The 54,136-nt window shown below is 69.1% G+C and carries 61 protein-coding genes and 1 tRNA gene (1 of these 62 cut by a window edge); 23 read left to right on the plus strand and 39 right to left on the minus strand.

Annotation, left to right across the window (positions count from 1 at the left end; all coding sequences use genetic code 11):
- Positions 1–310: 310 nt before the first annotated feature.
- Together A7B20_RS06230 and A7B20_RS06235 are read right to left on the minus strand one after the other, a co-directional pair.
- Positions 311–386 (minus strand) — tRNA-Ala (locus A7B20_RS06230).
- Positions 387–541: 155 nt separating this feature from the next.
- On the minus strand, positions 542–865 hold the full coding sequence (locus A7B20_RS06235; protein ID WP_102107702.1) for a TIGR02300 family protein: 324 nt from the start codon (positions 863–865) through the stop codon (positions 542–544).
- 172 nt (positions 866–1,037) lie between these two features.
- On the opposite strand from A7B20_RS06235, the gene A7B20_RS06240 reads away from it, so the two are divergent.
- Together A7B20_RS06240 and A7B20_RS06245 are read left to right on the plus strand one after the other, a co-directional pair.
- Positions 1,038–1,730: a M48 family metallopeptidase gene (locus tag A7B20_RS06240; RefSeq protein ID WP_102107703.1), complete on the plus strand. Its 693-nt coding sequence runs from the start codon at positions 1,038–1,040 to the stop codon at positions 1,728–1,730.
- A 7-nt stretch (positions 1,731–1,737) separates the two neighbouring features.
- Positions 1,738–2,388 (plus strand): GntR family transcriptional regulator, encoded by a 651-nt coding sequence (locus A7B20_RS06245; RefSeq protein WP_245866622.1) that lies wholly within the window; start codon positions 1,738–1,740, stop codon positions 2,386–2,388.
- A gap of 175 nt (positions 2,389–2,563) precedes the next feature.
- Here the strand turns inward: A7B20_RS06245 and A7B20_RS06250 are convergent, their stop codons facing one another.
- From A7B20_RS06250 to mdh, 13 genes are all read right to left on the minus strand, one after another.
- On the minus strand, positions 2,564–3,841 hold the full coding sequence (locus tag A7B20_RS06250; protein WP_102107705.1) for a SulP family inorganic anion transporter: 1,278 nt from the start codon (positions 3,839–3,841) through the stop codon (positions 2,564–2,566).
- Between the two features lie 310 nt (positions 3,842–4,151).
- Complete coding sequence (lpdA, locus tag A7B20_RS06255; RefSeq protein WP_102107706.1) at positions 4,152–5,540, minus strand: dihydrolipoyl dehydrogenase; 1,389 nt, start codon at positions 5,538–5,540, stop codon at positions 4,152–4,154.
- An 84-nt stretch (positions 5,541–5,624) separates the two neighbouring features.
- On the minus strand, positions 5,625–6,020 hold the full coding sequence (locus tag A7B20_RS06260; RefSeq protein WP_102107707.1) for an MAPEG family protein: 396 nt from the start codon (positions 6,018–6,020) through the stop codon (positions 5,625–5,627).
- A gap of 195 nt (positions 6,021–6,215) precedes the next feature.
- The gene (locus A7B20_RS06265) at positions 6,216–6,479 is read right to left on the minus strand and encodes a DUF3303 family protein (RefSeq protein ID WP_102107708.1); all 264 of its coding nucleotides are present in this window, start codon (positions 6,477–6,479) and stop codon (positions 6,216–6,218) included.
- Between the two features lie 72 nt (positions 6,480–6,551).
- Positions 6,552–6,866: a hypothetical protein gene (locus tag A7B20_RS06270; RefSeq protein WP_102107709.1), complete on the minus strand. Its 315-nt coding sequence runs from the start codon at positions 6,864–6,866 to the stop codon at positions 6,552–6,554.
- Positions 6,867–7,163: 297 nt separating this feature from the next.
- Positions 7,164–8,750, minus strand: a complete 1,587-nt coding sequence (gene odhB, locus A7B20_RS06275) for a 2-oxoglutarate dehydrogenase complex dihydrolipoyllysine-residue succinyltransferase (protein WP_102107710.1) — start codon at positions 8,748–8,750, stop codon at positions 7,164–7,166.
- Positions 8,751–8,754: 4 nt separating this feature from the next.
- Positions 8,755–11,727, minus strand: coding sequence for a 2-oxoglutarate dehydrogenase E1 component (locus tag A7B20_RS06280; protein WP_102107711.1), 2,973 nt, complete (start codon positions 11,725–11,727; stop codon positions 8,755–8,757).
- A gap of 45 nt (positions 11,728–11,772) precedes the next feature.
- Positions 11,773–12,279, minus strand: coding sequence for a DUF805 domain-containing protein (locus tag A7B20_RS06285; RefSeq protein WP_102107712.1), 507 nt, complete (start codon positions 12,277–12,279; stop codon positions 11,773–11,775).
- 84 nt (positions 12,280–12,363) lie between these two features.
- Positions 12,364–13,245 carry a succinate--CoA ligase subunit alpha gene (gene sucD, locus A7B20_RS06290; RefSeq protein ID WP_102107713.1) on the minus strand — a complete coding sequence of 294 codons (882 nt, stop codon included), beginning with the start codon at positions 13,243–13,245 and terminating at the stop codon, positions 12,364–12,366.
- A 274-nt stretch (positions 13,246–13,519) separates the two neighbouring features.
- Positions 13,520–13,849, minus strand: a complete 330-nt coding sequence (locus tag A7B20_RS06295) for a hypothetical protein (RefSeq protein ID WP_102107714.1) — start codon at positions 13,847–13,849, stop codon at positions 13,520–13,522.
- A gap of 249 nt (positions 13,850–14,098) precedes the next feature.
- Positions 14,099–14,365 carry a hypothetical protein gene (locus tag A7B20_RS06300; protein WP_157937615.1) on the minus strand — a complete coding sequence of 89 codons (267 nt, stop codon included), beginning with the start codon at positions 14,363–14,365 and terminating at the stop codon, positions 14,099–14,101.
- A gap of 129 nt (positions 14,366–14,494) precedes the next feature.
- The gene (gene sucC / locus A7B20_RS06305; RefSeq protein ID WP_102107716.1) at positions 14,495–15,688 is read right to left on the minus strand and encodes an ADP-forming succinate--CoA ligase subunit beta; all 1,194 of its coding nucleotides are present in this window, start codon (positions 15,686–15,688) and stop codon (positions 14,495–14,497) included.
- A gap of 258 nt (positions 15,689–15,946) precedes the next feature.
- A complete protein-coding gene (mdh, locus tag A7B20_RS06310) occupies positions 15,947–16,909 on the minus strand; it encodes a malate dehydrogenase (RefSeq protein WP_102107717.1) in 963 nt (320 codons plus the stop codon).
- Positions 16,910–17,058: 149 nt separating this feature from the next.
- Here mdh and A7B20_RS06315 point away from each other — a divergent pair, with 149 nt between their 5' ends.
- A complete protein-coding gene (locus tag A7B20_RS06315; protein ID WP_102107718.1) occupies positions 17,059–17,814 on the plus strand; it encodes a sulfite exporter TauE/SafE family protein in 756 nt (251 codons plus the stop codon).
- 10 nt (positions 17,815–17,824) lie between these two features.
- On the opposite strand, the gene A7B20_RS06320 is transcribed toward A7B20_RS06315, so the two are convergent.
- A complete protein-coding gene (locus A7B20_RS06320; protein WP_245866626.1) occupies positions 17,825–18,151 on the minus strand; it encodes a hypothetical protein in 327 nt (108 codons plus the stop codon).
- A gap of 180 nt (positions 18,152–18,331) precedes the next feature.
- On the opposite strand from A7B20_RS06320, the gene A7B20_RS06325 reads away from it, so the two are divergent.
- Genes A7B20_RS06325 through A7B20_RS06340 form a run of 4 tightly spaced genes read left to right on the plus strand, consistent with a single transcriptional unit; the run spans position 18,332 to position 20,982 of the window.
- On the plus strand, positions 18,332–19,210 hold the full coding sequence (locus A7B20_RS06325; RefSeq protein WP_102107720.1) for an HpcH/HpaI aldolase/citrate lyase family protein: 879 nt from the start codon (positions 18,332–18,334) through the stop codon (positions 19,208–19,210).
- Positions 19,207–19,752, plus strand: coding sequence for an NnrU family protein (locus A7B20_RS06330; RefSeq protein WP_102107721.1), 546 nt, complete (start codon positions 19,207–19,209; stop codon positions 19,750–19,752). Before A7B20_RS06325 ends, A7B20_RS06330 begins: the two co-directional genes overlap by 4 nt.
- A 4-nt stretch (positions 19,753–19,756) precedes the next feature.
- The gene (locus tag A7B20_RS06335) at positions 19,757–19,957 is read left to right on the plus strand and encodes a DUF1737 domain-containing protein (protein WP_102107722.1); all 201 of its coding nucleotides are present in this window, start codon (positions 19,757–19,759) and stop codon (positions 19,955–19,957) included.
- A complete protein-coding gene (locus A7B20_RS06340) occupies positions 19,954–20,982 on the plus strand; it encodes a MaoC family dehydratase (RefSeq protein ID WP_102107723.1) in 1,029 nt (342 codons plus the stop codon). The genes A7B20_RS06335 and A7B20_RS06340 overlap by 4 nt, the downstream gene beginning before the upstream one ends.
- Positions 20,983–21,240: 258 nt before the next feature.
- Here the strand turns inward: A7B20_RS06340 and A7B20_RS06345 are convergent, their stop codons facing one another.
- Complete coding sequence (locus A7B20_RS06345; RefSeq protein WP_102107724.1) at positions 21,241–22,116, minus strand: polysaccharide deacetylase family protein; 876 nt, start codon at positions 22,114–22,116, stop codon at positions 21,241–21,243.
- Positions 22,117–22,437: 321 nt separating this feature from the next.
- On the opposite strand from A7B20_RS06345, the gene sdhC reads away from it, so the two are divergent.
- Genes sdhC through A7B20_RS06385 form a run of 8 tightly spaced genes read left to right on the plus strand, consistent with a single transcriptional unit; the run spans position 22,438 to position 27,969 of the window.
- Complete coding sequence (gene sdhC, locus A7B20_RS06350; protein ID WP_102107725.1) at positions 22,438–22,821, plus strand: succinate dehydrogenase, cytochrome b556 subunit; 384 nt, start codon at positions 22,438–22,440, stop codon at positions 22,819–22,821.
- Between the two features lie 13 nt (positions 22,822–22,834).
- Positions 22,835–23,206 carry a succinate dehydrogenase, hydrophobic membrane anchor protein gene (locus A7B20_RS06355; protein WP_102107726.1) on the plus strand — a complete coding sequence of 124 codons (372 nt, stop codon included), beginning with the start codon at positions 22,835–22,837 and terminating at the stop codon, positions 23,204–23,206.
- 42 nt (positions 23,207–23,248) lie between these two features.
- Positions 23,249–25,054, plus strand: coding sequence for a succinate dehydrogenase flavoprotein subunit (gene sdhA / locus A7B20_RS06360; protein WP_102107727.1), 1,806 nt, complete (start codon positions 23,249–23,251; stop codon positions 25,052–25,054).
- Positions 25,054–25,356, plus strand: coding sequence for a hypothetical protein (locus tag A7B20_RS06365; RefSeq protein WP_102107728.1), 303 nt, complete (start codon positions 25,054–25,056; stop codon positions 25,354–25,356). The genes sdhA and A7B20_RS06365 overlap by 1 nt, the downstream gene beginning before the upstream one ends.
- Complete coding sequence (locus tag A7B20_RS06370) at positions 25,353–25,670, plus strand: hypothetical protein (protein WP_102107729.1); 318 nt, start codon at positions 25,353–25,355, stop codon at positions 25,668–25,670. The genes A7B20_RS06365 and A7B20_RS06370 overlap by 4 nt, the downstream gene beginning before the upstream one ends.
- 10 nt (positions 25,671–25,680) lie before the next feature.
- Complete coding sequence (locus A7B20_RS06375; RefSeq protein ID WP_102107730.1) at positions 25,681–26,460, plus strand: succinate dehydrogenase iron-sulfur subunit; 780 nt, start codon at positions 25,681–25,683, stop codon at positions 26,458–26,460.
- Between the two features lies 1 nt (position 26,461).
- Positions 26,462–27,259 (plus strand): glycosyltransferase family A protein, encoded by a 798-nt coding sequence (locus A7B20_RS06380; protein WP_102107731.1) that lies wholly within the window; start codon positions 26,462–26,464, stop codon positions 27,257–27,259.
- Positions 27,259–27,969 (plus strand): FkbM family methyltransferase, encoded by a 711-nt coding sequence (locus A7B20_RS06385; RefSeq protein ID WP_102107732.1) that lies wholly within the window; start codon positions 27,259–27,261, stop codon positions 27,967–27,969. The genes A7B20_RS06380 and A7B20_RS06385 overlap by 1 nt, the downstream gene beginning before the upstream one ends.
- Before the next feature lie 11 nt (positions 27,970–27,980).
- Here the strand turns inward: A7B20_RS06385 and deoD are convergent, their stop codons facing one another.
- The 3 genes from deoD to A7B20_RS06400 form a co-directional block, all read right to left on the minus strand.
- A complete protein-coding gene (gene deoD / locus A7B20_RS06390; RefSeq protein WP_102107733.1) occupies positions 27,981–28,694 on the minus strand; it encodes a purine-nucleoside phosphorylase in 714 nt (237 codons plus the stop codon).
- A 12-nt stretch (positions 28,695–28,706) separates the two neighbouring features.
- Entirely contained in the window at positions 28,707–29,021 is a 315-nt protein-coding gene (locus A7B20_RS06395) for an H-NS histone family protein (protein ID WP_102107734.1), read from the minus strand.
- 147 nt (positions 29,022–29,168) lie between these two features.
- Positions 29,169–31,181 carry a methylmalonyl-CoA mutase family protein gene (locus A7B20_RS06400; protein ID WP_281260091.1) on the minus strand — a complete coding sequence of 671 codons (2,013 nt, stop codon included), beginning with the start codon at positions 31,179–31,181 and terminating at the stop codon, positions 29,169–29,171.
- A 107-nt stretch (positions 31,182–31,288) separates the two neighbouring features.
- Here A7B20_RS06400 and A7B20_RS06405 point away from each other — a divergent pair, with 107 nt between their 5' ends.
- The 6 genes from A7B20_RS06405 (at position 31,289) to A7B20_RS06430 (ending at position 37,624) form a co-directional block, all read left to right on the plus strand.
- Positions 31,289–32,689, plus strand: coding sequence for a 1-acyl-sn-glycerol-3-phosphate acyltransferase (locus tag A7B20_RS06405; RefSeq protein WP_102107736.1), 1,401 nt, complete (start codon positions 31,289–31,291; stop codon positions 32,687–32,689).
- A 111-nt stretch (positions 32,690–32,800) separates the two neighbouring features.
- Complete coding sequence (gene ccrA / locus A7B20_RS06410; protein WP_102107737.1) at positions 32,801–34,090, plus strand: crotonyl-CoA carboxylase/reductase; 1,290 nt, start codon at positions 32,801–32,803, stop codon at positions 34,088–34,090.
- 190 nt (positions 34,091–34,280) lie between these two features.
- Complete coding sequence (locus tag A7B20_RS06415; protein WP_102107738.1) at positions 34,281–34,496, plus strand: hypothetical protein; 216 nt, start codon at positions 34,281–34,283, stop codon at positions 34,494–34,496.
- Entirely contained in the window at positions 34,474–35,154 is a 681-nt protein-coding gene (locus A7B20_RS06420) for a helix-turn-helix transcriptional regulator (RefSeq protein WP_245866630.1), read from the plus strand. The genes A7B20_RS06415 and A7B20_RS06420 overlap by 23 nt, the downstream gene beginning before the upstream one ends.
- A gap of 269 nt (positions 35,155–35,423) precedes the next feature.
- Entirely contained in the window at positions 35,424–36,035 is a 612-nt protein-coding gene (locus A7B20_RS06425; protein ID WP_342747227.1) for an acyl-homoserine-lactone synthase, read from the plus strand.
- A gap of 41 nt (positions 36,036–36,076) precedes the next feature.
- The gene (locus A7B20_RS06430; protein WP_102107807.1) at positions 36,077–37,624 is read left to right on the plus strand and encodes an ATP-dependent DNA helicase; all 1,548 of its coding nucleotides are present in this window, start codon (positions 36,077–36,079) and stop codon (positions 37,622–37,624) included.
- Positions 37,625–37,803: 179 nt separating this feature from the next.
- Here A7B20_RS06430 and A7B20_RS06435 read toward each other — a convergent pair whose 3' ends face one another.
- The 12 genes from A7B20_RS06435 to A7B20_RS06490 form a co-directional block, all read right to left on the minus strand.
- Complete coding sequence (locus A7B20_RS06435; protein WP_342747228.1) at positions 37,804–38,565, minus strand: TIGR02186 family protein; 762 nt, start codon at positions 38,563–38,565, stop codon at positions 37,804–37,806.
- Positions 38,562–39,473, minus strand: a complete 912-nt coding sequence (locus A7B20_RS06440; RefSeq protein WP_102107741.1) for a sulfite exporter TauE/SafE family protein — start codon at positions 39,471–39,473, stop codon at positions 38,562–38,564. Before A7B20_RS06440 ends, A7B20_RS06435 begins: the two co-directional genes overlap by 4 nt.
- An 82-nt stretch (positions 39,474–39,555) precedes the next feature.
- On the minus strand, positions 39,556–40,359 hold the full coding sequence (locus tag A7B20_RS06445; protein ID WP_102107742.1) for a purine-nucleoside phosphorylase: 804 nt from the start codon (positions 40,357–40,359) through the stop codon (positions 39,556–39,558).
- Positions 40,360–40,512: 153 nt separating this feature from the next.
- On the minus strand, positions 40,513–41,478 hold the full coding sequence (locus A7B20_RS06450) for an ABC transporter permease (protein ID WP_102107743.1): 966 nt from the start codon (positions 41,476–41,478) through the stop codon (positions 40,513–40,515).
- A 4-nt stretch (positions 41,479–41,482) separates the two neighbouring features.
- Positions 41,483–42,586: an ABC transporter permease gene (locus tag A7B20_RS06455; RefSeq protein ID WP_102107744.1), complete on the minus strand. Its 1,104-nt coding sequence runs from the start codon at positions 42,584–42,586 to the stop codon at positions 41,483–41,485.
- 31 nt (positions 42,587–42,617) lie between these two features.
- Positions 42,618–42,893 (minus strand): hypothetical protein, encoded by a 276-nt coding sequence (locus A7B20_RS06460; RefSeq protein ID WP_102107745.1) that lies wholly within the window; start codon positions 42,891–42,893, stop codon positions 42,618–42,620.
- Entirely contained in the window at positions 42,890–44,491 is a 1,602-nt protein-coding gene (locus A7B20_RS06465) for an ABC transporter ATP-binding protein (protein WP_102107746.1), read from the minus strand. The genes A7B20_RS06460 and A7B20_RS06465 overlap by 4 nt, the downstream gene beginning before the upstream one ends.
- Positions 44,488–44,844 (minus strand): nuclear transport factor 2 family protein, encoded by a 357-nt coding sequence (locus A7B20_RS06470; RefSeq protein WP_102107747.1) that lies wholly within the window; start codon positions 44,842–44,844, stop codon positions 44,488–44,490. The genes A7B20_RS06465 and A7B20_RS06470 overlap by 4 nt, the downstream gene beginning before the upstream one ends.
- Positions 44,845–44,930: 86 nt before the next feature.
- On the minus strand, positions 44,931–45,926 hold the full coding sequence (locus A7B20_RS06475) for a BMP family lipoprotein (RefSeq protein ID WP_102107748.1): 996 nt from the start codon (positions 45,924–45,926) through the stop codon (positions 44,931–44,933).
- Positions 45,927–46,137: 211 nt separating this feature from the next.
- Positions 46,138–46,557, minus strand: coding sequence for a GNAT family N-acetyltransferase (locus tag A7B20_RS06480; protein WP_425437126.1), 420 nt, complete (start codon positions 46,555–46,557; stop codon positions 46,138–46,140).
- Positions 46,554–47,195, minus strand: coding sequence for a tRNA (adenosine(37)-N6)-threonylcarbamoyltransferase complex dimerization subunit type 1 TsaB (gene tsaB, locus A7B20_RS06485; RefSeq protein WP_102107749.1), 642 nt, complete (start codon positions 47,193–47,195; stop codon positions 46,554–46,556). The genes A7B20_RS06480 and tsaB overlap by 4 nt, the downstream gene beginning before the upstream one ends.
- Before the next feature lie 11 nt (positions 47,196–47,206).
- On the minus strand, positions 47,207–47,770 hold the full coding sequence (locus A7B20_RS06490) for a NifU family protein (protein WP_102107750.1): 564 nt from the start codon (positions 47,768–47,770) through the stop codon (positions 47,207–47,209).
- 246 nt (positions 47,771–48,016) lie between these two features.
- On the opposite strand from A7B20_RS06490, the gene A7B20_RS06495 reads away from it, so the two are divergent.
- Positions 48,017–48,505 carry a twin-arginine translocation pathway signal gene (locus tag A7B20_RS06495; protein ID WP_102107751.1) on the plus strand — a complete coding sequence of 163 codons (489 nt, stop codon included), beginning with the start codon at positions 48,017–48,019 and terminating at the stop codon, positions 48,503–48,505.
- 5 nt (positions 48,506–48,510) lie between these two features.
- Positions 48,511–49,113, plus strand: coding sequence for a ferric reductase-like transmembrane domain-containing protein (locus A7B20_RS06500; protein ID WP_102107752.1), 603 nt, complete (start codon positions 48,511–48,513; stop codon positions 49,111–49,113).
- Positions 49,114–49,122: 9 nt separating this feature from the next.
- Here the strand turns inward: A7B20_RS06500 and A7B20_RS06505 are convergent, their stop codons facing one another.
- The 7 genes from A7B20_RS06505 to bcoG all read right to left on the minus strand — a co-directional run.
- A complete protein-coding gene (locus A7B20_RS06505; RefSeq protein ID WP_102107753.1) occupies positions 49,123–49,578 on the minus strand; it encodes a universal stress protein in 456 nt (151 codons plus the stop codon).
- Positions 49,579–49,645: 67 nt separating this feature from the next.
- Positions 49,646–50,509, minus strand: a complete 864-nt coding sequence (locus A7B20_RS06510) for a branched-chain amino acid aminotransferase (RefSeq protein ID WP_102107754.1) — start codon at positions 50,507–50,509, stop codon at positions 49,646–49,648.
- A 214-nt stretch (positions 50,510–50,723) separates the two neighbouring features.
- Entirely contained in the window at positions 50,724–52,181 is a 1,458-nt protein-coding gene (locus A7B20_RS06515) for a carnitine 3-dehydrogenase (RefSeq protein ID WP_102107755.1), read from the minus strand.
- Positions 52,178–52,732, minus strand: coding sequence for a lipocalin family protein (locus tag A7B20_RS06520; protein WP_245866633.1), 555 nt, complete (start codon positions 52,730–52,732; stop codon positions 52,178–52,180). Before A7B20_RS06520 ends, A7B20_RS06515 begins: the two co-directional genes overlap by 4 nt.
- Positions 52,720–53,061, minus strand: a complete 342-nt coding sequence (locus A7B20_RS06525; RefSeq protein ID WP_245866635.1) for a hypothetical protein — start codon at positions 53,059–53,061, stop codon at positions 52,720–52,722. The genes A7B20_RS06520 and A7B20_RS06525 overlap by 13 nt, the downstream gene beginning before the upstream one ends.
- A complete protein-coding gene (locus tag A7B20_RS06530) occupies positions 53,058–53,708 on the minus strand; it encodes an SGNH/GDSL hydrolase family protein (RefSeq protein WP_102107756.1) in 651 nt (216 codons plus the stop codon). Before A7B20_RS06530 ends, A7B20_RS06525 begins: the two co-directional genes overlap by 4 nt.
- 5 nt (positions 53,709–53,713) lie before the next feature.
- On the minus strand, positions 53,714–54,136 hold the end of the coding sequence (gene bcoG, locus A7B20_RS06535; RefSeq protein WP_102107757.1) for a 3-dehydrocarnitine:acetyl-CoA trimethylamine transferase BcoG. Its footprint extends 492 nt past the window's final position; the window shows 423 of its 915 coding nt (coding positions 493–915); the start codon falls outside the window, past its right edge — the gene reads right to left on this strand; it ends in the stop codon at positions 53,714–53,716.

Here is a 54,136-nt window from a genome sequence, read left to right on the forward strand (position 1 = left end):
ACTCCAGGTCCGCATAGCCGTCCTCAACGGCTACACCGCGCTCGGCATCCCCGTCACAGAGGCCGTGGGATAAGTCTGTCCGGGGAAAGGGGAACCTCGGTCGCCAGGTGATTTGCGCAACAGAGCCGGTCTTTTCGACAACTCAAGCCGACTCCACGCAGGCGGGACTCGACCGGATCGTGGGCCTGTCCTCCACCTCACAGGCATCGTGATCGGCAACACGCCTGCGAACCATGCCGGCATCGGCCTGAGCCGGAGATGCGATCCGTTCGCCGCGGTAGCGACACTGACGGGTGCTGTCGGGGGGATTTGGTGGAGCCTAGCGGGATCGAACCGCTGACCTCCTGCATGCCATGCAGGCGCTCTCCCAGCTGAGCTAAGGCCCCGTTGTGACCGCGCCGTCTTGCTGCCGTTTCGGTCACAGGCGCGGTCTATGGGATGACGCGGGGCAGTTCAAGCGGAAAAATGCGTGCCCCGCGGGTGTTTTTCGGCCCGCTCCGGCGGGCGGCGTCCGGCCCCGGAAACCGGGCCGGACCGGCGCTCAGTCGTCGTCCACCGGGACGTCGGCGATGTCGTCGAGCGACACGTCCTCGTTCTCGTCGTCGTCCTCGAGGACGTCGTCGCCGAGATCGACTTCGGTATCGTCGTCATCCTCGTCCAGGATCACCTCGTCGTCGTCGTTGACGTCCTTCTTCATCGCATCCTTGTCGGCCTTGTCGGCCAGCATGGTGCGCGAGCCCTTGCCGGTGTCGAGGACCACGACCTCGCCGGTGTAGGGGCTGACGATGGGCGACTTGCCCAGGTCGTAGAACCGCTTGCCGGTGGTCGGGCACACCCGCTTGGTGCCCCATTCTTCCTTGGGCATTGGATACCCCTTCTTGCTGAACTGTCTCGTGGCGGAAAAGAGGCCCATGCCACAGGCGACGCCGCCTGTCAAAGCCTGTTTGGCCCCTGTCGGGCGGGCCTCTTGGCTCTGGCGCGGCGCGGGCGGCGCGGTCTATGATCGGCGCCGTCACGACCCCTTTCCGGAGGTTCATATGGGTGAGGCGGTGCTGCCGGGCAACCCTCCGATCGACATCGTCCTGCGCCGCTCGGCGCGGGCGCGGCGGATCTCGCTCCGGGTGTCGGGGCTCGACGGGCGGGTGACGCTGACCCTGCCGCGCCGGGTGGCCGAATCCGAGGCGCTGGGATTCGCCCGCCAGAAGGAGGACTGGATCCGCCGCCAGCTGGCCGGAACGCCGGGCGCCGAGACGGTGGGCTTCGGCGCGGTCCTGCCGGTGGAGGGGCGGATGCGCCGGGTGGTGCCGGGGGCGGGGCGCGCGGTGCGGCTCGGGGCCGAGGTGCTGGAGGTGCCGGGCGCGGCGGGTGCGGTCGGGGCGCGGGTCGAGGCCTTCCTGAAGGCGCTGGCGCGGGACCGGCTGGTGGCGGCCTCGGACGGCTATGCCGCGCGGCTCGGTCTCGGCTACGGGCGGATCAGCCTGCGCGACACGCGGTCGCGCTGGGGGTCGTGCTCGGCCGCGGGGGACCTGATGTATTCCTGGCGGCTGATCCTCGCCCCGCCCGAGGTGCTGGCCTATGTCGCGGCGCACGAGGTGGCGCACCGGGCGCGGATGGACCATTCCCCCGCCTTCTGGGCGGTGGTGGCCGGCCTGATGCCCGACCATGCCCGCCACCGCGCCTGGCTGCGGCGCGAGGGCGCGAGCCTGCACCGCTGGCGGTTCCGCGCGTGAGGCCGGCGTGCTCCTGAACCCGCAGCGCGCCGATTCGGGGCTGGCCGCCCACGACCGGGTCTACCGCAGCCTGCGCGCGCAGATCATGCACGGCGAGATCGCCCCGGGCGTGGCGCTGACCCTGCGCGGCATCGGGCGGCAGTTCGACGTCTCGATGACCCCGGCGCGGGAGGCGGTGCGGCGGCTGGCGGCCGAGGGGGCGCTGACGCTCTCCTCCTCGGGGCGGGTCGCGACGCCGGAGCTGTCGAACGAGCGGATCGAGGAGCTGGGGGCGCTGCGCGCGCTTCTGGAGGTCGAGCTGGCCTCGCGCGCCCTGCCGCGGGCGCATATCGCGCTGATCGACCGGCTGCAGGCGATCAACGGCACCCTGGCCGAGGTGATCGCCAAGCACGACGCCGTCGGCTACCTGCGCACCAACCTCGAGTTCCACCGCACGCTCTACCTCCGCGCCCAGGCACCGGCGATGCTGGCCATGGCCGAGACGGTCTGGCTCCAGCTCGGCCCCACGATGCGGCGGCTCTACGGTCGGCTGATGCGCACCGACCTGCCCGCGGGGCACCGGATGATCCTCGCGGCGCTGCGCGCGGGGGACGAGCCGGGGCTGCGCCTGGCCGTGCGCACCGACGTGACCCAGGGGCTGCGGCTGCTTCTGTCGTGAGAGGCGGGGGGCTGCCGCCCCCCGCACCCCCCGCCCGGCGCCGACGGGGCGAGGCGGCGCATCTGGGCCGGCGTCGCGGGGGGCTGTCTGCCCCCCGGATCCGCTGCGCGGATCCTCCCCCCGAGGATATTTGGGAAGCAAAGATGGGGGCCGGGTGCGGGAGCGGCGAGGGCGATCAGCGCTCGGGCGGGGTCCAGTCGCTTTCCGCGTCGGCGCCGCTCCCGGTGCGGCGGGCGAGGCGCAGGGCGAGGCCGAGGGCGGTGCCGGTGCCGATCGCCACGGTCAGGTCCACGGTGACGGTCAGCACCAGGGTCAGCAGCAGCAGCAGGCGGTCGGCGGGGCGGGCGCGGGCGTAGCCGCGCCACTTGTGCGGCTCGCTCATGTTCCAGGCGGTGACCATCAGCAGCGCGGCGAGGGCGGGCAGGGCGAGGTCGCCCGCGAGCGGGGCGGCGAAGAGCAGCACCAGCAGGATGACGAGGGCGTGGACGATGCCCGCGACCGGCGTCCGACCGCCCGCGCGGACGTTGGTGGCGGTGCGGGCGATGGCGCCCGTGGCGGGCAGGCCGGCGAAGAGCGCGGCGCCGAGGTTCGCCGCGCCCTGGGCCAGGAGTTCGGCATTGGGGCGGTGGTGGCCTTCGATCATCCGGTCGGCGACCATCGCCGAGAGCAGGGATTCGATCCCGGCGAGGAAGGCGATGACGATGGCCGAGGGCAGGAGCTCGACGATGCGGGCGGGGGAGAGATCGGGGAGCGCGGGGGCCGGGAGGGCGCGGGGCAGGGCGCCGAAGCGGGAGGCGATGGTGTCGACGGGCAGGTCGGCGAGGGCGACGAGGGCCGAAGCGAGGGCGACCGCGACGATCAGGCCCGGAAAGCGCGGGGCGAGGCGGCGCAGGGCGAGGATCAGCGCGAAGGCGAGCAGGGCGACGGCGAGGGCCGGCAGGCTGAGCGTGTCGCGGGCCGCCCAGAGCACGGGCAGCTTCTCGAGGAAGGCGGCGGGCAGGGCGGGGGTGGCGAGGCCGAGGACGTCCTTGACCTGGCTCGTCGCGATTATGATGGCGATGCCGATGGTAAAGCCGTTCACCACCGCCTCGGGGACGAAGGCGATCAGCCGCCCGGCCCGGAAATATCCCGCGACGAGCAGCATCAGCCCGGCCATGAAGGTGGCGAGCACAAGCCCGTCGTAACCGTGTTCGGCGATGACGCCGAAGACGACGACGATGAAGGCACCGGTGGGACCGCCGATCTGCACCCGGCTGCCGCCGAGGGCCGAGATCAGGAAGCCGCCGACGATCGCCGTCACCAGCCCCTTCGCCGGATCGGCGCCCGAGGCGATGGCGATGGCGAGGCTGAGGGGGATCGCCACCATGGCGACGGTCGCCCCGGCGAGGAGGTCGGCCGCGAACTGGTGGCGGTCGTAGGTCTTGAGGGTGGTCAGGATCTTGGGCTGGCGCATGGTTGGCACTCGACGCTTTCAGCTGTCTCTAGAGCGCGCGGGCCCCGCGAAGTAAATGGCCTTGGTGCGGCTGCGTCGCCTTCGGGGGGGTGCGGATCGTCCGGCAGCGCCTTGGGGGCCGTGGTCGGGGGGCTGTCTGCCCCCCGGATCCGCTGCGCGGATCCTCCCCCCGAGGATATTTGGGAAGCAAAAATGGGGTTTGGGGCCCGGTCGAAGGCCGTGGGCCCGGTGGAATCGCGGTCCTCGCCGTTCGTGCAGGATGGCGCCGACCGGCCGGCGGGGCTGGTCGGCGCGCGGCGTGGCGTCGGCGTCAGGAGTGGATGGGGCCGTCGCCGCAGGCCAGCGCCGCCTCGCGCACCGCTTCCGAATAGGTCGGATGGGCGTGGCAGGTCAGGGCGAGGTCCTGCGCCGCGGCGCCGAACTCCATGGCGACGCAGATCTCGTGGATCAGGTCGCCCGCCATCGGGCCGATGATGTGGGCGCCGAGGATGCGGTCCGTCTCCTTGTGGGCGAGGATCTTGACGAAGCCGTCGGCGGCGAAGTTGGCCTTCGCCCGGCCGTTGCCCATGAACGAGAACTTGCCCGCCTTGTAGGGCGTGCCCGCCTCCTTCAGCTGCTCCTCGGTCATGCCCACGCTCGCCACCTCGGGGTGGGTGTAGATGACGCCCGGGATCACGCCGTAGTTGACGTGGCCCGCCTTGCCCGCCAGCACCTCGGCCACGGCCATCCCCTCGTCCTCGGCCTTGTGGGCCAGCATCGGGCCCTTGATCGCGTCGCCGATGGCGTGGATTCCCTTGACCGAGGTCGCCCAGTGGGCGTCGGTCTCGATCTGTCCCCGCGGGGACATCTTCACGCCGAGCGCGTCGAGGCCGAGGCCGTCGGTGAAGGGTTTGCGGCCCGTCGCCAGCAGCACGATGTCGCTGTCCAGCGTGTGCTCGCTGCCGTCCTTGTTCAGCTTGTAGCGCGTCGTCGCCTTGCCCTTCGCGGTGTCGACCCCCTGAACGGCCGCGCCCATGACGAACTGCAGGCCCTGCTTCTCGAGCAGCCGCTTGAAGGACTTCTGCACCTCGCCGTCCATGCCCGGGGTGATGACGTCGAGGTATTCGATCACCGTCACCTCGGCCCCGAGCCGGCGGTAGACGCTGCCCATCTCGAGCCCGATCACCCCCGCGCCGATCACGGTCATCGTCTTCGGCACCTTGTTCAGCGACAGGGCGCCCTCGGAGGAGACGACGGTCTTCTCGTCCACCTCGACGCCCTTCAGCGGCGCGACCTCCGAGCCGGTGGCGATGACGATGTTCTTCGCCTCGTGCACCTCGTCCCCGACCTTGACCTTGCCCGCCTCGGGAATGGACGCCCAGCCCTTGATCCAGTCGATCTTGTTCTTCTTGAACAGGAACTCGATGCCCTTGGTGTTCTGGCCGATGACGTCGGTCTTGTAGGCCTGCATCTGCTGCCAGTCGACCGAGGGGCTCTTGCCCTTCAGGCCCATGGCGGCGAAGTTGTGCTCCGCCTCGTGCAGCATGTGGGTGGCGTGGAGCAGCGCCTTGGAGGGAATGCAGCCGATGTTGAGGCAGGTGCCCCCGAGCGTCTCGCGCCCCTCGACGCAGGCGGTCTTCAGGCCGAGCTGGGCGCAGCGGATGGCGCAGACATAGCCGCCGGGGCCGGAGCCGATGACGATGACATCATAAGCGGACATGGGGTCTCCTTTGGTTCGGGCAGTCCTGATCGCGTGTTCGGCCCGTCCATAGCGCACAAGCCGCGCCGCGGACAGGGTTTCCGGTCAGATCAGCGCGGCAAGAAGCATCAGGACCGTCGCGAAGAAGCCCACGGCCCAGATCAGCGAGCGCCAGGGCCGCCAGCCGAGGGCGTAGGCGGGGATGTAGAGGACGCGGGCGGCGAGGTAGGTCCAGCCGCAGGCGGCGGTCAGCGCGGTGTTCTGGCCCGACATCTGGGTGACGCCGACGGCGATGCCGAACAGGATCAGCCCCTCGAAATGGTTGGCGAGGGCGCGGCCGAGGCGGGCGGTCACGGCCGACATCTCGCGGCTGGGCGGGCGGTCGCGGGCGGACATGGTGTAGCCGGGGCCGAGCTCGCGGTTGGCGGGCACGGCATAGAGCGCGAACTGGAGCGCCTGGAGCAGCGCGGCGAGGGTCAGGGCGGTAAGCTCGGGGGTCATGCTGGGCCTTTCCGTGGCTGTCGGTCATCGAAGAAGGCCATCAAGTCCGCGGGGTCGTCAAACATGACGTCCCGGCCGGCACGTGACCGGGGCGAGAGACCTCCGCCACGGACGGGTTGCAGCGATGCGCATTCCGGTCGGGATTGCCCCGCCCGGTCCTTCGTCCGGACGGGCGAGCCCAGCGCCAAGGCAGCGTCAGGCGGTGTTCAGGAAGTGGTAATCCGCCCCGGTGATGCCCGCCCTGTCGTCGTAGAGCCCGCCCTGCATCGCGTCCACCCAGGGCTGCGCCTCGTCGCGGTCGGACACCTCGAACAGCGCCCAGAACGTGTTCGGATCGCCCGCGTCGGTCCAGAGCTGGAGCATCGAGAGGCCCGCCTTGCCCTGGTTCTCGCGGTCGTCGTCGAGGAACCGGCGCCAAGCGGCGGGATCGGTGGTCTTGTGGCGGATCAGCAGTTGCATGGCGGGGCCCTTCATCGGTGGACTTGGGATGGGTGATATCACCCATCCTACCGCAACGCGGCAGGCGGCGCTTCAGGTCCGGCAGATCAGCGGCGCGGCGAGCGTCGTCTCGGCATAGCGGGCGCCCTGGTCGGCGGTCTGGCGGAGGATCTCGTCCTTCGGCGCGTCGACCCAGCGGCAGTTGCCGTCGTTCGCGGTGGCGGCGCGGGCAAGCTTCAGCCGCTCGTCGAGGGAGCGCGGCACGGCGGGGTCGAAGACGAACAGGTGCCAGCGGGCGCGGTCGCCATAGGGGCGGGTCGATTCGACGTGGCGGATGGACATGCCCTCGGGCACCTCCTGCGGCATGCAGGCGGCGAGGAGGGGAAGAAGGAGGAGGGTGCGTTTCATGCTGTGCGGTCTGTCCCTGCGGTGTCGTCATCCTCGGGCTTGACGCGAGGATCTGTCGGCGAAAGCCCGCCGAGGCGCGGCTGTCGCAGGAACAAGGCGGCCGGAACGGTCCGGGTTCCCCGAATACCGGGTTTCGGGGGCGTCGGGGCCTACCGCCAGCCATCGGGACAGGGAGGCATACCGGGCCGCGGCCCGGCGAACCGCGCGTGCCCGGGCCGATGGTGGCGCGATGATGGGACGGGAGTGGGAAGGCGGCCGGGCTGGAGCCCGGCCTTCAGCGGGCTTTCGCCCGCCGGATCAGAGGTCCATCAGCAGCCGCCGCGGATCCTCCAGCGCCTCCTTCACGCGGACGAGGAACGTCACCGCGCCCTTGCCGTCGACGATGCGGTGGTCGTAGCTGAGGGCGAGGTACATCATCGGCCGGATCTCGACCTTGCCGCCGATGGCCATGGGGCGGTCCTGGATCTTGTGCATCCCGAGGATGCCCGACTGCGGCGGGTTCAGGATCGGCGAGGACATGAGCGAGCCGTAGACGCCGCCGTTCGAGATCGTGAAGGTGCCGCCCTGCATCTCGGCCATCGAGAGCTTGCCGTCCCGCGCCTTGGCGCCGAGTTCGGCGATGGCCTTCTCAATCGCGGCGAAGGACATCTGGTCGGCGTCGCGCACCACCGGCACGACGAGGCCCGTGGGCGTGCCGGTGGCGATGCCCATGTGCACGAAGTGCTTGTAGACGACGTCGGTGCCGTCGATCTCGGCGTTCACTTCCGGCACTTCCATCAGCGCGTGGCAGCAGGCCTTGGTGAAGAAGGACATGAAGCCCAGCTTCACGCCGTGCTTCTTCTGGAACAGGTCCTTGTATTCGTTGCGAAGCTCCATGATGCCGGTCATGTCCACCTCGTTGTAGGTGGTCAGCATCGCCGCGGTGTTCTGGCTGTCCTTCAGGCGCTTTGCGATGGTCTGCCGCAGCCGGGTCATCTTCACCCGCTCCTCGCGGTCGGCGTCCGACGCGGGGGAGGGGGCGCGGGGGGCGGGCCTGGGCGCGGGGGCCTCGGCCCTCGGCTGGGACAGCGCCTTCATCACGTCGTCCTTCATCACCCGGCCGTCCTTGCCGGTGCCGGTGACGGCATCGCGCGAGACGCCCTTCTCGGCCATCATCTTCTTGGCCGAGGGCGCGTCCTCCACGTCCTTCGCCACGGTGCCCTGCATGCCGCCGGGCTTCTCCGTGGTCTCGGGCGTGCCTTCCTCGACCGAGTGCGCCTGGCCTTCGCCGCCGCGGCTCATCTCGGCCAGCTTGCCGCCCGCCTTCACCGTCTCGCCCTCGCCGGCGAGGATCTTGCCGAGCACGCCGGCCGCGGGGGCCGGAACCTCGACGCTGACCTTGTCGGTCTCGAGCTCGCAGAGCATCTCGTCGGCCTCGACGGTGTCGCCGGTCTTCTTGAACCAGGTCGACACGGTCGCCTCGGTCACGGATTCGCCCAGCGTCGGCACCATGACGTCGACGGTCTGGCCATCGCCGCCGCCGCTGCCGCCTTCGGGCTGCGGTGCCGCCTTCGGCTCTTCCTCGGCCTCGGCCAGCCCTTCGGCCTCGGCGCTCGCGCCCTTCGCGGCGCTGGCCTTCGGCGTCATCTCCTCGGGACCGGCGCTGCCCTCCTCGGCGATGGTGGCGAGCAGGGCGTCGACGCCGACGGTGTCGCCCTCCTGGGCCACCAGTTCGGCCAGCTTGCCGGAGACGGGCGAGGGCACCTCGACCGTCACCTTGTCGGTTTCCAGCTCGCACAGCATCTCGTCCACCGCGACGCTGTCGCCGGGCTTCTTGAACCAGGTGGCGACGGTGGCTTCGGTGACGCTTTCGCCAAGGGTGGGAACGCGGACTTCGGTACTCATGTGCTTATCCTTCCAGGCCGAGCGCGGCGTCGACCAGTGCGGTCTGTTGTGCTTTGTGTTGCGAGGCCAGGCCCGTGGCGGGCGAGGCGGAGGCGGGGCGCCCGACATAGGCCGGCCGCTTGGTCGCGGCGCCGATGCGCGAGAGCACCCATTCGATGTTGGGCTCGATGAAGGTCCAGGCGCCCTGGTTCTTCGGCTCTTCCTGGCACCATATCATCTCGGCGCCCTTGAACCGCTCCAGCTCCTTCACGAGGCTGAGCGCCGGGAACGGGTAGAACTGTTCGATCCGGAGCAGGTAGATGTCGTCGAGCCCCTCGGCGTCGCGCTTCTCCAGCAGGTCATAATAGACCTTGCCCGAGCACATCACGACGCGTTTGATCTCGGCGTCGGGTTTCAGCGTGAAGTCCGAGTTGCCCATCTGCGCGTCGTCCCACAGCACCCGGTGGAAGCTGGACCCGGTCAGGAAATCCTCGGCCTTGTTGACCGCCAGCTTGTGGCGCAGCAGGGATTTCGGCGTCATCAGGATCAGCGGCTTGCGGTAGCTGCGGTGCAGCTGGCGGCGCAGGATGTGGAAGTAGTTCGCCGGGGTCGAGCAGTTGGCGACGATCCAGTTGTCCTGGCCGCACATCTGCAGGAACCGCTCGAGCCGCGCCGACGAGTGCTCGGGCCCTTGCCCTTCGTAGCCGTGGGGCAGCAGGCAGACGAGGCCCGACATGCGGAGCCACTTGCTTTCGCCCGACGAGATGAACTGGTCGAACATGATCTGCGCGCCGTTGGCGAAGTCGCCGAACTGCGCTTCCCAGATGGCGAGCGCGTTGGGCTCGGCCAGCGAATAGCCGTATTCGAACCCGAGCACCGCGTATTCCGAGAGCATCGAGTCGATGACCTCGTAATGCGCCTGACCCTCGCGGATGTTGTTCAGCGGATAGTACCGCTCTTCCGTCTCCTGGTTCACGATGCCCGAATGGCGCTGCGAGAAGGTGCCCCGCGTGCTGTCCTGGCCAGCAAGGCGCACCGGGTAGCCTTCGAGCAGCAGCGCGCCGAAGGCCAGCGCCTCGGCCGTGGCCCAGTCGAAGCCCTCGCCAGTCTCGAACATCTGCTTCTTGGCGTCGAGCAGGCGCTCCACCGTCTTGTGGGTGGCGAAGTTCTCGGGCGTCGTGACCAGCGCCTTGCCGATCGCCTCGAAGGTCTCGCGCTTGATGGCGGTCTTGCCGCGCTGGTACTTCTTGCCCTGCTTGTCGAGATGGCTCCAGCGCCCGTCCAGCCAGTCGGCCTTGTTCGGGCGGTATTCCTTGCCGGCCTCGAACTCGTCGTTCAGCAACGCCTGGAAACGGGCCTTGGCATCCTCGATCTCGCCTTCGGGGATCAGCCCGTCGGCCACCAGCCGGTCGGTGTAGAGCGTGAGCGTCGTCTTCTGCTTCTTGATCTGCTTGTACATCTGGGGGTTGGTGAACATCGGTTCGTCCCCCTCGTTGTGGCCGAAGCGGCGGTAGCAGAAGATGTCGATCACCACGTCCTTGTGGAACTTCTGGCGGAACTCCGTCGCCACCTTGGCGGCGTGGACCACCGCCTCGGGGTCGTCGCCGTTGACGTGGAAGATCGGCGCCTCGACCACCAGCGCGTTGTCGGTGGGATAGGGGGAGGAGCGCGAGAAGTGCGGCGCGGTGGTGAAGCCGATCTGGTTGTTCACCACGATGTGCATGGTGCCGCCGGTGCGGTGGCCGCGCAGGCCCGAGAGCGCGAAGCACTCCGCCACCACGCCCTGGCCCGCGAAGGCCGCGTCGCCGTGCAGCAGGATCGGCAGCACCTTGGTGCGGTCGGTATCGTCGAGCTGGTCCTGCTTGGCCCGCGCCTTGCCCAGCACCACGGGGTTCACCGCCTCGAGGTGCGAGGGGTTGGCGGTCAGCGACAGGTGCACCTTGTTGCCGTCGAACTCGCGGTCGGACGAGGCGCCGAGGTGGTACTTCACGTCGCCCGAGCCGTCCACGTCCTCGGGCTTGTAGCTGCCGCCCTGGAACTCGTTGAAGATCGCGCGGTAGGGCTTGTGCATCACGTTGGCCAGCACCGACAGGCGGCCGCGGTGGGGCATGCCGATGATGATCTCCTTGACGCCGAGCGCGCCGCCCCGCTTGATCACCTGCTCCATCGCCGGAATCAGGCTTTCGCCGCCGTCGAGGCCGAAACGCTTGGTGCCCATGTACTTGACGTGCAGGAACTTCTCGAAGCCCTCGGCCTCGACCAGCTTGTTCAGGATCGCCTTGCGGCCCTCGCGGGTGAAGCGGATCTCCTTGTCATAGCCCTCGATCCGCTCCTTCAGCCAGGCGGCCTCGACCGGGTTCGAGATGTGCATGTACTGGAGCGCGAAGGTGCCGCAGTAGGTGCGGCGCACGATCGCGAGGATCTCGCGCAGCGTCGCCATCTCGAGGCCGAGCACCTTGTCGATGAAGATCGGCCGGTCCATGTCCTTTTCCTCGAACCCGTAGGAGGCGGGGTCGAGCTCGGGCTGGTCGCCCGGGTCGCGCATCCCGAGCGGGTCGAGCTGCGCGGCAAGGTGGCCGCGGATCCGGTAGGCGCGGATCAGCATCAGCGCCCGGAGCGAATCCAGAACGGCGCGCTTGATCTGCTCGTCGCTGACCTTCACGCCCTGTTCGGTGGCCTTGTTCGCGATCTTCTGCGCGGCCGCCTTCGCCTCCTTCGCGGGGGCGGCGGGCGCGGCGGGCCACTGGCCGTCGAGCGCGGCGGTCAGCTCGTCGCTGGGCTGCGGCGGCCAGTCGGTGCGGGTCCAGCTGGCGCCCTGCGCCTCGGCCCTCGCGTCGTCGGCGGTGTCGCCGAGGGACTTGAAGAAGGCGCGCCAGCTTTCGTCCACCGCGTGGGGGTCGCTGGCGTATTTCGCGTAGAGCTGTTCGAGGTATTCGGCGTTGTGCCCCTGCATGAAGCTCGAGGCGTGGAAGACGTCGTTCGGGGACTGGTCGGTCATGGGATCACCTCATCAATCGGTGGGATCGGGGCGGAGGGGGAAGGGTCATGCGGGGGGCGGGCCCCACTGGTTCTCGCGCGGCTCGGAGGGGCGGGTGAGCCACCAGAGCACCAGCAGCGGCGAGATGGCGAGGACGATCATCGCGGGGACCAGCACGATGGCGGCCAGCACCCCGGCCTCCCCGTCCCGGAACTGGCCGATGCCGCCGAAGAAGGCGACGGCAGTGCCGATGCCGACCATGACGATCAGCGGGTAGAAGACGTAGAGCCCGCTGCGCCCGGTGTCGTGCATCCGCCGCCAGCCCGCGGCAAGGCCGGGCAGGAAGGTGGCGAGGCCGAAGAGCCCGGCGATGGGGCCGTTCGACGCCACCGCCATCTGGCCCGGCCCGGTCTCGACCATGGTGGTGCCGAAGAGGACCGAGTCGACGATGCCGAGGGCCACGGTGCCGAGGAACATGAACAGCACGAAATACCAGTACTCGGACCGCGAGGCGCGGCCCGAGAAGGTGACGTATTTCCGGAAGCAGGTCCGCACGGCGCCGGCGAAGCTCATGGCCGCGCCTCCGCCGCACCGCGCCGGAGCGCCGGTCGCGGGGTATCTGTGCAGGATCCGTGCGGCGCGCGCCCCGTCATGGTGTCACCCGATCGCCTTCAGCACCGCCTCGCCCAGGCCCGCGGGGCTGTCGGCCACCACGATCCCGGCGGATTTCATCGCCTCGATCTTGTCCTCGGCGCCGCCCTTGCCGCCCGCGACGATGGCGCCGGCATGGCCCATGCGGCGGCCCGGGGGGGCGGTGCGGCCCGCGATGAAGCCCGCGGTGGGCTTCCAGCGCCCGGCCTTCTTCTCGTCCTTCAGGAACTGCGCGGCGTCCTCCTCGGCCGAGCCGCCGATCTCGCCGATCATGATGATGCTCTCGGTCTCGGGGTCGGCCAGGAACATCTCGAGCACGTCGATGTGCTCGGTCCCCTTGATCGGGTCGCCGCCAATGCCGACGGCCGTGGACTGGCCGAGGCCGCTGTCGGAGGTCTGTTTCACGGCCTCGTAGGTAAGCGTGCCCGAGCGGGAAACAACACCCACCGAGCCGCGCTTGTGGATGTGGCCGGGCATGATGCCGATCTTGCAGGCGCCGGGCGTGATGACACCGGGGCAGTTCGGCCCGATCAGCCGCGACGCGCTGTTCGCGAGCGCGCGCTTCACCTTCATCATGTCGAGCACGGGGATGCCCTCGGTGATGCAGATGATCAGCGGGATCTCGGCATCCAGCGCCTCGAGGATCGAGTCGGCGGCGAAGGGGGGCGGGACGTAGATGACGGAGGCATTGGCCCCGGTCTTCGCCACCGCCTCGTGGCAGGAGTTGAACACCGGCAGGTCGAGGTGGGTCTGCCCGCCCTTGCCCGGGGTCACGCCGCCGACCATCTTGGTGCCGTAGGCGATGGCCTGTTCGCTGTGGAAGGTGCCCTGGGAGCCGGTGAAGCCCTGGCAGATCACCTTGGTGTTTTCGTCGACGAGAATGGCCATGGCTGGATCCTTGCTGATTATGTCCTGTGGCCGCGCAGGGCGGGGATGCCCGCTGCGGCGGAGTGTCGGGGATGGGAGGTGCCGGGCACGCGCAGGCCGACCGGCGCGCCGACGCCGTTGGCGACGGTCCGGGCGCGTTGATGGTGTGTGGTGAAGGGAGGTTCCGAGTGCGGCGCAAAGCTGAGCCGCGGTGCGGAGCGCACCCGGCAGGCCGTGTCGGCGCCGCGGAACAGGAAGTGGCCCGGCGCCGTGTGGACGGCGCGGCGTGCGGCCGTCAGTCGTCCGATGCGATCTCGTCCAGCAGCCGCGTCAGCAGCATCGCCGCCCCGGCGACGACCATCGAGCGGCCGAGCGACACGCCGAGGTTGCCCGGCGCGATCCTCGAGACCCCGTCGCGCGACCGCCGCGCGGCGCGGCGCAGCAGCGTGTCGTCCGCGTGGTCCCCCAGCGGAACCGGGTCCGGCATGTCCATCAGCGACGGCTTCGACCGCCACAGCAGCGCGCCGAGCCCGATCAGCCCCAGGCTGACCAGCGCCGGGGACACCCGCGACGAGGGCGGCGGCGGCGCGATGGTGGAACGGCTGGGCAGATGGATGTTGCGCATGGGAAATATCTCCTTTCAGCGGAGAACGTGCGCCGGAGCCTGTCCGTTCCACGGTCGCGCGATGCGCGCCGTAATCGCTGTCGGATATTCCGGAGGGAAGCGGGATCAATCCTTTCCTTCGCTCACCAGAAGCTGCGCATGACCTCGAGTCTGTCCCGGATCCCCCGGCCGTCATCTTGCGTCCGTCAACATCTTGCAACTGCTCCCGGAAAACCACGTGCCTTGCGAACGTCGCCGAGGCGACCAACATCATGAGCACGGCTTGCTTCCTCCCGAATCGATGAAACGATTGAATTTGCGAAAGGCAAATCCGAGAGGGATCCAGAGGATGACGACCAGCAGAATGTTAACGGCCAAGGCAGTCGCCGCCATGGGCTGATACCCGTTGTTGGCACCGAAACTGAGGTCGGCGGACAGCCAGAAACTGAGGAGGCAGAGTAAGGAAAGCGTCGTGAAAATGCCGACGGCGACTATGTCATAGACCTTCGGCGAACCGAAAACGCTGAACAGGAACAAGGGCAGAACAGCGGTCGCCAAACTACTTGTAACCAATTGCAGCAATCCCGACGACCTCCCGAAAACACGTCGCAGGCATCTCATGCACCCCGCCAAAGCGGTGGCGGGGGCAGGGACACGGAACAACGCTTACCCCTTCACCGCCTTGACGATCTTCTCCGCCCCGTCGCGCAGGTCGTCGGCGGCGATCACGTCGACGTCGCTCTCGTTCAGGATGCGCTTGCCTTCCTCGACGTTGGTGCCTTCGAGCCGGACGACCAGCGGCACCTTCAGGCCCACTTCCTTGACCGCCGACACCACGCCCTCGGCGATGACGTCGCAGCGCATGATGCCGCCGAAGATGTTGACGAGGATGCCCTTCACGTTCGGATCGGAGGTGATGATCTTGAACGCCTCGGTCACCTTCTCCTTCGTGGCGCCGCCGCCGACGTCGAGGAAGTTGGCCGGTTCGGCGCCGTAGAGCTTGATGATGTCCATGGTCGCCATGGCCAGGCCTGCGCCGTTCACCATGCAGCCGATCTCGCCATCGAGCGCGATGTAGTTCAGGTCGTATTTCGAGGCGGCGAGTTCCTTCGCGTCCTCTTCCGTCTCGTCCCTGAGTGCGGCGATGTCGGCGTGGCGGTACATGGCGTTGCCGTCGAAGCTGATCTTGCTGTCCAGCACCTTCAGGTCGCCCTTGTCGGTGACGATCAGCGGGTTGATCTCCAGCATCTCCATGTCCTTCTCGAGGAAGGCCTTGTAGAGGATGCCCATCAGCGACACGCACTGCTTCACCTGCTGGCCTTCGAGGCCCAGCGCGAAGGCGATGCGGCGGCCGTGGAACGGCTGGTAGCCGGTGGCCGGGTCGACGGCGAAGGACAGGATCTTGTCGGGGGTGCTGGCCGCGACCTCCTCGATGTCCATGCCGCCCTCGGTCGAGCAGACGAACGAGATGCGGGACGAGCCGCGGTCGACCAGCAGGGCGAGGTAGAGCTCGCGCTCGATCCCCGAGCCGTCCTCGATGTAGATGCGGTTCACCTGCTTGCCCGCGGGTCCGGTCTGGTGCGTCACCAGCGTGCGGCCCAGCATCTTCTTCGCTTCCTCCGCGGCCTCGGCCACGGACCTCGCCAGCCGGACGCCGCCCTTCTCGCCGGCGTCGGCCTCCTTGAAATGGCCCTTGCCGCGGCCGCCGGCGTGGATCTGCGCCTTCACGACCCAGAGCGGCCCGTCGAGTTCGCCCGCCGCCGTCTTCGCATCCTCGGCCCGCGTCACCGGACGCCCGTCCGACACGGGGGCGCCGTAGGAGCGGAGCAGGGCCTTGGCCTGGTATTCGTGGATGTTCATGGGGCGCGTATCCTTCTGGAGGAAGTCAGTTTCCCCTTCCATGACACGGCGCGGCGCGGGCTTTAAGCCTAAAGTCGGGCTTTTGAATCATTGGGCGGAAAATTTCCGGTTTTGTGATCACGCGAAATGCAGGTGTGATCACAGCGCCCGCGGCCGGGCCCGGCGATGGGGCGCGAGGATGATTCGGAGGGATCCCGCCAGCGCCCAAAGCAAAAAGGGCCCCGCGCGGGGGCCCTTCCTCGGTCCTTCGCCGTCCGCTCAGGCGAGGGAGCTGTCGATGCCCTTGCAGGCCTCGACAAGGCCCTTCACCGCGTCCACCGACTTGTCGAACATGGCCTTCTCGTCCTTGTTCATCTTGATGTCGATGATCCGCTCGACACCGCCCGCGCCGATCACGGTCGGCACGCCGACATACATGCCCTTGAGGCCGAGGGCGCCATCGACCCATGCCGCGCAGGGCAGGACGCGCTTCTGGTCCTTGAGATAGGCTTCGGCCATCTCGATCGCCGAGGTCGCGGGGGCGTAGAAGGCCGAGCCGGTCTTCAGCAGGCCGACGATCTCGGCCCCGCCGTCGCGGGTGCGCTGGATGATAGCATCCATCTTCTCCTGCGTGGTCCAGCCCATCTCGACCAGGTCCGGCAGGGGGATGCCGCCTACGGTGGAGTAGCGGGCGAGCGGCACCATGGTGTCTCCGTGGCCGCCGAGGACGAAGGCGGTGACGTCCTTCATCGAGACGTTGAACTCGAGGCTCAGGAAGTGGCGGAAGCGGGCGCTGTCCAGCACGCCGGCCATGCCGCAGACCTTGTTGTGGGGCAGGCCCGAGAATTCGCGCAGCGCCCAGACCATCGCGTCGAGCGGGTTGGTGATGCAGATCACGAAGGCGTCGGGCGCATGCTCCTTGATGCCCTCGCCGACCGACTTCATGACCTTGAGGTTGATGCCGAGCAGGTCGTCCCGGCTCATCCCCGGCTTCCGCGGCACGCCCGCGGTCACGATGCACACATCGGCGCCCGCGATGGCGGCGTAGTCGTTGGCGCCGGTCACGGAGGCGTCGAACTTCTCGGAGGGGCCGGATGACGCGATGTCGAGCGCCTTGCCCTGGGGGGTGCCTTCGGCGATGTCGAACAGGACGACGTCGCCGAGCTCCTTGATGGCGGCGAGATGGGCGAGGGTGCCGCCGATCTGCCCGGCGCCGATCAGCGCGATCTTGGGTCTGGCCATGGAAAAGTGCCTTTGCTGGTTTCCGGTTGCCGCGGTGGGTAGCCATTCGGCCCGAGTCGCGCAAGGGCGCCGCGACGCAGCACCGGCTGGCGGGTCCCTGCGGCCTGCGCTAAGCCTGCGCCGGTGAACCGGCGGCAGGGGGGCGACGGATGATCGAGATTGGCCCGGAATTCTTCGCCTTCGCCGTACCCGCGGTGCTCTTCGCGGCGGTCTCGAAGGGCGGATTCGGATCGGGGGCAGCCTTTGCCGCCGCGCCGTTCCTGGCGCTCATCCTGCCGCCGGCGCAGGCCATCGGGCTGATGCTGCCGCTGCTTCTGGTGATGGACGCGACCGCGCTCCGCCCCTTCTGGGGCCGCTGGGACTGGGCCATCTCGAAGCGGCTGATCCTCGGCGGGCTGCCGGGCGTGGCGCTTGGCGCCGCGATCTACAGGGTGGCCAACGCCGATGCGCTGCGGCTGATGATCGGCGTTGTCGCGGTGGGCTTCGTGATCTGGCAACTGGCCCGCGCCCGCGGCTGGATCCGGCTGGAGCGGGCAAGCCCGGGGCCTGTCGCGGGATACGTCTGGGGGGCCGTGGCGGGGCTGACGAGCTTCATCAGCCACGCCGGCGGACCGCCCGCGGCGGTCTATCTGCTGACCCAGAAGCTCGACAAGACGACCTACCAGGCGACCACCGTGATCTCCTTTGCGGTGGTCAACCTGTTCAAGCTGGTCCCCTATACCGCGCTCGGCATCTTCAGCCGCGAGACCCTGATCGCCGACCTCTACCTGGTGCCGGTCGCGGTCCTCGGGGTTTATGCCGGGGTCTGGCTGCACCGCATCGTCAACGAGCGGCTGTTCTTCGGGCTGACCTACGCCTTCCTGACCGTCACCGGCTGCAAGCTGATCCTCGACGCGCTGACCTGAGGGCGGCGCCTCAGGCCGGGTTGCCCTTCGGCGGAAGCGTCTCGGTCACCGCCTCCCAGGCCTGGCCCGCGGCGACCACGCAGGACAGGCCCGCGGGGGTCGAGACGAGGATGGTCCACGTGCCGGTGTCGCGGGCGGCAAAGACCTCGACCACCTGGTTGCCGCCGCCAAGCCCGATGGACTGGCGCACCTCGCCATAGCGGTCGGCCAGCCGTTCCGCCACCACGGCGCGGGGGGCACAGTTCGTGGCGGGGCGGGGCGCTTCGGCAAAGGCGCGCTGCGCGGCCAGCATCAGCCCGGCGAACCCGAGGGAAAAGGCAACGACGTCGCGGTGCATGGACATTCTCCTGTGAAACGGCGACGGGACCGTCCCGGCGCGGGTCCGAGACTGCGGCTAGACTGCCCGAAAGAGCTTAACACGGCGTTCGCATCCCTCTGCTGCGTTGCGGCAAAAGAGTCCTTGCGAAGGGCCGCGGTTGCGTGCTGTTCTCGGCGCGATGAAACGGGAGGCATCGGCATGACGGAGGCGAAGGCGCGGCCCTGGCGGTCGGTCCTCTACATCCCCGGCTCGAACGCGCGGGCGCTCGACAAGGCCCGGAGCCTGCCGGTGGACGCGATCATCTTCGACCTCGAGGATGCCGTCGCGCCCGAGTCGAAGGCCGCGGCGCGCCAGACCCTGGCCGCCGCACTGGCCGAGGGCGGCTATGGCGCGCGGGCGCGGCTGGTGCGGATCAACGCGCTCGACACCCCCTGGGGCGCCGAGGATGTCGCCGCGCTGGCCGGGGCGGGCGCCGACGCGCTGCTGCTGCCCAAGGTGAACGGGCCGGGCGACGTGGCCGCGCTGGCGGCGATGCTCGACGCGACCCCGGGCACCGCCGGGCTGGCCATCTGGGCGATGATGGAAAGCTGCGCGGGCGTGCTGAACGCCGCCGCCATCGCGCGCGCGCCGCGCATGGGCGGCTTCATCCTCGGCACCAACGACCTCGCCAAGGAGATCGGCTGCGATACCGGCGACGGACGCGCGGCGCTGGTCACGGCGCTCCAGAGCTGCCTCATGGCGGCGCGGGCGGCGGGCATCCCCTGCGTCGACGGCGTCTACAACGCCTTCAAGGACGAGGCGGGCCTGCGCGCGGAATGCGAACAGGGCCGCGCCTTCGGCATGGACGGCAAGACGCTGATCCACCCCGCCCAGGTCGCCACCGCGAACGAGGTCTTCGCGCCCACCCCCGCCCAGATCGAACTGGCGCAGCGCCAGATCGAGGCCTTCCGCGCCGCCGAGCGCGAGGGCAAGGGCGTCGCCGTGCTCGACGGCAAGATCGTCGAGAACCTGCACATCGTCACCGCCGAGGCGACCCTCGCCAAGGCCGACGCCATCCGAGCGCTGGAGCACACATGATCCTCATCCTTCTCGGCCTGATCCTCTGGGCGGGCAGCCACTACTGGAAACGGCTCGCCCCGGGCAGCCGCGCGCAGGCGGGCGACAAGGGCAAGATCGTCGTCGCGATCGCCTCCGTCCTCGGCATCGTGCTGATGGTGATCGGCTATCGCGGGGCCGAGGGGACCTTCTTCTGGGGCCCTTCCGCCGCGCTGGTCGGCATCAACAACCTGCTGGTGCTCTTCGCCTTCTACCTCTTCGCCTCGAGCGGCGCGAAGACCCGGATCACCCGCAGGATCCGCCATCCGCAGCTGACCGCGGTCAAGGTCTGGGCGGTGGCGCACCTGCTGGTGAACGGCGACACGCCCTCGTTCCTGCTGTTCGGCGGCCTCCTCGCCTGGGCCGTGGGAGAGGTGATCCTGATCAACCGGGCCGAACCCGCCTGGACCCCAGCCCACCCGGTGCCGGTGAGGAAGGAGATCACCGCGATCATCGCCACCGTCGTCGTCTTCGCCGTCGTGGCGGGAATCCACACCTGGCTCGGAGTGAACCCCTTTGCGTGAACACATGATCTACCGCCTGCTGACGGGCGACGACACGTCGGAGTTCTGCCACAAGGTCTCGGACGCGCTCGGCAAGGGGTGGGAGCTTCACGGCTCCCCGGCCTACGCCTTCGACGCGGCCAACGGCGTGATGCGCTGCGCCCAGGCGGTGACAAAGGTGATCGCCAAGCCCTACGAGCCGGGGATGAAGCTGGGCCAGCAATGAGGGGGGCGAAGACCAACCCCGGCCGCTTCTTCGAGGACTACCGGGTGGGCGAGGTGATCCGCCACGCCGTGCCCAGGACCGTCGGCGCGGGAGAGCGGGCGCTCTACCACGCGCTCTACCCGGCGCGCCACGCGCTCTACTCCTCCGACCGGTTCGCCCGGACCTGCGGGCTGCCGGCATCTCCCCTCGACGACCTGATCGCCTTCCACACCGTCTTCGGCAAGACGGTGCCCGACATCTCGCTCAACGCCATCGCCAACCTCGGCTATGCCGAAGGCCGCTGGCTGGCCCCGGTCTGGCCCGGCGACACCCTGCGTTCGGAGTCCGAGGTGATCGGGCTGAAGCAGAACTCGAACGGGAAAAGCGGCGTCGTCTGGGTGCGCACCCGGGGGCTGAACCAGCACGACGAGACCGTGCTGTCCTATGTCCGTTGGGTGATGGTGCGGCGCCTCGCACCGGGCGATGCGCCCGACACCGTGGTGCCCGACCTCGCCGCCGCCGTCGCCCCGCAGGATCTGGCGGTGCCGCAAGGCCTCGACTTCACGGGATACGATTTCACCCTCGCCGGCGAACCCCACCGCCTTGGCGATTACACCCCCGGCGAGGTGATCGACCACGTCGACGGCGTCACCGTGGAAGAGGCCGAGCACATGCTCGCCACCCGCCTCTGGCAGAACACCGCGAAGGTCCACTTCGACGTCACGGCGCGCGAGGGCGGCCGCCTGATCTACGGCGGCCACGTCATCTCGCTCGCCCGCGCGCTCAGCTTCAACGGGCTCGCGAACGCGCAGATGGTCGTCGGCCTCAACGGTGGCGCCCACGCCAACCCCTGCCTCGCCGGGGACACGGTGCGCGCCTGGTCCGAAGTGCTCGACACCGCCGCGACCGCCGCCCCCGGCGTCGGCGCGATCCGCCTGAGGACGGTCGCGGTGAAGGGCGAGGGTGAAGGCCTGAAAGGCGAGGACGGCAGATACCTGCCCCACGTCCTGCTCGACCTCGACTACTGGGCGCTGATGCCCACCTGACCCGCCGCCGCCGGGGCGCGGCACGGCGGACCGCTGCCCGGGTCGAGACGCGGGGATGCCGCCTGCGGCAGTATCCTGCTGAAGGAAGAAGCGGGGACCAGGCCCGCGATCGGTACTCCGCCAAGGACCCTCCGGCGCGGGACGGCCGATCCGGAGGGCGCTGCCGCCCCCATCTTTGCTTCACAAATATCCCCGCCGGAGGCTCCCGAACTCCCGACCGGCGCGACGATCGGGGCCGTGCGCGACCGCGCCGGTTCCCTAAAGGCCGAGAGCGCGGTAATGGTCGCTGATCGCCCCCGCGGTGGTGATCCAGACCCGCTCCCCGGCATGCTCCACGATATGCGCGAGCGCGCGTTCGAGATGCCTCAGCCGGTGCGGCTGTCCCACGAGATAGCCGTGCAGCGCGATGCCCATGACCAGCGGGCGGCGGCGGCTTTCCTCCAGCATCACGTCGAAGGCGTCGACGATCATCGCGCCGAACTCCCGCCCCTCGCGTTTCCGCCCGACGATCTGGGGAATGTCGTTCAGCTCCTGCGGATAGGGGACCGACAGGATCCGCCCGCCCCGGGTCTTCATCCACACCGGCTGGTCGTCGTGGCACCAGTCGAGGAGATAGTCATAGCCCGCCTCCTGCAGAAGGTCCGGGGTCACCTCGCTCTGGCTGATCCAGGGACCGAGCCAGCCCTTCGGCGCGCGGCCCTCCTGCCGCGTCAGTTCGGCCGTGGCTTCGGCGATCAGGGCCGCTTCCCCGGCCTCCGGCAGCACGCCCTGCCGCTCGGCATTGGTGCGCCCGTGCCCGGCGATCTCGTCGCCGCGGGCGCGGAAGGCCTCGATCACGCCGGGCGCCTCGCCGTAGGCGGCGCTGTTGGCGAGGACCGTCACCGGCAGGGACAGCCGGTCGAACATCTCGATCATCCGGAACAGGCCGACCCGGTTGCCGTAGTCGCGCCAGGCGAAGTTCAGCACGTCCGGTTGCGGCCCGCCCGGCGCGAGTTCGGCGCCAAGCCCCTCGCCGAACGGGAAGACCTCGACGTTGACGCCAAGGTAGACGGCCAGCCGTCTGCCGCCGGGCCAGTCGAAACCGGGCCGTGCGGTGATGGGCGAGAAGGGGTAACGGGCGTGGTGGCGGAGCATGCGGGACCTCGGAACTTGAGCTGCCGCGCGACTTCAGCAGGCTTTCGCGCCCGGCACAACGACAGGTCCCGGCCATCCGCGGCGGCCGGCGGGCGGGGCGCCGGTTTCCTGCAGGAAACCGGGTCATTTTCCTTCAGGAAAATGATGCCGCGCGGGGTCCGGGGTGCGGGCGCGGCAATCGCGCGCCGCGGCAGGTGCGTCCAATGGCGCGGCGGAAATTGTCCGATTGCCGTGGCTTGCAGGTGCCTGCCGCTATAGGATAGCCCATAGCCAAGAGAAAATTGCGCCGCGCCGCAGCGGCCAGGAAAAGGGAAGACGGCCATGGCTGACGTCAACCGGGGCAACCGGCCCCTCTCGCCGCATCTGTCGATCTACAGACCGCAGCTGACCTCGATCACCTCGATCCTGACCCGGATCACCGGCAACGCGCTGATCGTCGCTGCGCTGCTGATCGTCTGGTGGTTCGTCGCCGCCAGCGTCTCGGCCGAAGCCTTCGCGACCGCCGACGCGGTGCTGACCGGATGGTTCGGCGATCTGGTGCTGTTCCTGTCGGTGCTGGCCCTGTGGTACCATAGCCTTGCCGGGCTGCGTCACCTCTACTGGGACACGGGCCGGGGCATGGACATCGAGACGGCCGAGAAGCTCGGCTGGGCCTGCATCGGCGGTTCTGTCGTGCTGACGGTGCTGACCGTCCTCGTGGTCTGAAGGAGACAGAGACATGACGTTCATGACAGACAGGAAGCGCGCCGTCGGCCTCGGTTCGGCCAAGTCCGGCACGGCGCACCACTGGCAGATGACGCTGAGCTCGGTGGGTCTCCTGATCCTCGTGCCGCTCTTCGTCTTCACCTTCGGCCCGATCCTCGGCGGCAGCTGGGAAGAGGTCACGGCCTATTACGCGCAGCCCCTCCCGGCGGTGATCGCCGGGCTGACGCTGGCCGTCGGGTTCCTGCATTTCCGCAACGGCTGCCAGGTGCTGATCGAGGACTATACCGACGGCGTCGCGCGCAAGGCGCTGATCGTCGCCGTGACCTGCCTCAGCTGGGGCGCTGCGGCATTGGGTCTGCTCGGCATTGTCCGGCTGGCGCTGTGAAATATCTGACCGACATCAACCGTATGAACGGGAGCTTGCCGCATGGCTGCATATGATTACGAGACCCATGAATACGACGTGGTCGTCGTGGGCGCCGGCGGTGCCGGTCTGCGGGCGACCCTCGGGATGGCGGAGCAGGGGCTGAAGACGGCCTGCGTGACCAAGGTGTTCCCGACCCGCTCGCACACCGTGGCGGCGCAGGGCGGCATCGCCGCCTCGCTGTCGAACATGGGGCCGGACAACTGGCAGTGGCACATGTACGACACCGTGAAGGGGTCGGACTGGCTGGGTGACACGGACGCCATGGAATACCTCGCCCGCGAGGCGCCGAAGGCCGTGTACGAGCTGGAGCACTACGGCGTGCCCTTCTCGCGCACCGAGGACGGCAAGATCTACCAGCGGCCGTTCGGCGGCCACACGACCGAGTTCGGCGAGGGCCCGCCGGTGCAGCGCACCTGCGCCGCCGCCGATCGCACCGGCCACGCGATCCTGCACACGCTCTATGGCCAGAGCCTGAAGCAGAAGGCGCAGTTCTACATCGAGTATTTCGCGATCGACCTCATCATGTCCGAGGACGGCGTCTGCCAGGGCGTGCTCTGCTGGAAGCTCGACGACGGCACGCTGCACCTCTTCGCGGCGAAGATGGTGGTGCTGGCGACCGGCGGCTACGGCCGCGCCTATTTCAGCGCCACTTCCGCCCACACCTGCACCGGCGACGGCGGCGGGATGACGGCGCGCGCCGGGCTGCCGCTCCAGGACATGGAATTCGTGCAGTTCCACCCCACCGGCATCTACGGCGCGGGCTGCCTCATCACCGAGGGCGCGCGGGGCGAGGGCGGTTACCTCACCAACTCCGAGGGCGAGCGGTTCATGGAGCGCTATGCGCCGACCTACAAGGACCTCGCCTCGCGCGACGTGGTCAGCCGCTGCATGACCATGGAGATCCGCGAGGGCCGGGGCGTCGGCAAGGACGGCGACCACATCCACCTGAACCTGAACCACCTGCCCAAAGAGGCCCTTCAGGAGCGGCTGCCGGGGATCAGCGAATCCGCCAAGATCTTCGCCGGCGTCGACGTCACGAAGGAGCCGATCCCGGTCCTGCCGACCGTGCACTACAACATGGGCGGCATCCCCACGAACTACTGGGGCGAGGTGCTGGCGCCGACGGCGGACAACCCCGACAACATCTCGCCGGGCCTGATGGCCGTGGGCGAGGCGGGCTGCGCCTCGGTCCATGGCGCCAACCGCCTGGGCTCGAACTCGCTGATCGACCTCGTGGTGTTCGGCCGCGCCGCGGCGATCCGGGCGGGCAAGATCGTGGATCCCGCCACCGCCGTTCCGACCCCGAACAAGCGGTCCATCGAGGCCGCGCTCAGCCGGTTCGACGGGCTGCGCTATGCCAAGGGCCACGTGCCCACGGCGGAACTGCGCCTCGAGATGCAGAAGACGATGCAGGCCGACGCCGCCGTCTTCCGCACCGACGAGACGCTGAACGCGGGCCAGAAGAAGATGGAGGAGGTCGCGGCGAAGCTTTCGGACATCAAGGTGACGGACACCTCGATGATCTGGAACTCGGACCTCATGGAGACGCTCGAGCTCGAGAACCTGATGCCGAACGCGGTGGCGACGATCACCGCGGCGGCGGCGCGGAAGGAAAGCCGGGGTGCCCATGCCCACGAGGATTACCCCGAGCGCGACGACGAGAACTGGCGCAAGCACTCGCTGATCTGGTTCAAGGGGCAGAAGGCCTCGCTCGGCTATCGCGGGGTGCACATGCAGCCGCTCACCAGCCACAACGACGGCGGCATCGACCTGAAGAAGATCGCGCCGAAGAAGAGGGTGTACTGATGAAGAAGCTCCTCGCCCTGATGACGGTCGGCGCCTGCCTGGCCACCGCGGGCTCTGCCATGGCCGGGGGGCGCGCGCTCTGCCCCGCGGGATATGCCGTCGGGCAGGATGCGCGGGGCCGCACGGTCTGCGTGGCGTCGGCCGCGACGCCGGTGCGCGGGCTTGCGGTGCTGAAGGTCCAGCGGGAATATCGCAACGGCCGCCTGTGCCTCTATCCCTACCGCCCCTCGGACATGGTGTTCATCGGTGGCGCGGGATACCTGACGAAGGACCAAGCGCGCCGGCGGCAGGGCTGTCTGTGAAGCCGCTCCTGCTGATCCTGGCCGGTGCGAGCCTTGCGGCCTGCACCCCCACGGCGCGCGACGACCTGACGCGTGCCGCGGCGCGCAACGCGATCCGGCCGGTGGTGGCGCAGCGGCTGCCCGGCGTGCCGGTCGAACCTGCCATCGACTGCATCATCGACAACGCCGCGTCGAACGAACTGCTGGGTCTCGCCTCGGACGCCGTGACCGGGCCGACGGCCAGCACCGTGCAGTCCGTCACCCAGATCGCGTCGCGTCCCGCGACGATCCAATGCCTGGCGGCCGAGGGGTTGCCGGCGCTCTTGAGAACATAGGAGCAGAGACATGGTCCAACTGACCCTGCCGAAGAACAGCCGGATCAAGACCGGCAAGACCTGGCCGAAGCCCGAGGGCGCGACCAACCTGCGCACGTTCAACATCTACCGCTGGAACCCGGACGACGGGCAGAACCCGCGGGTCGACACCTATTTCGTCGACATGGACACCTGCGGGCCGATGGTTCTGGACGCGCTCATCAAGATCAAGAACGAGATCGACCCGACCCTGACCTTCCGCCGCTCCTGCCGCGAGGGGATCTGCGGCTCCTGCGCGATGAACATCGACGGCGTGAACACGCTGGCCTGCATTCGCGGCATGGACGAGATCAAGGGCGACGTGAAGATCTATCCGCTGCCGCACATGCCGGTGGTCAAGGACCTGATCCCGGACCTCACCCATTTCTACGCCCAGCACGCCTCGATCCAGCCCTGGCTCGAGACCAAGACCCCGGCGCCCGCGAAGGAGTGGAAGCAGAGCGTGGAGGACCGCCGCAAGCTCGACGGACTCTACGAGTGCATCATGTGCGCCTGCTGCTCGACGTCCTGTCCCTCCTACTGGTGGAACGGCGACCGCTATCTCGGGCCGGCCGCGCTGCTCCAGGCCTATCGCTGGATCATCGACACCCGCGACGAGGCGACGGGCGAGCGGCTGGACGATCTCGAGGATCCGTTCAAGCTGTATCGCTGCCACACGATCATGAACTGCGCCAAGACCTGCCCGAAGGGGCTGAACCCGGCGAAGGCGATCAGCGAGATCAAGCAGCTGATGGTCGAGCGTACCGTCTGACATGACGCCCGCCCCGGACGGCACCCAGCCCGCGCCGGGGCCCGCGTCAAGCGCTGCCTTCAGCGTCGTCATGGTCGATTACGACGGCGCGGTGTCGCGCGACGATTTCCGCCGCGCCGTGGCCGCGCTGGCCGCCCAGACCTGCGACGATTTCGAGCTTCTGGTCTATCACGACGGGCCGAAGGCCGCCGCCTATGACGACGACCTGGCCGACACGCCGCGCCCGTCGCGGATGCGCACAGTGGTGACCGGGGCGCGCGCCAACGACTGGGGCCATTCCAACCGCGACCGCGGCATCCGCGAGGCGACGGGCCGCTGGATCGTCCACACCAACGCCGACAACCTGTTCTATCCGCAGGCGATCGAACGCCTGAAGGCGGCGGTGACCTCCGACGCGCCCTATTTCGCCGCGCGCCAGCGGCCGCTCGGCTGGGGGACGAAGAGCATCGCCAAGCGCTGGGACAGGTGGTTCGGCAGCAACCTCCAGGGTCGCGCGCTGGAGCGGGTGACGGAGCGGCAGATCGTGATCTACGCCGTGCTGATGCGCGGCATGATCCCGGCCGGGAACCGCTTTCGCCGGGTGCCCGAGGCGGGGCAGGGGCAGGCGATGGTCATGGGCGGGGTGCCGGTGCGCCACGGCATGATCGACGCGATGCAGCTGGTCATGCGGCGCGACCTGTGGCTGGCCGAAGGCGGCTGGTCGGACCGCAGCGCGGAGTCCGACGGGGTCCTGTACACGCGCTTTGCCGCCAAATACAACGTGCTGGTCCTGCCCGAAATCCTTGGGGAACACTGGTGATGCGGTCATTGCGCGAATACTGGCATCGCCTCCGGCGGCCCGACCGGCTGACCTACCGCGGGCTGACCGTGCCGATCGACCGCGATTTCGTGCCGAAGGCGGTGGTGAAACAGCTTCTGCGCGACGATTACGAGACGCCCGAGATCGACGCGGCCTTGGCGCTGGTGCGCCCCGACGACCGGGTGCTGGAGATCGGCAGCGGGCTGGGCGTGGTCTCGGGCCTCGTCGCGCGGCGGCTGAGCTCGGGCCGGGTGCTGACCTTCGACGCCAATCCCCATCTCCAGCCGCGGCTGGCCGCGCTGCACCGGCTGAACGCAATTAGCAATGTCGAGACGCGGCACGGCATCCTGATGCGCGCGCCCTCGGCGCCCACCGTGACGTTCCACCTGAACCGCCATTTTCCCGAAGGCAGCGTCGCGGGCGGTGCCGGCACTGTCGAGGCGATCGAGGTGCCGGTGCATGACTGGGACGGGGTGCGGGCCGACTTCGCGCCGAACGTCCTGATCTGCGACATCGAGGGGGCGGAGGCGGACCTGCTGGTCGGGGCCGAGCTCGGTGGCATCCGCGCACTGGTGATAGAGCTTCATCCCGAGGTGGTGCCCGCACCGCGCCTCGCCGCGCTGGAGACCTTCCTGGGGAAGGCGGGCTTCACCCCCCGGCCCGACCTCGCCGCCGGCACGGTCGTGGCCTGGGAGCGCGCCGCGTCCTGAGCGCCGTCGACTCAGGCGGGATCGGGAAAGGCCGCCTCCAGCGCGATCTCGACCATGTCGGCAAAGCTGCGCTCCCGTTCGTCGGAGGGCAGCGCCTCTCCGGTTTCGAGGTGGTCGCTGATCGTCAGCACCGCCAGCGCGCGACACCCGTAGCGCGCCGCGAGGGTGTAGAGTTCGGCCGTCTCCATCTCGACCGCGATCGCGCCGTGGTCGGTCAGCAGCGCGGTCAGGTCCGAGCGGTGGTCGTAGAAGGTGTCGGTCGAGTGGATCCCGCCGACATGCACCGGCAGGGCGCGGCGCCGCGCGGCGTCGAATGCACGGTGCAACAGGGTGAAATCTGCGCAGGGCGCAAAGTTCAAACCGCGGAAAAGGCCCGAGGACGGCGTGGAGAAAGACGATGCCGCCTGCGCAAGTACGATATCCCTAATACCTACCTCTGGTTGCATGCCGCCGGCGGACCCGATGCGGATCAGTGTTCTTGCGCCGTAATCCCGGATCAATTCGTTCGCATAGATCGAAAGGGAGGGCATCCCCATCCCGGTTCCATGAATTGTCACCGGATGTCCGCGCCAGCTGCCGGTAAAGCCGAGCATGCCGCGAACTCGGTTCGCGCAACGGGGATCGTCCAGAAATCGTTCAGCCGCCCATTGGGCGCGCAGCGGATCGCCGGGCAAAAGGACCGTTTCGGCGATCTGCCCGGGCTCCGCCCCGATATGCACCGTCATTGCCGTGCCGGATCAGATTTCGAACATGTCGAGCGACTGGTTGCGCTCGAGCGCCTCCTTGATCCAGGCCGGCTGCCGTCCGCGTCCCGTCCAGGTCTGCGTGGGATTTTCGGGATTGCGGTATTTCGGCGGGTTCTTCTGCTGCGTCTTGCGGCTGCCTTTCGCGGCCTCGACCAGTTCGTCCAGGTCGAAGCCATGCTCCTTGGCGGCGGCCGCGGCGGCCTTGCGGGCCTCGGCCTTCCTGCGCGCGTCGAGCGTATTCAGCGCGGTGTCCACCTCCTCGCGAAGTTTCAGCAGTTCCTTCCGGGAGAGAGCATCAAGTTCCATTTCATCTTTCCAGCTTGACAGGGCCGAGGTGCCGCCCACTGCCAATGGTTTTTTGCGCCTTTTCCGGAATTGGCAAGACAAAACTTCCTGAAATTCGGAAATGAGCGACTATCCGGAGAAAAGGAGCTGGATTGCGGTTGAAGAAGTCTATTGCGCTGCAACCGGTGGAGCTGAAGCCACCTCGACAATGTCGTGCATGATTTTGGTGAGGTCGAAATCCTTGGGCGTATAGATCCGCGCCACGCCCATTGCCAGAAGCTCGGCCGCATCGGCATCGGGAATGATTCCGCCCGCGACGACGGGAATGTGGTCCAGCCCTTCCTCGCGCAGCTGCGCCAGGACTTCGGCGACGAGGGGCACATGGCTTCCCGACAGGATCGAAAGCCCGATGACATGCACATTTCCGTCGCGCGCCGCGGCCACGATCTCGGACGGGGTGAAGCGGATGCCGTCGTAGCGGATCTCCATGCCGCAGTCGCGGGCGCGGGCGGCGATCTGCTCGGCGCCGTTGGAATGGCCGTCGAGGCCGGGCTTGCCGACCAGGAAGGTCAGCCGCCGCCCCAGCCGGGCCGAGACGGCATCGACCTCGGCGCGGATCCGGTCCAGCCCCTCGGTGCGGTTCGAGGGGTGGCGCGACACGCCCGTGGGCCCGCGGTACTGTCCGAAGGCGGCGCGGATCGTGTCGCCCCATTCCCCCGTCGTCACGCCCGCCTTCGCCGCGGCGATGGAGGCGGGCATGATGTTGCTTCCGTCCCGGGCCGCCTTGCGCAGCGCGTCGAGGGCGGACTGCACCGCCGCCCCGTCGCGCCCGGCCCGCCAGGCGGCAAGCCGCGCCACCTGGTCGGCCTCGGCGTCCTTGTCGGCCACCATGATCGCGTCGGGCCCAGCGGTCAGCGGCGAGGCTTCGCCACCGGTGAAGCGGTTGACGCCGACCACCACCGTCTCGCCGCCCTCGATGGCGGCGATGCGCGCGGCGTTGCTTTCGACCAGCCGCGCCTTCATGTGCTCGATCGCCTTCACGGCGCCGCCCATGGCGTCGATGGTCGCAAGCTCCGCCCGCGCGCCGTCCTTCAGCGCCTCGACCTTCGCGGCGATCACCGGATTGCCGTCGAACAGATCGCCGTATTCCAGGAGATCCGTCTCGTAGGCCAGGATCTGCTGCATCCGGAGCGACCACTGCTGGTCCCAAGGACGGGGCAGCCCCAGCGCCTCGTTCCATGCCGGCAGCTGCACCGCGCGGGCGCGGGCGTTCCGGCTGAGCGTCACCGCCAGCATTTCCAGCAGGATGCGGTAGACGTTGTTTTCCGGCTGCTGTTCGGTCAGGCCCAGCGAGTTGACCTGCACCCCGTAGCGGAAGCGGCGGTATTTCGGATCCTCGACACAGTACCGCTCGCGGCAGATCTCGTCCCAGAGCTCGGTGAAGGCCCGCATCTTGCACAGCTCGGTGACGAAGCGGATGCCCGCGTTCACGAAGAAGCTGATGCGGCCGACCATCTCGGGGAAATCCTCGGCCGACACCTTGCCCTTCAGGTCGTCGAGCACGGCCGTCGCCGTGGCCAGCGCGAAGGCCAGCTCCTGGTCCGGCGTCGCCCCCGCCTCCTGGAGGTGGTACGAACAGACGTTCATCGGGTTCCACTTCGGCAGATGCTCCCGCGTGTAGGCGGCAACGTCGGTGATCATCCGCAAGGACGGCTCGGGCGGGCAGATGTAGGTGCCGCGCGAAAGGTATTCTTTGATGATGTCGTTCTGCACGGTCCCCTGCAGGGCCGCGACATCGGCGCCCTGTTCCTCGGCCACCGCGATGTAGAGCGCCAGCAGCCAGGGCGCCGTCGCGTTGATCGTCATCGAGGTGTTCATCTGCTCCAGCGGGATTTCCGCGAACAGCGTCCGCATGTCGCCGAGATGTGCCACCGGCACGCCCACCTTGCCGACCTCGCCCTTCGCCAGCTCGTGATCGCTGTCGTATCCCGTCTGCGTCGGCAGGTCGAAGGCGACCGACAGACCCGTCTGCCCCTTGGCAAGGTTGCCGCGATAGAGCGCGTTCGACGCCTTCGCGGTCGAGTGGCCGGCATAGGTGCGGAACAGCCAGGGCCTGTCCTTTTGCGGCGTCTCCGTCTCGGGCGTGGCGGTCATCGGGGTGGCTCCTGCGGGGTGCGCAATATTCTTACGTTTCAATTCTGATAGTAGCAACAATATGCCAAAGTCAATCGCCGCATCGCGGCATTACGGGATTTACCGGGCGCATCCAAGCTGCCACGCTCCGCCCTATGTTCCGGACCGTCGAACTGCCGCTGTGGCTTCTGATCCTGATCCTTCTCTTCGCGGCGTTCACGGCGGCGAGCCACCTTCTGTTCCCCTCGGTCCGCTGGTTCTTCCGCAAGCGGGCGGAACGCGTGGTGGCGCGGCTGAACCGCCGCCTCCAGGTGCCGATCCAGCCCTTCAAGCTGCTGCGGCGCACCGACACGATCCAGCGGCTGATCTACGACACGCGGGTGATCGAAGCCGTCAGCGCAAGGGCGAAGGAGACCGGCGTGCGCGAGGATGTCGCCTTCGACGCCGCCAAGCGGTACGCCCGCGAGATCGTCCCGGGCTTCAGCGCCACGGCCTATTTCTCGGTCGCGATCCGCGCGGCGCGGTGGCTGGCGAACAGCCTGTTCACCGTCTGCCGGGCCGATCCCCCTCCCGAGGTCCACCGGGCGCTGGAACATCTCGATCCCGACGCGACCGTGGTGTTCGTGATGAACCATCGCTCGAACATGGATTACGTCCTCGTCACCTACCTTGCCGCCGAGCGTTCCGCGCTGTCCTATGCCGTCGGCGAATGGGCGCGGGTCTGGCCGCTGTCCTCGCTGATCCGGGCCATGGGCGCCTATTTCATCCGCCGCCGGTCGCGCAACGCGCTCTACCGCCGGGTGCTGGCGCGTTATGTCCAGATGGCGACGGCGGCGGGTGTGACGCAGGCGATCTTTCCCGAAGGCGGGCTGTCGCTGAACGGCGCGCCGGGGGCTGCGCGGCTGGGGTTGCTGAGCTACATCATCGAGGAGCACAGGGCAGGGGGCCGCGACGTGATCTTCGTGCCCGTCGCGCTGAACTACGACCGGGTGATCGAGGACCGGATCCTGGTGCAGGCCGCGGCCAGCGGCGAGCGGCGCTTCCGCGGTTCCTTCGCCAGCGGTGCCGCCTTCGTGCTGCGCTGGGGCTGGCGGCGGATCACCGGCAAGGCGCGCCGCTTCGGTCTGGCCGCCGTCTCCTACGGGATGCCGCTGGCGCTGTCGGGCACGGATCCCGACCCGGAGAAGGTGGGCGCGGTGCTGATGGAACGGCTGGGTGCCGCGGTGCCGGTCCTGCCGATCCCGCTCGCCTGCCTCGCGCTGAAGCAGGCCGCAGGGCCGCAGCAGGAAGCGGCGCTCCTCGCCCGGATGGCCGCGCTGGAAGCCGCATTCCGTGCCGCCGGTGCGCGGCTCTGCCTCGACGCGCCGCCCCGGTCTCTGGCCCCGCTCGACATGCTGCGCCTGCGCGGCATGGTCCGGGACTCGGGCGGCGGCCTCGGGATCGTGCCGGGGAAGGAGGCGCTTGTGGAGTTCTATGCGGCGTCCGTCGCGCACCTGCTGATCGGGGCCACCTCCGAGACGACACAGACCTCCTCGGCGCAAACGGTAGGGACATAAAATTACAAAATTGCCACTCTTGCAGTTGCAAAATTGCTTAAACGACCGTATCTCACGGGAAAGGCCGCGCGATTCTGCGCTGCGGCGAGGCGATTTGGAGGTTGCACCGTGATGGCTCTCGACACGAAATCCGCTCCCGGGGCCTATGAGGCCGAGACCAAGGATCTCTACGACATGGGCGAGATGCCCCCGATGGGCCACCTGCCGAAGCAGATGCACGCCTGGGCGATCCGCCGCGAGCGCCATGGCGAGCCCGACACGTCGTTCCAGCTGGAAGTGGTCGACGTGAAGAGGCCCGACAGCCACGAGGTCTGCGTCCTCGTGATGGCCGCGGGCGTCAACTACAACGGCGTCTGGGCCGGGCTCGGCATCCCGATCTCGCCCTTCGACGTCCACAAGGCGCCTTATCACATCGCGGGCTCGGACGCGTCCGGCATCGTCTGGGCCGTGGGCGACAAGGTCACGCGCTGGAAGGTCGGCGACGAGGTGGTGATCCACTGCAACCAGGACGACGGCGAGGACGAGGAGTGCAACGGCGGCGACCCGATGTTCTCGCCTTCGCAGCGGATCTGGGGTTACGAGACGCCCGACGGCAGTTTCGCGCAGTTCACCACGGTGCAGGCGCAACAGCTGATGCCGCGCCCGAAGCACCTGACCTGGGAAGAGTCCGCCTGCTATACCCTCACGCTCGCCACCGCCTACCGGATGCTGTTCGGGCACCACCCGCACGAGCTGAAGCCGGGGCAGAACGTGCTGGTCTGGGGCGCCTCCGGCGGCCTCGGCTCCTACGCGATCCAGCTGATCAACACGGCCGGAGCGAACGCCATCGGCGTGATCTCGGACGAGGACAAGCGCGACTTCGTGATGAGCCTCGGGGCGAAGGGCGTGCTGAACCGAAAGGATTTCAACTGCTGGGGCCAGATGCCCACGGTGAACACGCCGGAATACAAGGAGTGGTTCGCCGAGGTGCGGAAGTTCGGCAAGGCGATCTGGGACATCACCGGCAAGGGCGTGAACGTCGACATGGTGTTCGAACACCCGGGCGAGGCGACCTTCCCCGTGTCCACCTTCGTGGTGAAGAAGGGCGGCATGGTGGTGATCTGCGCCGGGACCACCGGCTATAACCTGACGCTCGACGCGCGTTACCTTTGGATGCACCAGAAGCGGGTGCAGGGCTCGCACTTCGCCCACCTGAAGCAGGCGGCGGCGGCGAACAAGCTGATGGTCGAGCGGCGGCTCGACCCCTGCATGTCCGAGGTCTTCACCTGGGACCAGATCCCCGCCGCCCACGTCAAGATGCGGCGGAACGAACACAAGCCGGGCAACATGGCGGTGCTGGTCCAGGCGCCGCGCACCGGCCTGCGCACCTTCGAGGACGCGCTGGAGGCCGGGCCGCGCTGAACCGGCCGATCCGGAAACACACCGTGCACGCGCTGACAAGGCCCCCGACCGGGGGCCTTTTTGCATCAGGCACTTGCAGGCGCGAGACCCGCCATTTTAGGGGAGTTGAAATCCGCGAATATCGCCTGTCCCGCCCTCCATGGTAGGGTTGTATTAACCATTGGTTAACGTTTGGAAGGGAGATTTCGAGATGGCGGATGAGTGGATACTCGACGTCCTGGCAGACCTGAAGACCTTCGCCACCAGGAACGATCTTTCCGCGCTTGCCGTGCAGCTCGACCGGGCGGCAGCGGTGGCGCGGTTCGAGATCACGTCGCGTGAGAACCGGGCCCTGGCCCTTGTCGGTGTGTATGCGTCCCAACCGAGAACGCTTCCTCGAGAGTTTGCAGTCGGCGACGACTCGTGAGGAGCTGGGCAACCAGATCCAGACGCTGCGGGACGTCTTCGATGTCGAACACCTGTCCTATCACACCCTGAACGCCAATGGCGAAGCCTACGCGGCGACCACGTACAGTACGGCCTGGGCGGACGAGTATTTCGGCTGCGACTATGCCCGGCTCGACCCCGTGGTGCAGGGCTGCCTTCGCCGCTTCCACCCCGTCGACTGGAAGAACCTGGACTGGACGCCGAAACCCGCCCGCAGTTTCATGGGCGCGGCCATCTCCTCGGGTGTCGGCAACCAGGGCTTTTCCGTGCCGATCCGCGGACCGGCCGGCCAGTTCGCCCTGTTCACGGCAAGCCACCGCGCCAGCGACGACGCCTGGAAGACCTACTGCGACAGCCATCTCGAAGACCTGCTGCTGCTCGCGCATTTCCTGAACCAGAGGGCTCTCGAGATCGAACTCGGCAGCGACATGGTGAATGCGAAGAAGCTTTCGCCGCGCGAGGCGGAGGCGCTGACCCTGCTTGCCGCGGGCCAGAGCCGCGCCCAGGCGGCCGAAACCATGTCGATTTCCGAGCACACCCTGCGCGTCTACATCGAAAGCGCCCGCCTGAAGCTCGGCGCGGCCAACACCGTCCATGCCGTCGCCCTGGCCCTGACCCAGGGGCTGCTGGTGTTCTAGCGGCGGCGGGGGAGAGGAGACCCTCTCCCCCGACCCCTCTCCCCGGCGCTCCGCGGGCGAGGGCAGCGCCGGCGCTCCGGCGCGCCGACTGCGGCCTGAGCCACGCCGGACAGCGCGAAAGGCAGCGGGAACGGAGACCCGCCTTGCACGCGTCGCCCTATTTGCCAAGCATTCTAACGACCGCGCGCCCGGTCAGCGTTCCCTTAACCGCGCCCGGTTCAAGCCTGTCCCGTTGCAGAACGCAAAGGGGCTTGCGGATGATCCGATACATGACCGGCACAGACCTTCACACCTATCCGAACCTGCGCGACAGCATGTTCGCCGACCGCGCGCGGCAGTTCCGCGACCGTCTGCGCTGGGAGGTGCCCGTGGATGCCGCGGGCTTCGAGCGCGACCAGTACGACCCGCTCGACCCGCTCTACATCCTCTGGGAGCGGTCCGATGGCCGTCATGGCGGCTCCATGCGTTGCCTGCCGACCACCGGGCGCACGATGCTGGCCGATCACTTCGCCCACCTCGCCACGCCGCCGTCCGACCCGGGGATCTGGGAGTGCACCCGCTTCTGCCTGTCGCCCGGCGCCCCGGCCCATGTCTCGGCCGCGATCCTGCTCGGCGCGCTCGAGTTCGGGTTGCACCACGGGCTGAGCCACCTCGTCGGCGTGTTCGACGCCCGGATGCTGCGCGTCTATGGCCGCATCGGCTGGTCGCCGGCGGTGCAGGGGCAGGAGGGCGAGGGGCGCCATGCGATCTGCGCGGGGCTCTGGAGCGTGACGCCCGCGGTCCGCCCGGTGCTGCTGCGCCGCGCCGGGGTCTCGGGCGAGCTGTCGGAGCACTGGTGCCGCCGCGCGTTCGGGCCGCGGAAACTGCCCCGCGCGGCCTGAGGCATCTGGGCATCGGCGCGGGCGGGCCCTATGGTCCGCCCATGTCCACGACCCTGCCCGCCACCACCGCCGCCCTGCCGCTGTCCGAGGACCAGGCCCAGGCCTTCGACCGCGTCGCCGACCTGTTGCGCGGCGCGGGCGTGGACATCGAGAACGACACCCTGCGGCCGATGACCGAGGGCAGGTCGAGCGTGCTGGCGATCACCGGCAAGGCCGGCTCGGGCAAGACGCTGCTGCTGGCGCGTCTCTACAAGGCGATGGAGGAGGCGGGGGTCGACGTCGTCTCGGGCGATTACGAGAGCCGCAAGAGGAAGGACCGCCGCACGCTGGCGATCCTCGCCCCCACCAACAAGGCGGCCTCGGTGCTGAGAAACCGCGGCGTGCCCGCGACCACGATCCACCGCATCCTCTACACCCCCGTCTACGACCCCGAGTACGAGAAGGTCGCCGAGTGGCTGGCGGGGAACGGCGAGCGGCCGGTGGTCGAGGGGCTGTCCGACGCCGCCCTCGACCGCGCGCTGGCCTTCTACCAGACCAACAAGTCGGTTCCCGGCGCGCTCGCGACCGCGGGCCTCCGGGGCAGCGACTTCATCACCGGCTGGAAGCGCCGGGAGGAACCGCTCGACATCGGGCTCGTCGACGAATCCTCGATGCTCGACACCCGCCAGTTCGAGGACCTGCAGGAGATCTTCCCGACGCTGCTGCTGTTCGGCGACCCGGCCCAGCTGGCCCCGGTAAACCAGTCCGGCAGCATGGTCTTCGACAGTTTCGAGGACCGGAACCGGCTGACGCTGAACCGCATCCACCGCCAGGACCTCGACAACCCGATCCTCGACCTTGCCCATGCGCTGGCCGACGACGCGCTGACCTTCGAGCGGTTCGAGCGGATGGTCGAGGACGCCGCCGCCTCCGACCCGCGCGTGGTGATGGCGGGGCGGGTCGAGGCGTCGATGATGGCGCGCTCGCCCGTACTGGTCTGGAGGAACGCCACCCGCATCCGCCTGATCCACGCCTTCCGCGCCGCCTATGACGCGCCCGCGGACGCGCTGTTGCCGGGCGAGCCGCTGATCTGCGACGGGATCGAACTGCCGCTGAAGCACCGCAAGAAGCGGATCGACCTGGAGGCGCGGGGCCTGATCAAGGGGGCGCAGGTGATCTTCCTCGGCGACGGCCGCAAGCCCGGCTTCTCGCGGCTGCACGTAATCGGGGCGGAGGATCCGCAGGTCTCGGCCGCCTCGATCGTGAAGATCGAGATGCCGGACGAGGAGGAGCCCTTCATCCCCTTCGCCGCCCGCATGGGCGCGACCTTCCTGCATGGCGCGGCGGTGACGATCCACAAGGCGCAGGGCTCGCAGTGGCGCGACGTGCAGGTCTTCGCCCCCGACCTCTATGCCGCCGCGCGGGCGGGACGGACCGAGGCGGGCATCGCCCTCTGGAAGCGCCTCGCCTATGTCGCGATCACCCGCGCCGAAGAGCGGCTGTTCTGGGTGGTGAGGAACCGCCTCGCCCGGCCGACCGAGCCCTTGGGGGTGGACGACCTGGTGGTGCCAGCGCGGCCCCTGACGCTGGACGGCGAGGACGAGATCTGATTTCGGGCGGGTGGGGCCGGCCGGGCGGTGGGTCGTGTCGTTCGGGTCTCGGCATTGGCGGAGAGTGCGGGACCGGGGCTTTGCCGTCTTGCCGGAGGCAAGCTTCGGCAAGACCCCCGGGATATTCAGGAAAGCAAGGATCGGCAGCGGGAAAGGCTTTTCCGGCGAACCGGGCCCTGTCAGCTGCGGATGTAGCGGAAGGCCTCGGAGGCGCCCCAGCCGGCGGCGACGGCGAGCAGGAGGGACAGCAGGCCGTAGAACAGCGGCTGTTCGTGGGCGAGGGTGTAGAGGAAGCGCTCGAGCCCGACCTTCTGGACGAAGATCACCGTGTCGAAGCTCGTCACCACCTGGCGGTCGCGGGTCAGGAGGATGCGCACGGTATAGTTGCCCTCGACCAGGTTCGCCGGCAGCACCACCGAGGTGCTGAACAGCGTGTCCTGCACCAGCTCCACCGTGCTGTCGCGGTCCTGATACAGGTCGTTGCCGGTGCGGATCCTCACCAGGGCCTCGGTGAAGGCCTCGGAATCCTGCACCTCCGACGGGGCCCCGACCGAGCGGATGGCGCGGGGGATGCTGACGGCGTGGCGCAGGTCCTCGGTCCAGCTCAGGATGTCGCGGATCGGGGCCGAGGTGGCGATGGCATAGAAGCTCGGGGCGCGGTCCACCTCGACCGCCGCGCGGTTGATCCAGATGCCCGCGAACCGCTCCTTCCGGCGCACCGTCACCTTCTGCGCGGGGCCCGACACGGTGACGACGATCCCCGTCATCGCCTCCGGGTCGCCAGGCGCATCGCGCTTGACCGTGCCGAAGATCAGAAGCTCGGTCCCGTCGAAATCGGCGGTGATCGAGATCCGGCTCTGGCTGAGGCCCGCCAGCACCTCCTCCTCCGCCGTGGCGGGCAGTGCCCAGGCCACGAGCAGGAGGAGCGCGCGCAGGATCACAGGATCACCGGGGTGAGGGAATAAAGCTCGGCCGGGCGCGCCAGGAGGTCGTAGGCGAGCTTGCCGCAGACCAGCAGCACGAGGCTCGCCAGCAGGATGCGCAGCTGCTCGGCCTTCATCATCAGCCCGATCCGGGTGCCGATCTGCGCCCCGATCACACCGCCGACGATCAGCAGGAGCCCAAGCATGATGTCGACGGTATAGTTCGTGGTCGCGTGCATCAGCGTCGTGGCCGCGGTCACGAAGATGATCTGGAACAGCGAGGTGCCGATCACCACCTTGGTCGGCATCCCGAGCAGGTAGATCATCGCCGGCACCATGATGAAGCCGCCGCCGACGCCCATCACCGCCGCCAGCACGCCGACGAAGATCCCCACCACGAGCGGCGGGATCACCGAGATGTAAAGGCCGGACTTGCGGAACTTAATCTTCAGCGGCAGGGCGTGGATCCAGTTGTGCCGCTTGCGGGTGACCGGCCCGCCCCGGCGGCTCTTGCGGATCGCGTTCACCGACTCGATGAACATCAGCGCGCCGATCACGCCCAGGAACACGACGTAGCAGAGGCTGACCAGCAGATCGACCTGGCCGAGCTTCCGGAGCAGGTTGAACAGCTGCACCCCGATCAGCGAGCCGATCAGGCCGCCGACCAGCAGCACCGTGCCCATGCGGATGTCCACGGTCCGCCGCTTGAGGTGAGCAAGCAGTGCGGAGAAGGACGAGGCGACGATCTGGTTGGCCGAGGTCGCCACGGCCACGGCGGGGGGGATGCCGATGAAGAACAGCAGCGGCGTGATCAGGAACCCGCCGCCGACCCCGAACATCCCCGACAGCACCCCGACAAGCCCGCCGATACCGAGCAGCAGGAAGGCGTTGACCGAAACCTCGGCGATGGGGAGGTAGATCTGCATGGCTGTCCGTTCGCCCGGAGTTGCCCCGATCAAAGCACCGCGGCAGCGGCATTTCCAGTGCCGCGGTGCGGAAATCTGCGTCTCAGCGGCTGCGGAGGAAGGCGCGCAACACCTTTTCCAGCTTTGCCGCCCCGATGGGCGCCATTTCCTTCGTGTGCTCGTGGCTGATGCGCTCGTCGCTCATGCCCGCGGCCATGTTGGTGATGGTCGAGATGGCGGCGGCCTTCAGCCCGAGGAACCGCGCCAGGATCACCTCGGGCACCGTCGACATGCCCACGGCATCGGCGCCGAGGATGCGGATCGCGTTGATCTCGGCCGGGGTCTCGAACGAGGGGCCGGAGTACCAGGCATAGACGCCCTGGTCGAGGGTCACGTTCTCTTCCGCCGCGGCGTCCAGAAGGGCGGCGTTCAGGTCGGGATCGTAGGCGTCGACCATGGGCACGAAGCGGGCGTCGGTCCTTTCGCCGATCAGCGGGTTCAGGCCGGAGAAGTTGATGTGGTCGGCCAGCAGCATCAGGCTGCCCGTGGGCATGTCGTGCTGGAGCGATCCGGCGGCGTTGGTGGCGATCACCGCCTCGGCGCCAAGGCCCTTCAGCACCTCCAGCGGCAGGCGCATGGCATCGGCCCGGCCGGATTCGTAGTAATGGGCGCGGCCGCCGAAGACGGCGACGCGGACGCCCTCGAGATCGCCGATCACGAGCTTCGGGTTGTGACCGGAGACGCCCGCATGGGGGAATCCCGGCAGATCGGCATAGTCGATCGCCACCCCCGAGACCCGGTCCGCCAGGTGCCCGAGCCCGGAGCCGAGGATCAGGCCGAAGCGCACCTTTGCCGGGCCCGCGCGCTCGTGGATCTGCGCGACAAGCGTCTCGCATGTGTCGGTCATGGTCTGTCTCCTCCCGCCGCGCCGCGCGTCAGCCTGTTTTCATCTCTCCGCCCGCCTCGAAGGACGGACCCGCACTTGTCTTTTCACGATATCGCGCGGGACCTTCGCCTGCTCGAAGGGGCTGGAATTTGCACTTATCGGACAAAAGGCGGATCACCGCTCCTTCACGTAGGCCTCGCCGCCCGCCCTTGGGGGCACCGCCTTGCCGACGAACCCGGCCAGGATCACCACCGTCAGGATATAGGGCAGGGCCTGCATGAACTGGGTCGGGATCGGCACACCCAGCAGCTCCAGGCTCTGGTAGCGGTTGCCGATGGCGTCGAGCAGCCCGAACAGCATCGTCGCGCCAAGCGCGTACCAGGGCCGCCACTTGGCGAAGATCAGCGCCGCCAGCGCGATGTACCCGCGCCCGGCCGTCATGTTCTGGGTGAAGCCGGCTGCCAGGCCGGTGGCGAGGTACGCGCCCGCCAGCCCGCAGAGCACCCCCGCGATCAGCACCGCCGCATAGCGCAGCCGCACGACCGAGATCCCGGCGGTGTCCACCGCGCCCGGATTCTCGCCCACGGCGCGCAGGCGCAGCCCGAAGCGGGTGCGATAGAGGATGTACCAGGTCAGCGGCACCATCAGCAGCGCGACGTAGACGAGGATCGTGTGGCCCGAGATCAGCTCGGAATAGATCGGCCCCAGCACCGGCACGCCCGCGACGCTGTCGGCGAAGGGCAGGGTGATGTTCTGGAACCGCGCGGCGCCGTCCAGCGCGGGGGTGCGCCCGCCCTCGTTGAACCAGTCCCGCGCGATCAGCACGGTCATGCCGGAGGCGAGGAAGTTCAGCGCCACCCCGGAAATCAGCTGGTCGCCACGGAAGGTGATCGAGGCGATGCCGTGGATCAGCGCGAAGATCAGCGACGAGACGATCCCGGCCAGCAGCCCCAGCCACACGTCCCCGGTGATCGCCGCGACGGCGGCCGAGAAGAAGGCCGCGGCCAGCATCTTGGCCTCCAGCCCGATGTCGAACACCCCGGCGCGCTCACTGAACAGCCCGGCGAGGCAGGCGAGCAGCAGCGGCGTGGCGAGGCGCACGGTGGAATCGAGGATCTGGATCAGGGTCAGGAAATCCATGGGCCTACTCCGCGGGCTCGGCGCGCGGCCTGCGGCGTCCGTAGCGCAGGAAGGCAGTCGTCACCGGCCCGCGCACCATGTTGTCGAGGGCTCCGGTGAACAGGATCACCAGCGCCTGGATCACCAGCACCATCTCGCGCGGCACCGAGGTCTCGAACTCCAGCTCGGCGCCGCCCTGGTAGAGCGCGCCGAACAGGATCGCGGCCAGCAGCACGCCCACGGGGTGCGACCGACCCATCAGCGCCACGGCGATGCCGACGAAGCCCGCGCCCAGCACGTTGTCCTGCAACAGCCGCTGCTGTTCGCCCATCACCGCGTTGATCGCCATGAGCCCCGACAGCCCGCCCGAGATCAGCATGGTGATCATGATGATGCGGAACGGCGCGATGCCGGCGTATTTCGCGGCCGGTTCGGAATGGCCGTAGGCCCGGATCTCGTAGCCGAGGCGCGAGCGCCAGAGCAGCAGCCAGACGAGGAAGCAGCCGATCAGCCCGACGAGGAAGGAGATGTTCAGCGGCGAGCGGGCGAAGGGGATGCCCACCATGGCGAAGACGTCGCGCGCGTTCGGCAGGAAGGTCCCTTCGGGGAACCGGGCGCTTTCCGGGGCCATGCCCGGGGCCTTCAGCGCGCCGACCAGAAGGTAGACCAGCAGCGCCGAGGCGATGAAATTGAACATTATGGTGGTGATGACGATGTGAGAGCCGCGCCTGGCTTGCAGATATGCGGGAATCGCTGCCCAGGCCGCCCCGAACAGCGCGCCGCCCACCATCGCCGCCGGAAGCGCCAGCGTCCAGTGCGGCCAGGGCAGGGCGAGGCACACCAGCGCGACGCCGAGGGAGCCGAGCTGGGCCTGCCCCTCGCCGCCGATGTTGAACAGCCGCGCGTGGAAGGCGACGGCCACGGCAAGGCCGGTGAAGATGAAGTTCGTGGCGTAGAACAGCGTATAGCCCCAGCCATAGGTCGACCCCACGGCACCGTTCACCATGATCTTCATGGCATTGACCGGATCCTCGCCGATCAGCAGCACGACGAGGCCCGAGACGAAAAGCGCCAGCAGCAGGTTGATCAGCGGGATCAGGACCACGTCGGCCCATTTCGGCAGGTTCATAGGGTATCCCTCACGGCGTTCCCCATCTCATCTACCGCCCCAGAAGCACAAGGGAACCGCCCAGAAGCAACCCCACGAAGACTGGAATCAGAACGAACAGAGGCGGCAACCAATGACGGGTCATCTTGGCGAATGCATGCTCGCGCCGGGCCCATACGAGTTCTCTCTCGGACTGCATCGCAACCATCTCCATGAGACGGCTGAAACTGGAGTCGAATTCTCCGGAACCCGGGGACCTGCGCTTCAGATTGTCGTTCTCCGCCCGCAGGCGTTCCAGTTCTAATTGCATGGAGTCGTTGCTGTTCATTGCACTCTCCTTCCCACAGACTTTGCCAGGTTCGCCTCGACCTCCTCCGCCGAATGGGCCCTGTCCGTGTCGGTGATCCCCGCCATCAGCAGCCCCAGCTCCCGCTCGTTGGTTTCCGATGGCAGCCGTTCGCCCATGATCTTGCCGTCGAACATCACCGCGATGCGGTCCGACAGGGACATGATCTCGTCCAGCTCCACCGACACCAGCAGCACCGCCTTGCCCGCATCGCGCAGGGCGACGATCTGCTGGTGGATGAACTCGATCGCGCCGATGTCCACGCCCCGCGTCGGCTGACCGACCAGCAGCAGGTCGGGATTGCGCTCCAGCTCGCGGGCGATGACGATCTTCTGCTGGTTGCCGCCCGAGAAGTTCTTCGCCGTCAGCCAGCAGTTGGCGGGGCGCACGTCGAAGCGGGCGATCTTCGCCTCGGTGTCGCGGCGCAGCGCGTCGTTGTCCATCAGCCAGCCGCGGTTGTACTTCGGGTCGTGGTGATAGCCGAACCCGACGTTCTCCCAGGCATGGAAGTCCAGGATCAGCCCCTCGCGGTGCCGGTCCTCGGGGACGTGGGCGATGCCCTGCTCGCGCCGCGTCCGCGCGTCCGACCGTGCGCCCTCCAGGTCCAGCGGGGTGCCGTTCATCCGGACCGTGCCCGTGGCCGGGCGCACGCCGCCCAGCACCTCGAGCAGTTCCGACTGACCGTTCCCGGCCACCCCGGCGATCCCCAGGATCTCGCCCGCCCGCACGGAAAGCGAGACGGACTTCAGCCGCTCCACCCCCTTGTCGTCGGTGACGCGCAGGTTCTCGACCTCCAGCACGGTCTTGCCCGGCTGCGCGGGCGTCTTGTCGACGCGCAGCAGCACCTTTCGGCCCACCATCAGCTCGGCCAGTTCCTCGGGCGAGGTCTCGGCGGTCTTCACCGTCGCCGTCATCTCGCCCCGGCGCATGACGGATACGGTGTCGGTGATCTCCATGATCTCGCGCAGCTTGTGGGTGATGAGGATGATCGTCTTGCCCTGCGCCTTCAGCCCTTCGAGGATGCGGAACAGGTGGTCGGCCTCGGCGGGGGTCAGTACGCCGGTCGGCTCGTCCAGGATCAGGATGTCGGCCTGGCGGTAGAGCGCCTTCAGGATCTCCACCCGCTGCTGCATGCCCACGCCCAGGTCCTGGATCAGCGCGTCGGGGTCCACGTTCAGCTCGTATTCCTTCGCCAGATCCGTCAGCAATTTCCGCGCCTTGGACAGCGAAGGAGTAAGCCGCGCGCCGGACTCGGCCCCCAGCACCACGTTCTCCAGCACCGAGAAGTTCTCGACCAGCTTGAAGTGCTGGAACACCATGCCGATCCCGGCGGCGATGGCGGCCTGGCTGTCGGGGATCGGGGTCGGCCTGCCGCCGATCAGGATCTCGCCCGCGTCGGCCTTGTAGAAGCCGTAGAGGATCGACATCAGCGTCGACTTGCCCGCGCCGTTCTCGCCGATGATGCCGTGGATCGTGCCGGGCATCACGCGGATCGAGATGTCCTTGTTGGCCTGCACCGGGCCGAAGGCCTTCGAGATGCCCTTGAGCTCGATGGCGGGCGTGCCTGCGTCTGCGCTCATGCCGCCGCTCCGTCGCCGCGAAAGCCCGCAAGGGTCTCGATCCGGCCGAGATCGTCGAGCCGTGCGAAATATGTGCCGTGCATCTGTATCGTCTCGCCCTCGCCGAAGCCGACGAGAAGCCTGTGAAATCCGTGGTGCGCGTCATGGCGCAGCACCCGGGCCTGCCATCCGGGGGCGCCGGAGGTGAAGGCCGCGACATAGTCGAGCAGTTCGCCCTCGGTCGCGATCGGCCCCGGGACGCGCGGATCGACATAGGTGAAACCCGGCGCCAGCGCCGCGCGCAGCGCCTTGCCCTGTGCGTCGGGGTCGCTCTCGCCCCAGGCGCGGAAGAAATCCGTCAGATGGTCGGCCATGCGCGTGCCCCCGGTACCGTCCAAGCCACGGGGGCGGCCGCGTCGGGCCGCCCCCCCCAGGGTCGGTGTCATGCGAACCCGAAGGATCACATCACCGGGCAGCTGTCGTCGGTGGTGTAGTCGTGTACCTCGATCTCGCCCGAGATGATCTTGGCCTTGGCCTCCTCGACCTTGGTCTTCATCTCCTCGGTGATGAGGTCCTTGTTGTTGTCGTCCACGGCATAGCCGACGCCGTCGTTGTCCAGCCCCATCGTGACCACGCCGGTGGGCAGGTCGCCCTCGGCGCCGGTGTTGAAGACGGTGTAGACGGCGTTGTCCACGCGCTTGACCATCGAGGTCAGGACCGAGCCGGGGTGCATGTAGTTCTGGTTCGAATCCACGCCGATCGACATCACGCCCTCGTCCGCCGCGGCCTGCAGCACGCCGACGCCGGTGCCGCCCGCCGCGGCGAAGACCACGTCGGAGCCCTGGCTGATCTGCGCCTTCGTCAGCTCGGCGCCCTTCACCGGGTCGTTCCAGGCCGCGGGCGTGGTGCCGGTCATGTTCTCGATCACCTTGATGTCCGGGTTCACCGCCTTGGCGCCCTGGGCATAGCCGCAGGCGAACTTGCGGATCAGCGGCACGTCCATGCCGCCGACGAAGGACACGGTGCCGGTCTTCGACGCCATCGCCGCGATCATGCCGACGAGGTAGGATCCCGTGTGCTCGGTGAAGACGATCGACTGCACGTTCGGCTGGTCCACCACCATGTCGACGATGGCGAACTTGGTGTCCGGGTAATCCGGCGCGACCTTCTCGAGCGTCGAGGCGTTGGCGAAGCCCAGCACCACGATCGGGTTCGCCCCGCGCTCGGCCATGCGGCGCATGGTCTGCTCGCGCTGCGCTTCCGAGGACAGCTCGGTCTCCATGTATTCGCCGCCGGTGTCCTTCACCCACTGCTGCGCGCCGTTGTAGGCGGATTCGTTGAAGGACTTGTCGAACTTGCCGCCGAGGTCGATGATCAGGCCCGGCTCGGCCAGGGCCGCGCCGGCCGACAGGGCCAGGGCCGCGGAGGCGCCGAGGAATTTCTGCAGAAGGGTCATTGAGGTCTCCCAGAGTTTATCGGGTTTTGGGGCCGCGCGCGGTGGCGGAAGGCCCGGGTCTTGGTCGCGGAGTGCTCCGTCACCCCGGATAAGGCCGCAGCGGCCCGAGGGGGTCAACTGGTTTTTCGGGGAAAACCGCCGGTCGGACGGGAGGATGCCGGGCTTTTGAGCGCATGACGTGGTGTCACGAAACAGAACCGGGCAGCCGCCTTCAGGCGAGCCGCAACGCCATGGTCAGCGCGTCCGTCGCCGGGCCGCCGTCATGCCGGTAATAGCCGCGCCGCCGCCCGGTCTCGGCATAGCCGGCGGCGGCATAGAGCGCCCGGGCGGCGCGGTTCGCCTCGTCCACCTCCAGGAAGGCCGTCGCCGCGTCCCGCGCCCGCGCCTCCTCGTGGAAGGCGGCGAGCGTCGCGCGCCCCAGCCCCTGCCGACGGTGGGCGGGATCGGTCGCGAGCATCAGCAGTTCCGCCTCGTCCACCACCACCCGGCCGAGGGCGAAACAGCGGGAGTCGCCCGTCACGAAGACACCCCGCTGCGCCAGCAGCGCGGCGAACTCCGCCGCGCTCCAGCCCCGGCTCTCCATCGCGGCGGCGTGGAGGCGGGCCAGCGCCTCGGGGCTCAGGGGGGTCACGGCAGGATCGCGGGCGGCGCCTCGCGCGGGGGGGCGGCATCGGCGCCGCGCAGGTAGAGCGGGGCAGGGCGCCCGACCGGCGTGCGCACCGCGGCGATCCGCGCCATCGCCTCGGCCAGCCCGAAGCGCGGTTCCGCCACCGTCCCGCCAAGCGCCGCGGCGATCTCGTCCGCGCCATGGCCGATGCAGACCGGCCGCCCGGCGACCTCGGGCAACGTCTCCAGCGTGCAGGCCAGAGGCTCCGAAGCCCCCGTGCCGAAGACCTGCACATGCAGCGCCCCGCGCCGCCCGTCGAGGCTCGAAACGACGACGCCCTCCGTCCCGAAGGCCTGCGCCTCCAGCCCCGAAACCCCCACGGCGGGCACCGAGAGCGCCAGCGCCAGCCCCCGCGCCGCCGGAACGGCGATGCGGATGCCGGTGAAGTTGCCCGGACCGATCCCGACGCCGATCCGCGCCAGATCGCGCCACCCGGCGCCCCCCTCGGCCAGAAGTTCCTCCAGCAGCGGCATCAGCCGCTCGGCCTGGCCTTTCGCCATCTCCTCGTGCCGCGCGGCCAGCAGCCGGTCGCCCGACAGCAGAGCGGCCGCGCAATGCGCGGCCGACGTGTCGAAGGCAAGGATCAGCGGGGCAGGGGGCATTGCGCGGCGGATCAGGCCGCGACGGGCCGTACCTCGATCACCTCGGGAATGTAGTGACGCAGCAGGTTCTCGATCCCCATCTTCAGCGTCAGGGTCGAGGACGGGCAGCCCGCGCAGGCGCCCTGCATGTGCAGGTAGACGATGCCGCGGTCGAAGCCGTGGAAGGTGATGTCGCCGCCGTCCTGGGCCACCGCCGGGCGGACCCGCGTGTCCAGCAGTTCCTTGATCTGGCCGACGATGGCCTGGTCCGGCCCGTCGTGCTCGGCATGGCCGCTGTTGGCGGCGGCCTCGCCTTCCATCACCGGCGCACCGGACTGGAAATGCTCCATGATCGCGCCCAGCAGCGCGGGCTTGATGTGCTCCCAGGCCACGCCCTCGTCCTTGGTGACGGTGACGAAGTCGTTGCCGAAGAAGACGCCGTTCACGCCCTCGACATCGAACAGCCGCCGCGCCAGCGGAGATTTCTCGCCCGCCTCCTTCGTGGGGAAGTCGGCGGTGCCGGCCTCCAGCACGGTCTGGCCGGGCAGGAACTTCAGCGTCGCCGGGTTCGGCGTGGATTCGGTCTGGATGAACATCGCGGGCCCCCTTCGGTTAGGGCACAGATATGCGCCCCCGGGGCCCCGATGTCAACGATCTGGAACCGTTCTAAACTGGGCCCGCCGCCCGCCGCGAAGGGGCCGACCCGGGTCGTGCCGACGGCCACGCGCTCTTCACAAGAGCGTAAGGCCGCTTCGCCGACCGTCCGATTGCCTCTACCTTGAAGCGGGACACGCCCCCGGCCGCCCCGCGCCGCGACGACCGATGCAACGGAAGGATCCGACATGACCCCGATACTGCTGACCCGCCGCACCCTGATTGCCACCGCCGGCGCCGCCCTGGCCCTCGGCGCCCTGGGCCTGCGCCTGCCCGCCCTGGCCCAGGGCCTCGCGCCCACGCCCTCCATGCGCGGCGGCGCCAACAACTATCGCCCCGGCGCGCCCATCGTCGAGCGTATCGGCAATGGCGGCTTCTGGATGACCGGCACCGTCCGGCGCGCGGGCGACGGCGCGCCGCTGCCGAACCAGCGCATCCAGGTCTGGGCCCACACCGTCGAAGGGCACGAGCGCGACCCGGAAAGCCACGGCGCCACCCTCACCGCCGCCGACGGCACCTTCCGGCTGGAGATGCCGCAGATCGTCCCCGCCTTCGGTCAGCCCCACGCCCACCTCGCCTATGACAGCGGCGACTTCGCGACGGTCTTCCTGCGCCCGGTGATGCGCAGCGCGAAGGACACCACGCTGCACGCCGATTTCGTGCTGCAACCCGCCTGAGTCCCGTGCCGCCCGCCAAGGCCGTCCTGACATGGCTTGCCCTTGCCGCCGCGCTCGCGATCCCGCTTGCCGTCGCGGCGACCAGTCCGCTTCTCGAATGGCGCGGCCCGGTCTACATCGCCGCCGGCCTCGCGGGGGTCGTCGCGCTCGCGCTGATGCTGCTCCAGCCGCTGCTCGCCGCGGGGCTGCTTCCCGGCCTGCCGCCCCGGCGCGGCCGCCGCGTGCACCGCTGGACGGGTGTGGCCCTGGTCCTCGCCGTCCTGCTCCACGTCGCGGGCCTCTGGGTCACCAGCCCGCCCGACGTGATCGACGCGCTGCTCTTCGCCTCGCCGACCCCCTTCACCCCCTGGGGTGTCCTCGCCATGTGGGCCGTCTTCGCCGCCGCGCTGCTGGCAGCTCTGCGCGCCCGCCTCTCGCCCCGCACCTGGCGCCTCGGCCATACGGCACTGATCGCCATCGCGGTGACGGGCGCGCTCGTCCACGCGCTGCTCATCGAGGGGACCATGAGCACGCTCTCGAAGGCCGCGCTCTGCCTGCTTACCGCCGCCGCGACCGCGAAGGCCATCGCCGACCTGCGCGCGTGGCGCATGCTGCGCCGCCGCGCCTGACCCGCGCCCTCACGTCACCGCCTCCAGCTGCTCCTTGCTGAGCTCGCCCGGCACGATGGTGATCGGCACCGAAAGGCCCCCCGCCGCCCGCGACAGCTGGGTGACGATGGGCCCTGGGCCGCCCTTGTCGTTGCTCGCCCCGAGGACCAGCACGCCGATCTCGGGATCTTCCCGGATCTGGGCCAGGATCTCCGGCACCGCCTCGCCCTCGCGGATCGACAGCTCGGGGTCGATTCCCTGGCGGTCGCGCATCCACTTCGCGAAGACCTCGAAATGCGCCACGATCCGCTCCCGCGCCTCCTGGCGCATGATGTCGCCGACGCCGATCCAGTGCTGGAACTCCTCGGGCGGGATCACCGCGACGATCACGACGCCGCCGCCGGTCTTCGCCGCCCGCATGGCGGCGAAGCGCATGGCGTTCAGGCACTCGCGGCTGTCGTCCAGGACGACGAGGAACTTGCGCATCTTCGGCTCCGGGATCCCTTGGCGGCAATGATGGACGAGCGGCAGGCGGCTGGCAAGAACCGCCCGCTCAGGCCCCCGACAGCGCCCAGTCCCAGTAGAGATCGCGCGCCTTCCGCGTCACCGGCCCGACCTGGTAGGAGACGTCCTCGAACCCCGTGACCGGCGTCACCTTCGACATGTTGCCGGTCAGGAACACCTCGTCCGCGCCGCGGAAGTCGTCGAAGGACAGCACCGTCTCGACCACTTCCACGCCGTCGGCGCGCAGGTTCGCGATGTGCCGCGCCCGGGTGATCCCGGCCAGGAAGGTGCCGTTGGCGACGGGCGTGAACACCGTGCCGTCCTTCACCATGAACACGTTCGCCGTCGCCGACTCGGCCACGTTGCCAAGCGCGTCGGCGACCAGCGCGTTGCCGAAGCCGCGCCCGCGCACCTCGGCCAGCATCCGGGCGTTGTTCGGATAGAGGCAGCCGGCCTTGGCGTTCACCACCGCGCTCTCCAGCACCGGGCGGCGGAACCGCGTCAGCCCCAGCGTCACCGTGGCGTCCTCGGGCGGCATCGGGATCTCTTCCAGGCAGATGCAGAAGCCGGTGGCCTGCCCCGAGGGCACGATCGCCGCATAGCCGCTCCGAACCTCCCAGTACATCGGCCGGATGTAGACGGCGGCGTCCTTCGGATAGGCGGCCAGCCCTTCCCGGACCAGCGCCACCATGTCCTCGGTCTCGACCGTCGGCGTCAGCATCAGCGCCGCCGCGCTGCGGTTCACCCGCGCGCAATGGGCGTCGAGGTCAGGCGCCACCCCGTGCACGTAGCGCGCGCCGTCGAACACGGAGGAACCGAGCCAGGCCCCGTGGTCCGCCGCCCGCATCACCGGAACGTCCCCGTCGTGCCACTGCCCCTCGAAATAGGTGCGAATGTTGGTCCCCGTGGCCATGGCGTCCCTCCTGTCGTCTCCGGCCCTGCGCTTAGACCACGCCGCGCCGCCCCGGTCCAGCCCGGGCCCCGACACCGCTGCGAAGGGGGCCGCCGCACGCCGCACCCCCCTGCTTCTTCTTTGCCGAGAATACTCCCGCCGGAGGCGTCCGACCTCCCGACCGCCGCGCCGCCGCCCTGCGCGCGCGACCGTCGCCGCACCCCGCGGGCCGGGCTTACCTTCGCCCGACCGCGCGCCCGATCCCCTCGGGCCTCTCGAGCCCCGCATGGGCCGCCGCGATCGCCGAGAGCGTCGCCGCGATCCCCTCCGAAGGCGGCGTGGGCCGCCGCGTGGCCAGCGAGACATGCAGCAGGAAATGCTCGCCCGTCGCGATCAGCCGTTCGCCCTCGAACATCCGGTGGAACAGGTGCATCTTGGCGCCTTCTCCCTTCAGCACCAGCGTCTCGACCCGGATCACCGCCCCCGCCAGCACCTCGCCGATGTGACGGATATGGGTCTCGGCGGTGAAGAAGCTGCCGCCCGAGCGGATGTAGGCCGCGTCGCAGCCGACGATCTCCATCATCCGGTCGGTGGCGTCGCCGAAGGCCTGGAGGTACTTCGCCTCGTTCATGTGGCCGTTGTAGTCCGTCCAGTCGAGCGGCACCGCCCGGCGCAGCGTCTCCACCGGGGCGTCGTAGGATGGGTGGTCTCCACCCATCCCCCCCGCAAGGCGCGCGTCCTGCGCCTTCAGCACCGCGCCCGCGCCCCAGTTCTGGGCCTTCAGCGCCCGCATCATCGCGACGAGGTTGGTGTCGCGGATCCGCTCCAGGTCGCGGATCGAATGCATTCCCGACTGTTCGTCCGACTGCGCGGCCACCGCGTCGATCAGCTCCTCCGTCAGCTCCGGCACGTCCATCAGCCTGGTCCAGGGCCAGGACAGGCAGGGCCCGAACTGCTCGATGAAATGGCGCATCCCGGCCTCGCCGCCGGCGATGCGGTAGGTCTCGAACAGCCCCATCTGGGCCCAGCGAAGGCCGAAGCCCATGCGGATCGCCTCGTCGATCTCCGCCGTCGTCGCCACGCCGTCGCGGATCAGCCACAGCGCCTCGCGCCAGACGGCCTCCAGGAAGCGGTCGGCGATATGGGCGTCGATCTCGGCCCTGACCCTCAGGGGATACATGCCGATCCCCTGCAACACCGCCTCGGCCTCCGCCACGATATCGGCCGGATTGGCGGGCAAGGCGACCACCTCGACCAGCGGCAGCAGGTAGACCGGGTTGAACGGATGGCAGACCAGGATCTGCCCCGGCCGCGCCGCGCCCTCCTGCAATTGCGAGGCCTTGAAGCCCGAGGTCGAGGAGCCGATGACCGCACCTTCCGGACAGGCCGCCTGCACCTCGGCCAGCACCCGGTGCTTCAGCTCCAGCCGTTCGGGCACGCTCTCCTGCACCCAGGCGGCACCGTCCACCGCCTCGGCCACCGTGGCGCACAGCACCACCGACCCCTCCGCGGGCAGCGCCACGTCCGACAGCCCCGGCAGCGACCGCCGCGCGTTGGCCATGACCTCGGACAGCTTCCGCTCGGCCTCGGGGTCGGGGTCGAACACCCGCACGTCCCAGCCCATCAGCGCGAAGCGCGCGGCCCAGCCGCCGCCGATCACGCCGCCCCCGATCACCGCCGCCGTCCGTGTCATCGCGCCCCCTGTGGCACCGTCATCAGCTTCGAGACATCGTAGCCGTTGAAATCCAGGATCTCCTTCGCCGCCGCCAGCCGGTCCGCCGGAATCTGCGGATCGCGGTTCAGGATCCACCCCGCCCGCCCCGAGGGCACGCCCACCACCGCGGTGCGATACCCCTCATCGACCCAGAGCACCCAGTAGGGCGAGGAGAGGAACGGCACCTGGTCGAACGTCACCGTCAGCCGCCCCGGCCCAGTCACCTCGGCCCGCCCCTCGATCCGCTTCACCGGCCCGTCGAGCGCGCCCTCGCGGCAGAGGTTCACCACCGACAGCCCGCCGTCCGGCAAGGGGGCATAGGTCGCCGTCGTGCCGACGCAGCCCTTCTCGAAGGCCACCGGGAACCGCGCCACCTCGTACCAGGTCCCGGCATAGCGGGCGGGATCGAACAGCGCGATGGACGAGATCGGCACCGAGGTGTCGCGATAGACCGGCACCGTGCCCGGCGGCAGCGGGATCTCCGAGGAACAGGCGGCCAGCGCCAGCAGGAACGGGATCAGTCGATGCACAGCGTCGACGCCTGTCCGAGCGAGGTCAGGACCTCGGTGCAGCCGAAGATCGGCTTCACCGGCGCGCAGGTGCGCGAGCGGGCGAGGCAGAGGCCCGAGCAGTCGTCTGCCGCGGAACAGCTCCTGCCCGCGTCCGGCGTGTCCTCGTAGCAGACGAACCCGGCCTTGCCGCCCTTGCCCCAGCGGCCCTCCCGCTTCTCGCAGGCGGCCTTGGCGTTCTCGACGAGGTGCGGGTCATAGCCCGGCAGGCTCAGGTCGGGCGCCTCGGGCTCGGACCGGCAGGCGCCGAGCGCCAGCAGCGCCGCAAGGACCAGGGCAGGGCGGATCATGTCAGGCTTCCCTTCTCCAGCCGCGCGAAGCGGTCGCGCAGCGCATCGGCCATCACGGCACCCAGCACGGCGTGGGAGCGGACGTCAAGGTGCACCCCGTCCAGCGGATCGACCGCCACATGGGCCCCCGCATCGACGAAGCCGCAGCCCCGCCGCGCCGCCTCCTGCATCATGTGCACGAACAGGCCCGCGCCCCGCGTCTCGGCCCCCTGGTAGACGTCGGCAAGGCAGCCGGTCTCGCGCACCGGGGCGGGGCAGACGATCAGCACGTCGCGCGCGCATCCCGAGGCGCGCACCTCCTCCACCAGCCGCCCGACAGAGGTGGCGATGTCCACCGCCGGAAGGTTGAAGCGCATCTTCAGGTCGTTCGTCCCCAGCATCAGCACCACGATGTCGATCGGCGCATGGCTCTCCAGAACCGCGCGCAGCGCCAGCATCCCGTTCTTGTGCGGCCCGTCCACGGGATCCGGCTGCACCGTCGTCCGCCCCGGCAGCGCCTCGACGATCACCTCCCACTCGGCCCCGAGCGCCCGCGCCGCGACCGAGGTCCAGCGCTGCGCGAAGGGCATCCGCGTCCAGACGCCCCGCTCGGCCATCGGCGGCGTGCCGTGGGAATTGCTGTCGCCATAGACCAGGACCGTCGGCACGCGCCTCAGCCCCCCACCGGCGCGCGCTTGGTCAGCGAGAGCTTCCCGCGCACCTCGGCAGGCGTCAGCACCCGCGCGCCCAGCCCCTCGACGATGGAGACCGCGCGCTCGACAAGCTGCGCGTTGGTCGCCAGCACCCCGCGCCCCAGCATCAGGTTGTCCTCCAGCCCGACGCGCACATGCCCGCCCGCCAGCACCGAGGCGGCCACGAAGGGCATCTGGTGCCGCCCGAGGCCGAAGGCCGAGAAGGTCCAGTCGTCGGGGATGTTGTTCACCATGGCGAGGAAGGTGTTCAGATCGTCCGGCGCCCCCCAGGGCACCCCCATGCAGAGCTGGACGAGGGCAGGGGCCTTCAGGATGCCGTCGGCCATCAGCTGCTTGGCGTACCAGAGGTGGCCGGTGTCGAAGGCCTCGATCTCGACCTGCAC

The sequence above is a fragment of the Oceaniglobus roseus genome (genome assembly GCF_002869745.1).
GTDB classification, from domain to species: Bacteria; Pseudomonadota; Alphaproteobacteria; order Rhodobacterales; family Rhodobacteraceae; genus Oceaniglobus; species Oceaniglobus roseus.

Coding starts and splice junctions, on each gene's coding strand:
- ccrA (WP_102107737.1), top strand. CDS start 32,801: ATGGCTCTCGACACGAAATCCGCTCCCGGGGCCTATGAGGCCGAGACC.
- A7B20_RS06270 (WP_102107709.1), bottom strand. CDS start 6,866: ATGAAACGCACCCTCCTCCTTCTTCCCCTCCTCGCCGCCTGCATGCCG.
- A7B20_RS06470 (WP_102107747.1), bottom strand. CDS start 44,844: ATGGCCGACCATCTGACGGATTTCTTCCGCGCCTGGGGCGAGAGCGAC.
- A7B20_RS06365 (WP_102107728.1), top strand. CDS start 25,054: ATGAAGAAGCTCCTCGCCCTGATGACGGTCGGCGCCTGCCTGGCCACC.
- A7B20_RS06375 (WP_102107730.1), top strand. CDS start 25,681: ATGGTCCAACTGACCCTGCCGAAGAACAGCCGGATCAAGACCGGCAAG.
- A7B20_RS06240 (WP_102107703.1), top strand. CDS start 1,038: ATGGGTGAGGCGGTGCTGCCGGGCAACCCTCCGATCGACATCGTCCTG.
- A7B20_RS06455 (WP_102107744.1), bottom strand. CDS start 42,586: ATGAACCTGCCGAAATGGGCCGACGTGGTCCTGATCCCGCTGATCAAC.
- A7B20_RS06345 (WP_102107724.1), bottom strand. CDS start 22,116: ATGCTCCGCCACCACGCCCGTTACCCCTTCTCGCCCATCACCGCACGG.
- A7B20_RS06355 (WP_102107726.1), top strand. CDS start 22,835: ATGACGTTCATGACAGACAGGAAGCGCGCCGTCGGCCTCGGTTCGGCC.
- A7B20_RS06490 (WP_102107750.1), bottom strand. CDS start 47,770: ATGTTCATCCAGACCGAATCCACGCCGAACCCGGCGACGCTGAAGTTC.
- sucD (WP_102107713.1), bottom strand. CDS start 13,245: ATGGCCATTCTCGTCGACGAAAACACCAAGGTGATCTGCCAGGGCTTC.
- tsaB (WP_102107749.1), bottom strand. CDS start 47,195: ATGCCCCCTGCCCCGCTGATCCTTGCCTTCGACACGTCGGCCGCGCAT.
- A7B20_RS06260 (WP_102107707.1), bottom strand. CDS start 6,020: ATGACCCCCGAGCTTACCGCCCTGACCCTCGCCGCGCTGCTCCAGGCG.
- A7B20_RS06340 (WP_102107723.1), top strand. CDS start 19,954: ATGAGGGGGGCGAAGACCAACCCCGGCCGCTTCTTCGAGGACTACCGG.
- A7B20_RS06450 (WP_102107743.1), bottom strand. CDS start 41,478: ATGGATTTCCTGACCCTGATCCAGATCCTCGATTCCACCGTGCGCCTC.
- A7B20_RS06515 (WP_102107755.1), bottom strand. CDS start 52,181: ATGACACGGACGGCGGCGGTGATCGGGGGCGGCGTGATCGGCGGCGGC.
- A7B20_RS06380 (WP_102107731.1), top strand. CDS start 26,462: ATGACGCCCGCCCCGGACGGCACCCAGCCCGCGCCGGGGCCCGCGTCA.
- lpdA (WP_102107706.1), bottom strand. CDS start 5,540: ATGTCCGCTTATGATGTCATCGTCATCGGCTCCGGCCCCGGCGGCTAT.
- A7B20_RS06405 (WP_102107736.1), top strand. CDS start 31,289: ATGTTCCGGACCGTCGAACTGCCGCTGTGGCTTCTGATCCTGATCCTT.
- A7B20_RS06280 (WP_102107711.1), bottom strand. CDS start 11,727: ATGACCGACCAGTCCCCGAACGACGTCTTCCACGCCTCGAGCTTCATG.
- A7B20_RS06445 (WP_102107742.1), bottom strand. CDS start 40,359: ATGACCGACACATGCGAGACGCTTGTCGCGCAGATCCACGAGCGCGCG.
- A7B20_RS06250 (WP_102107705.1), bottom strand. CDS start 3,841: ATGCGCCAGCCCAAGATCCTGACCACCCTCAAGACCTACGACCGCCAC.
- A7B20_RS06510 (WP_102107754.1), bottom strand. CDS start 50,509: ATGGCCACGGGGACCAACATTCGCACCTATTTCGAGGGGCAGTGGCAC.
- A7B20_RS06495 (WP_102107751.1), top strand. CDS start 48,017: ATGACCCCGATACTGCTGACCCGCCGCACCCTGATTGCCACCGCCGGC.
- sucC (WP_102107716.1), bottom strand. CDS start 15,688: ATGAACATCCACGAATACCAGGCCAAGGCCCTGCTCCGCTCCTACGGC.
- A7B20_RS06430 (WP_102107807.1), top strand. CDS start 36,077: ATGTCCACGACCCTGCCCGCCACCACCGCCGCCCTGCCGCTGTCCGAG.
- A7B20_RS06330 (WP_102107721.1), top strand. CDS start 19,207: ATGATCCTCATCCTTCTCGGCCTGATCCTCTGGGCGGGCAGCCACTAC.
- A7B20_RS06465 (WP_102107746.1), bottom strand. CDS start 44,491: ATGAGCGCAGACGCAGGCACGCCCGCCATCGAGCTCAAGGGCATCTCG.
- A7B20_RS06385 (WP_102107732.1), top strand. CDS start 27,259: ATGCGGTCATTGCGCGAATACTGGCATCGCCTCCGGCGGCCCGACCGG.
- A7B20_RS06395 (WP_102107734.1), bottom strand. CDS start 29,021: ATGGAACTTGATGCTCTCTCCCGGAAGGAACTGCTGAAACTTCGCGAG.
- A7B20_RS06475 (WP_102107748.1), bottom strand. CDS start 45,926: ATGACCCTTCTGCAGAAATTCCTCGGCGCCTCCGCGGCCCTGGCCCTG.
- A7B20_RS06265 (WP_102107708.1), bottom strand. CDS start 6,479: ATGCAACTGCTGATCCGCCACAAGACCACCGATCCCGCCGCTTGGCGC.
- A7B20_RS06320 (WP_245866626.1), bottom strand. CDS start 18,151: ATGCACCGCGACGTCGTTGCCTTTTCCCTCGGGTTCGCCGGGCTGATG.
- A7B20_RS06425 (WP_342747227.1), top strand. CDS start 35,424: ATGACCGGCACAGACCTTCACACCTATCCGAACCTGCGCGACAGCATG.
- sdhC (WP_102107725.1), top strand. CDS start 22,438: ATGGCTGACGTCAACCGGGGCAACCGGCCCCTCTCGCCGCATCTGTCG.
- A7B20_RS06460 (WP_102107745.1), bottom strand. CDS start 42,893: ATGAACAGCAACGACTCCATGCAATTAGAACTGGAACGCCTGCGGGCG.
- A7B20_RS06285 (WP_102107712.1), bottom strand. CDS start 12,279: ATGAGCTTCGCCGGCGCCGTGCGGACCTGCTTCCGGAAATACGTCACC.
- sdhA (WP_102107727.1), top strand. CDS start 23,249: ATGGCTGCATATGATTACGAGACCCATGAATACGACGTGGTCGTCGTG.
- deoD (WP_102107733.1), bottom strand. CDS start 28,694: ATGACGGTGCATATCGGGGCGGAGCCCGGGCAGATCGCCGAAACGGTC.
- A7B20_RS06440 (WP_102107741.1), bottom strand. CDS start 39,473: ATGCAGATCTACCTCCCCATCGCCGAGGTTTCGGTCAACGCCTTCCTG.
- mdh (WP_102107717.1), bottom strand. CDS start 16,909: ATGGCCAGACCCAAGATCGCGCTGATCGGCGCCGGGCAGATCGGCGGC.
- A7B20_RS06415 (WP_102107738.1), top strand. CDS start 34,281: ATGGCGGATGAGTGGATACTCGACGTCCTGGCAGACCTGAAGACCTTC.
- A7B20_RS06295 (WP_102107714.1), bottom strand. CDS start 13,849: ATGCGCAACATCCATCTGCCCAGCCGTTCCACCATCGCGCCGCCGCCG.
- A7B20_RS06315 (WP_102107718.1), top strand. CDS start 17,059: ATGATCGAGATTGGCCCGGAATTCTTCGCCTTCGCCGTACCCGCGGTG.
- A7B20_RS06335 (WP_102107722.1), top strand. CDS start 19,757: ATGATCTACCGCCTGCTGACGGGCGACGACACGTCGGAGTTCTGCCAC.
- A7B20_RS06505 (WP_102107753.1), bottom strand. CDS start 49,578: ATGCGCAAGTTCCTCGTCGTCCTGGACGACAGCCGCGAGTGCCTGAAC.
- odhB (WP_102107710.1), bottom strand. CDS start 8,750: ATGAGTACCGAAGTCCGCGTTCCCACCCTTGGCGAAAGCGTCACCGAA.
- A7B20_RS06325 (WP_102107720.1), top strand. CDS start 18,332: ATGACGGAGGCGAAGGCGCGGCCCTGGCGGTCGGTCCTCTACATCCCC.
- A7B20_RS06525 (WP_245866635.1), bottom strand. CDS start 53,061: ATGATCCGCCCTGCCCTGGTCCTTGCGGCGCTGCTGGCGCTCGGCGCC.
- A7B20_RS06235 (WP_102107702.1), bottom strand. CDS start 865: ATGCCCAAGGAAGAATGGGGCACCAAGCGGGTGTGCCCGACCACCGGC.